Origin of the sequence: Streptomyces sp. NPDC093260 (assembly GCF_040683715.1) — a bacterium.
Taxonomy (GTDB): domain Bacteria; phylum Actinomycetota; class Actinomycetes; order Streptomycetales; family Streptomycetaceae; genus Streptomyces; species Streptomyces sennicomposti.
Window position 1 is genome coordinate 1 of the sequence record NZ_JBFBEK010000043.1, and the last position, 47784, is coordinate 47784.

The 47784-nt window shown below is 72.9% G+C and carries 34 protein-coding genes, 6 tRNA genes and 1 riboswitch; of the genes, 24 read left to right on the plus strand and 16 right to left on the minus strand.

Annotated elements, in window-relative coordinates:
* Window positions 1-111: 111 nt before the first annotated feature.
* Window positions 112-429, minus strand: coding sequence for an Lsr2 family protein (locus AB0N63_RS33810; protein WP_009189439.1), 318 nt, complete (start codon window positions 427-429; stop codon window positions 112-114).
* A gap of 367 nt (window positions 430-796) precedes the next feature.
* Between AB0N63_RS33810 and purS the strand changes: the two genes are divergently transcribed.
* The 6 genes from purS (at window position 797) to purM (ending at window position 7967) form a co-directional block, all read left to right on the plus strand.
* Window positions 797-1060, plus strand: coding sequence for a phosphoribosylformylglycinamidine synthase subunit PurS (gene purS / locus AB0N63_RS33815; protein WP_019982969.1), 264 nt, complete (start codon window positions 797-799; stop codon window positions 1058-1060).
* Window positions 1057-1737 (plus strand): phosphoribosylformylglycinamidine synthase subunit PurQ, encoded by a 681-nt coding sequence (gene purQ / locus AB0N63_RS33820; protein WP_365535358.1) that lies wholly within the window; start codon window positions 1057-1059, stop codon window positions 1735-1737. The genes purS and purQ overlap by 4 nt, the downstream gene beginning before the upstream one ends.
* Complete coding sequence (gene purL / locus AB0N63_RS33825) at window positions 1734-3992, plus strand: phosphoribosylformylglycinamidine synthase subunit PurL (protein WP_365535361.1); 2259 nt, start codon at window positions 1734-1736, stop codon at window positions 3990-3992. The genes purQ and purL overlap by 4 nt, the downstream gene beginning before the upstream one ends.
* Window positions 3993-4275: 283 nt before the next feature.
* Window positions 4276-5073 carry a sterol carrier family protein gene (locus tag AB0N63_RS33830; RefSeq protein WP_365535363.1) on the plus strand — a complete coding sequence of 266 codons (798 nt, stop codon included), beginning with the start codon at window positions 4276-4278 and terminating at the stop codon, window positions 5071-5073.
* A 231-nt stretch (window positions 5074-5304) separates the two neighbouring features.
* Complete coding sequence (gene purF, locus AB0N63_RS33835) at window positions 5305-6834, plus strand: amidophosphoribosyltransferase (RefSeq protein WP_365535366.1); 1530 nt, start codon at window positions 5305-5307, stop codon at window positions 6832-6834.
* Window positions 6835-6878: 44 nt separating this feature from the next.
* On the plus strand, window positions 6879-7967 hold the full coding sequence (purM, locus tag AB0N63_RS33840) for a phosphoribosylformylglycinamidine cyclo-ligase (protein ID WP_365535369.1): 1089 nt from the start codon (window positions 6879-6881) through the stop codon (window positions 7965-7967).
* Window positions 7968-8096: 129 nt separating this feature from the next.
* On the opposite strand, the gene AB0N63_RS33845 is transcribed toward purM, so the two are convergent.
* Window positions 8097-8351, minus strand: a complete 255-nt coding sequence (locus AB0N63_RS33845) for a DUF3073 domain-containing protein (protein WP_365535371.1) — start codon at window positions 8349-8351, stop codon at window positions 8097-8099.
* Window positions 8352-8681: 330 nt separating this feature from the next.
* Window positions 8682-9770 carry a Glu/Leu/Phe/Val dehydrogenase dimerization domain-containing protein gene (locus AB0N63_RS33850; protein WP_365535374.1) on the minus strand — a complete coding sequence of 363 codons (1089 nt, stop codon included), beginning with the start codon at window positions 9768-9770 and terminating at the stop codon, window positions 8682-8684.
* Between the two features lie 232 nt (window positions 9771-10002).
* Here AB0N63_RS33850 and AB0N63_RS33855 point away from each other — a divergent pair, with 232 nt between their 5' ends.
* Window positions 10003-10863 (plus strand): hypothetical protein, encoded by an 861-nt coding sequence (locus AB0N63_RS33855; protein WP_365535376.1) that lies wholly within the window; start codon window positions 10003-10005, stop codon window positions 10861-10863.
* A gap of 561 nt (window positions 10864-11424) precedes the next feature.
* Window positions 11425-11631 (plus strand): developmental transcriptional regulator BldC, encoded by a 207-nt coding sequence (bldC, locus tag AB0N63_RS33860; RefSeq protein WP_003949541.1) that lies wholly within the window; start codon window positions 11425-11427, stop codon window positions 11629-11631.
* A 531-nt stretch (window positions 11632-12162) separates the two neighbouring features.
* On the opposite strand, the gene AB0N63_RS33865 is transcribed toward bldC, so the two are convergent.
* From AB0N63_RS33865 to AB0N63_RS33895, 7 genes are all read right to left on the minus strand, one after another.
* Window positions 12163-12369 carry a DUF6274 family protein gene (locus AB0N63_RS33865; protein WP_365535378.1) on the minus strand — a complete coding sequence of 69 codons (207 nt, stop codon included), beginning with the start codon at window positions 12367-12369 and terminating at the stop codon, window positions 12163-12165.
* 410 nt (window positions 12370-12779) lie between these two features.
* Window positions 12780-12854: transfer RNA gene (locus AB0N63_RS33870), tRNA-Asp, on the minus strand.
* A gap of 93 nt (window positions 12855-12947) precedes the next feature.
* Entirely contained in the window at window positions 12948-16925 is a 3978-nt protein-coding gene (gene hrpA, locus AB0N63_RS33875; protein ID WP_365535382.1) for an ATP-dependent RNA helicase HrpA, read from the minus strand.
* 638 nt (window positions 16926-17563) lie between these two features.
* Window positions 17564-17637, minus strand: a tRNA-Phe gene (locus tag AB0N63_RS33880).
* 24 nt (window positions 17638-17661) lie between these two features.
* Window positions 17662-17736, minus strand: a tRNA-Asp gene (locus AB0N63_RS33885).
* Window positions 17737-17785: 49 nt separating this feature from the next.
* A tRNA-Glu gene (locus tag AB0N63_RS33890) sits at window positions 17786-17858 on the minus strand.
* Window positions 17859-17938: 80 nt separating this feature from the next.
* Complete coding sequence (locus AB0N63_RS33895; protein WP_365535384.1) at window positions 17939-19669, minus strand: metallophosphoesterase; 1731 nt, start codon at window positions 19667-19669, stop codon at window positions 17939-17941.
* Window positions 19670-19853: 184 nt separating this feature from the next.
* Between AB0N63_RS33895 and AB0N63_RS33900 the strand changes: the two genes are divergently transcribed.
* From AB0N63_RS33900 to AB0N63_RS33955, 12 genes are all read left to right on the plus strand, one after another.
* The gene (locus tag AB0N63_RS33900) at window positions 19854-20204 is read left to right on the plus strand and encodes a metallopeptidase family protein (protein ID WP_365535387.1); all 351 of its coding nucleotides are present in this window, start codon (window positions 19854-19856) and stop codon (window positions 20202-20204) included.
* 206 nt (window positions 20205-20410) lie between these two features.
* Window positions 20411-20971: a hypothetical protein gene (locus AB0N63_RS33905; protein ID WP_365535390.1), complete on the plus strand. Its 561-nt coding sequence runs from the start codon at window positions 20411-20413 to the stop codon at window positions 20969-20971.
* Window positions 20972-21190: 219 nt separating this feature from the next.
* Complete coding sequence (locus AB0N63_RS33910) at window positions 21191-23449, plus strand: DEAD/DEAH box helicase (RefSeq protein ID WP_365535392.1); 2259 nt, start codon at window positions 21191-21193, stop codon at window positions 23447-23449.
* Window positions 23450-23611: 162 nt separating this feature from the next.
* Window positions 23612-23684 (plus strand) — tRNA-Lys (locus AB0N63_RS33915).
* A 443-nt stretch (window positions 23685-24127) separates the two neighbouring features.
* Window positions 24128-24634 (plus strand): SigE family RNA polymerase sigma factor, encoded by a 507-nt coding sequence (locus tag AB0N63_RS33920; protein ID WP_365535395.1) that lies wholly within the window; start codon window positions 24128-24130, stop codon window positions 24632-24634.
* 11 nt (window positions 24635-24645) lie between these two features.
* Window positions 24646-25263, plus strand: a complete 618-nt coding sequence (locus AB0N63_RS33925; protein ID WP_365535397.1) for a hypothetical protein — start codon at window positions 24646-24648, stop codon at window positions 25261-25263.
* Window positions 25264-25406: 143 nt separating this feature from the next.
* The gene (locus AB0N63_RS33930; RefSeq protein WP_365535399.1) at window positions 25407-26582 is read left to right on the plus strand and encodes a dolichyl-phosphate beta-glucosyltransferase; all 1176 of its coding nucleotides are present in this window, start codon (window positions 25407-25409) and stop codon (window positions 26580-26582) included.
* Window positions 26579-27922, plus strand: coding sequence for a hypothetical protein (locus AB0N63_RS33935; RefSeq protein ID WP_365535401.1), 1344 nt, complete (start codon window positions 26579-26581; stop codon window positions 27920-27922). The genes AB0N63_RS33930 and AB0N63_RS33935 overlap by 4 nt, the downstream gene beginning before the upstream one ends.
* Before the next feature lie 165 nt (window positions 27923-28087).
* Window positions 28088-29341 (plus strand): dihydrofolate reductase family protein, encoded by a 1254-nt coding sequence (locus tag AB0N63_RS33940; protein WP_365535403.1) that lies wholly within the window; start codon window positions 28088-28090, stop codon window positions 29339-29341.
* Between the two features lie 47 nt (window positions 29342-29388).
* Window positions 29389-29462: transfer RNA gene (locus AB0N63_RS33945), tRNA-Met, on the plus strand.
* Between the two features lie 414 nt (window positions 29463-29876).
* A riboswitch (cyclic di-AMP (ydaO/yuaA leader) is annotated at window positions 29877-30034 on the plus strand.
* An 11-nt stretch (window positions 30035-30045) separates the two neighbouring features.
* Entirely contained in the window at window positions 30046-31113 is a 1068-nt protein-coding gene (locus AB0N63_RS33950; RefSeq protein ID WP_365535406.1) for a M23 family metallopeptidase, read from the plus strand.
* A gap of 106 nt (window positions 31114-31219) precedes the next feature.
* Window positions 31220-32164, plus strand: a complete 945-nt coding sequence (locus tag AB0N63_RS33955; protein WP_365535409.1) for an aldo/keto reductase — start codon at window positions 31220-31222, stop codon at window positions 32162-32164.
* Window positions 32165-32225: 61 nt separating this feature from the next.
* On the opposite strand, the gene AB0N63_RS33960 is transcribed toward AB0N63_RS33955, so the two are convergent.
* The 4 genes from AB0N63_RS33960 to AB0N63_RS33975 form a co-directional block, all read right to left on the minus strand.
* Window positions 32226-33728, minus strand: a complete 1503-nt coding sequence (locus tag AB0N63_RS33960) for a PrsW family intramembrane metalloprotease (protein ID WP_365535411.1) — start codon at window positions 33726-33728, stop codon at window positions 32226-32228.
* A gap of 149 nt (window positions 33729-33877) precedes the next feature.
* Entirely contained in the window at window positions 33878-34705 is an 828-nt protein-coding gene (gene trmB, locus AB0N63_RS33965; protein ID WP_365535414.1) for a tRNA (guanosine(46)-N7)-methyltransferase TrmB, read from the minus strand.
* Window positions 34706-34925: 220 nt separating this feature from the next.
* Window positions 34926-36137, minus strand: coding sequence for an L-2-hydroxyglutarate oxidase (gene lhgO, locus AB0N63_RS33970; RefSeq protein WP_365535416.1), 1212 nt, complete (start codon window positions 36135-36137; stop codon window positions 34926-34928).
* A gap of 160 nt (window positions 36138-36297) precedes the next feature.
* Window positions 36298-37722, minus strand: a complete 1425-nt coding sequence (locus AB0N63_RS33975; protein WP_009189412.1) for a hypothetical protein — start codon at window positions 37720-37722, stop codon at window positions 36298-36300.
* A 682-nt stretch (window positions 37723-38404) separates the two neighbouring features.
* Between AB0N63_RS33975 and AB0N63_RS33980 the strand changes: the two genes are divergently transcribed.
* A complete protein-coding gene (locus tag AB0N63_RS33980; RefSeq protein ID WP_365535418.1) occupies window positions 38405-40504 on the plus strand; it encodes an asparagine synthase-related protein in 2100 nt (699 codons plus the stop codon).
* 371 nt (window positions 40505-40875) lie between these two features.
* On the opposite strand, the gene AB0N63_RS33985 is transcribed toward AB0N63_RS33980, so the two are convergent.
* Window positions 40876-41667: a helix-turn-helix domain-containing protein gene (locus tag AB0N63_RS33985; RefSeq protein WP_365535421.1), complete on the minus strand. Its 792-nt coding sequence runs from the start codon at window positions 41665-41667 to the stop codon at window positions 40876-40878.
* Window positions 41668-42060: 393 nt separating this feature from the next.
* On the opposite strand from AB0N63_RS33985, the gene AB0N63_RS33990 reads away from it, so the two are divergent.
* Both AB0N63_RS33990 and AB0N63_RS33995 read left to right on the plus strand, forming a co-directional pair.
* Window positions 42061-43437 carry an NAD(P)/FAD-dependent oxidoreductase gene (locus tag AB0N63_RS33990; RefSeq protein ID WP_365535424.1) on the plus strand — a complete coding sequence of 459 codons (1377 nt, stop codon included), beginning with the start codon at window positions 42061-42063 and terminating at the stop codon, window positions 43435-43437.
* Window positions 43438-43689: 252 nt separating this feature from the next.
* Window positions 43690-45369 carry a SpoIIE family protein phosphatase gene (locus AB0N63_RS33995; RefSeq protein WP_365535427.1) on the plus strand — a complete coding sequence of 560 codons (1680 nt, stop codon included), beginning with the start codon at window positions 43690-43692 and terminating at the stop codon, window positions 45367-45369.
* Window positions 45370-45455: 86 nt separating this feature from the next.
* Here the strand turns inward: AB0N63_RS33995 and AB0N63_RS34000 are convergent, their stop codons facing one another.
* Window positions 45456-46721, minus strand: a complete 1266-nt coding sequence (locus AB0N63_RS34000; RefSeq protein WP_365535432.1) for an MFS transporter — start codon at window positions 46719-46721, stop codon at window positions 45456-45458.
* Window positions 46722-46888: 167 nt separating this feature from the next.
* Between AB0N63_RS34000 and AB0N63_RS34005 the strand changes: the two genes are divergently transcribed.
* On the plus strand, window positions 46889-47440 hold the full coding sequence (locus tag AB0N63_RS34005) for a MarR family transcriptional regulator (protein ID WP_365535429.1): 552 nt from the start codon (window positions 46889-46891) through the stop codon (window positions 47438-47440).
* Window positions 47441-47784: the final 344 nt, after the last annotated feature.

Here is a 47784-nt window from a genome sequence, read left to right on the forward strand (position 1 = left end):
GGGGGGCGCCGGGGGGGGGGGGGGGGGGGCGGGGGGGGGGGGGGGGGGGGGGGGGGGGGGGGGGGGGGGGGGGGGGGGGCCGTGGGCCCCCCCCCCCCCCCCCCCGCCGCCTCACTGCGCCGCGCTGAAGGCCTCGTACACCTTCTTCGGGATCCGGCCCCGCGCCGGCACGTCCATCTTGTTGGCCTGCGCCCAGGCGCGGACGGCCGCGGGGTCGGGGGCCACCTCCGTCTGCCGGTACGCCTTGCCGGAGCGCGACCGCTTGCGGCCCGCCTCCACATACGGAGCGAGCGCCTTGCGCAGCCGCTTCGCATTGGCCTGGTTCAGGTCGATCTCGTAGAACTTGCCGTCGAGTCCGAAGGCGATCGTTTCCGCCGCTTCCGAGCCGTCGATGTCGTCAAAGAGAGTGACCACGACACGCTGCGCCACGAATATCGGTCCCTTCGTGCGACACCTCTGCGTCCCGGCGGCTCTGTCCTGGCCGTCCGGACGTGCGGAGATGTTCGCCAGATAGTCGGCTGTCCGCCTGTTATCGGGAAAAGTATCGGCTGTTGCCAATTCATTTGTACAGTGCCGGGCATTGCCAAGTGAAGCCCCGACTAAATCTGTCCGCGTGTCCCGGGGCAATGGAGTATCCGGCACGCATCGCCGAACTTTCCCAGAACTTTTCCCGAAGGCCGCGCTCCGATACCGCACCGTGACCGTCGTCACGTAGTTTCCTACCAATCTACTCGCGTAGAAATTTTGTGCGGGTAGTCTGAAGGAACCTGCTCAGCACCACACACCGGGAGTGCCAGTGGCACGCGTCGTAGTCGACGTCATGCTCAAGCCGGAGATCCTCGACCCCCAGGGCCAGGCGGTGCAGCGCGCACTGCCGCGTCTGGGTTTCGAAGGCATCTCCGACGTACGTCAGGGAAAGCGATTCGAACTGGAAGTGGACGGGCCCGTCGACGACGCCGCGCTCGCCCGCATTCACGATCTTGCCGAATCCTTCCTCGCCAACACCGTGATCGAGGACTTCACCGTCAAGGTGGAGGAAGTCGCGGAGGCCGCGAAGTGACCGCTCGTATTGGCGTCGTCACTTTCCCGGGCAGCCTCGACGACCGTGACACCCAGCGCGCGATCCGTCTCGCGGGCGCCGAACCGGTCGCCCTGTGGCACAAGGACAAGGACCTCAAGCAGGTCGACGCGGTGGTCCTCTGCGGTGGTTTCTCCTACGGCGACTACCTGCGGGCCGGCGCCATCGCCCGGTTCTCGCCGGTGATGGACACCCTCGTCGACCAGGCCAAGGCCGGCCTCCCGGTGCTCGGCATCTGCAACGGCTTCCAGATCCTCACCGAGGCCCACCTCCTCCCGGGCGCGATGCTCGGCAACGACCACCTCCACTTCATCTGCCGCGACCAGAAGCTGCGGGTGGAGAACGCGGAGACCGCCTGGACCGGCGACTACACCGCCGGCCAGGAGATCCGCATCCCGCTGAAGAACATGGACGGCCGGTACGTCGCCGACGCGTACACGCTGGACAAGCTGGAGGCGGAGGGCCGCGTCGCCTTCCGCTATCTGGATGTCAACCCCAACGGCAGCCTGCGGGACATCGCCGGCATCACCAACGAGGCCGGGAACGTCGTCGGCCTCATGCCGCACCCCGAGCACGCCACCGAGCCGCTGATCGGCACCGGCCGCACCGACGGCCTGCCGTTCTTCACCTCGATCCTGAAGAAGCTGGTCACCGCATGAGCAGGACGCCTCTGGACACGGTCGAGCACGCGGCCGCGACCCCCGACGTCGAGCTGCCCTGGGCCGAACTCGGCCTGAAGAAGGACGAGTACGAGCGGGTGGTGGAGATCCTCGGCCGCCGCCCCACCGGCGCCGAGCTCGCCATGTACTCCGTGATGTGGTCCGAGCACTGCTCGTACAAGTCCTCCAAGGTCCACCTCCGCCAGTTCGGCGAGAAGGCCCCCGAGAGCGACGCGCTGCTCGTCGGCATCGGCGAGAACGCCGGCGTCGTGGACGTGGGCCAGGGCTACGCCGTCACCTTCAAGGTGGAGTCGCACAACCACCCCTCCTACGTCGAGCCCTACCAGGGCGCGGCCACCGGCGTCGGCGGCATCGTCCGCGACATCATCGCGATGGGCGCCCGCCCGGTCGCCGTCGTGGACCCGCTGCGCTTCGGCGCCGCCGACCACCCCGACACCAAGCGGGTGCTGCCCGGCGTGGTCGCGGGCATCGGTGGCTACGGCAACTGCCTGGGCCTGCCCAACATCGGTGGCGAGGTCGTCTTCGACGCCTGCTACCAGGGCAACCCGCTGGTCAACGCCGGCGCGATCGGCGTGATGCGGCACGAGGACATCCACCTCGCCAAGGCCTCCGGCGCCGGCAACAAGGTCATCCTGTACGGGGCCCGGACCGGCGGCGACGGCATTGGCGGCGCCTCCATCCTCGCCTCCGAGACCTTCGACGACGCCAAGCCCTCCAAGCGCCCCGCGGTCCAGGTCGGCGACCCGTTCCAGGAGAAGCTCCTCATCGAGTGCACCCTGGAGGCGTTCGCCGAGAAGCTGGTCGTCGGCATCCAGGACCTCGGCGCTGCCGGTCTGTCCTGCGCCACCAGCGAGCTGGCCTCCAACGGCTCCGGCGGCATGCGCGTCACCCTGGACGACGTCCCGCTGCGCGACTCCACTCTCTCGCCCGAGGAGATCCTCATGAGCGAGTCGCAGGAACGCATGTGCGCGGTGGTCGAGCCGGAGAAGGTCGACCGCTTCCTGGAGATCTGCGAGAAGTGGGACGTCATCGCCACTGTCATCGGCGAGGTGACCGACGGCGACCGCCTGGAGATCTACTGGCACGGCGGCAAGATCGTGGACGTCGACCCGCGCACGGTCGCGCACGAGGGCCCGGTCTACGAGCGCCCCTACGCCCGCCCCGCGTGGCAGGACGCCCTCCAGGCCGACGACGCGAACAAGCTGCCCCGGCCGCGGTCCGCCGAGGAGCTGAAGGCGCAGGTCCTGAAGCTGGTCGCCTCCCCGAACCAGGCGTCCAAGAAGTGGATCACCCAGCAGTACGACCACTTCGTGCAGGGCAACACCGTCCTCGCCCAGCCCGAGGACTCCGGCATGATCCGCATCGACGAGGAGACCGGCCTCGGCGTGGCGATCGCCACCGACGGCAACGGCCGCTACGCCAAGCTCGACCCGTACACGGGCGCGCAGCTGGCGCTGGCGGAGGCCTACCGCAACGTCGCCACCACCGGCGCGAAGCCGCTCGCCGTCTCCGACTGCCTGAACTTCGGCTCGCCCGAGGACCCGGCGGTCATGTGGCAGTTCGCGGAGGCCGTCCGCGGTCTGGCCGACGGCTGCCGGCAGCTCGGCACGCCGGTGACCGGCGGCAACGTCTCGCTCTACAACCAGACGGGCGAGGCCGCCATCCACCCGACGCCGGTCGTCGCCGTCCTCGGCGTGATCGACGACGTGACCCGGCGCACCCCGGTGGCCTTCCAGGAGGAGGGCCAGCTGCTGTACCTCCTCGGCGACACCCGCGAGGAGTTCGGCGGCTCGGCCTGGTCGCAGGTCGTCCACGACCACCTCGGCGGTCTGCCCCCGAAGGTGGACCTGGAGCGCGAGCGGCTGCTGGCCGAGATCCTGATCTCCGCCTCCCGTGACGGCATGATCGACTCCGCGCACGACCTGTCCGACGGCGGCCTGATCCAGGCGGTCGTCGAGTCCGCGCTGCTCGGCGGCAAGGGCGCCCGGCTGGTCGTGCCGGACGGTCTGGACGCGTTCACCTTCCTGCTGTCCGAGTCGGCCGGGCGCGCGATGGTCGCGGTGCCGCGCTCGGAGGAGGTCCGCTTCACCGACATGTGCGGCGCGCGCGGCCTGCCGGCCACCCGCATCGGCGTCGTGGACGGCGACACGGTCGAGATCCAGGGCGAGTTCGACCTGCCCCTCGCCGAACTCCGCGAGGCGCACGAGAACACGATCCCGGCCCTGCTGGCGTAGTCCGGCGGGTACGGGACGACGCAGGGGTCCGGCCGCCACGACGGCCGGACCCCTGCGCGGCATGCCCGGCCGCTCGCCGCGTATCGCCGATCCCACGGGTCACGTGCCGCCGGCTCCCGTGCGGCCGTCGTCTCCCGTACGACCGGTGGCTGCCGTCAGGCTTCCCGGCGTGCGGAACCCGGCGTGCGGCAGAGGGCGTAGCCCTCCGGCGCCCGAGCCGTCCGCACCCGCCCCGTCGAAAAGTTCCTGAGCCGACCCGTCTCCACGGCATAGGCTCCCTGCCATGCCCCCGGTGAAGAAGCGCGCCCGGTCCTACGATCCCGGCAAGATCCGCGTGGCGGTTCTCGCCCAGTTCGGTCATGTGCGGGAGGCCGTGCGCGGTCTCAGCGACGAGCAGCTCGCGCTGCCCACCCGGCTCGGCGACTGGACCGTGCGGGACCTCGTCGCCCACCTCACCATGGCCGTGGAGAGCGTCAGCCTGGCCGCCGAGCGCCCCGCGCCCGCCCGCGCCGAGACCGGGCCGCTCGACTACGCCGCGGCCACCGGACGGCACGCCGAGGCCATCGCCGACCGCAGCCACGCCATCGCCGAGGCCCACCCCGACCTGGACGCCCTGTACACGCGGGTGGGGGAGCGGTTCGCCGGCACGCTGGAGCGGGTTCCGCACGACCGGCTCATCGACACCCGGGCCGGCGCCATGACCCTCGCCGACTACCTGGTCACCCGCACCGTCGAACTCGTCGTCCACACCGACGACCTGAACGCCGCCGTGCCCGGTCTGGACGTCCCGCTGGAGCGCCAGGCCCTTGCCGCATGCACGCGGCTGCTGGCCGACACCCTCGCCGTCCGCGCGCCCGGCGGCTCCACGGAGGTGCGGGTGCCGCCGTACGCGGTCGTGCAGTGCGTGCAGGGGCCGCGGCACACCCGCGGCACCCCGCCCAACGTCGTCGAGACCGACCCGCTGACCTGGGTCCGGCTGGCCACCGGGCGGCTGGCCTGGACGGACGCCGTGGCGGACGCGCGGGTGAGCGCGAGCGGAGAGCGCGCCGACCTCTCCGGGCTGCTGCCGCTCATGTCCTGAGCCGAGCCCGCCCTACGCGCCGGACGATGTGCGGCACATCACTTGCGGCCACCGCGCGGCGGCCTGCGGCGCCCTTCCGGCGGCCGGGCGGGGCACTGCGGTGAATCCCCCGTCCCATCCGTTTGACCTGCGGAAACGCAGGAACCACCGCCGCCGCGTCCGGCGGAAGATCCAAAGCCGCCCCCCATCCCCAATTCGGACCAGTGGACGACCTCGCTTAGACTCGGAGGCGTGCCACGTGGTGACGGTCGACTCAATCACGATCTGCTCCCCGGCGAGAAAGGCCCCCAGGACGCATGCGGCGTCTTCGGTGTCTGGGCTCCGGGCGAAGAGGTCGCAAAGCTCACGTACTTCGGGCTCTACGCCCTCCAGCATCGGGGTCAGGAATCCGCGGGAATCGCGGTCAGCAACGGCTCCCAGATCCTCGTCTTCAAGGACATGGGCCTCGTCTCCCAGGTCTTCGACGAGACCTCGCTCGGTTCGCTCCAGGGTCACATCGCGGTCGGACACGCCCGCTACTCGACCACCGGCGCCTCCGTGTGGGAGAACGCCCAGCCGACGTTCCGGGCCACCGCGCACGGCTCCATCGCGCTCGGCCACAACGGCAACCTCGTCAACACCGCCCGGCTCGCCGAGATGGTGGCCGAGCTGCCCAAGGACACCAACGGCCGCTCCACCAGGGTCGCGGCCACCAACGACACCGACCTGCTGACGGCCCTGCTGGCCGCCCAGGTCGACGCCGACGGCAAGCCGCTGACCATCGAGGAGGCGGCCCACACCGTCCTGCCGCAGGTCAAGGGCGCCTTCAGCCTCGTCTTCATGGACGAGCACACCCTCTACGCGGCCCGTGACCCGCAGGGCATCCGCCCACTGGTCCTCGGCCGTCTGGAGCGCGGCTGGGTGGTCGCCTCCGAGTCCGCCGCCCTCGACATCTGCGGCGCCAGCTACGTCCGCGAGATCGAGCCGGGCGAGTTCGTCGCCATCGACGAGAACGGCCTGCGCACCTCTCGATTCGCGGAAGCGAAGCCCAAGGGCTGTGTCTTCGAGTACGTCTACCTGGCCCGCCCCGACACCGACATCGCCGGCCGGAACGTCTATCTCTCGCGTGTCGAGATGGGCCGTCGGCTCGCCGCGGAAGCGCCCGTCGAGGCCGACCTGGTGATAGCGACCCCGGAATCCGGCACCCCCGCCGCGATCGGGTACGCCGAGGCGTCCGGCATCCCCTTCGGTGCCGGCCTGGTGAAGAACGCCTATGTGGGCCGCACCTTCATCCAGCCCTCGCAGACCATCCGCCAGCTCGGCATCCGGCTCAAGCTGAACCCGCTGAAGGAAGTCATCAAGGGCAAGCGCCTGGTGGTCGTGGACGACTCGATCGTCCGCGGCAACACCCAGCGCGCCCTGGTCCGGATGCTCCGCGAGGCGGGCGCGGCCGAGGTCCACATCCGGATCTCCTCGCCGCCGGTGAAGTGGCCGTGCTTCTTCGGCATCGACTTCGCCACCCGCGCCGAGCTGATCGCCAACGGCATGAGCATCGACGAGATCGGCACCTCGCTGGGCGCCGACTCGCTGGCGTACATCTCCATCGACGGCATGATCGAGGCGACCACCATCGCCAAGCCGAACCTGTGCCGCGCCTGCTTCGACGGCGAGTACCCGATGGAGTTGCCCGACCCGGAGCTGCTCGGCAAGCAGCTGCTGGAGACCGAGCTGGCCGCCGGGCCCGCGGCCACGGCCGCCGCCGACGCGATCCGGCGCCCGTAAGCGCCCCGCCAGCCCCCTTTCACCAACCCGAAAGATCCCAGGCAATGTCTGAGACAACCACCGGCGCGTCCGGCACGTCCGGTGCTTCCTACGCGGCTGCCGGCGTCGACATCGAGGCGGGCGACCGCGCCGTCGAGCTGATGAAGGAATGGGTGAAGAAGACCCGGCGGCCCGAGGTGCTGGGCGGCCTCGGCGGCTTCGCCGGCCTCTTCGACGCCTCCGCGCTCAAGCGCTACGAGCGGCCGCTGCTCGCCTCCGCCACCGACGGCGTCGGCACCAAGGTCGACATCGCCCGGCAGCTGGGCGTGTACGACACGATCGGCCACGACCTGGTCGCCATGGTCATGGACGACATCGTCGTGTGCGGCGCCGAACCGCTGTTCATGACGGACTACATCTGCGTCGGCAAGGTGCACCCCGAGCGGGTCGCCGCCATCGTCAAGGGCATCGCCGAGGGCTGTGTGCTGGCGGGCTGCGCCCTGGTCGGCGGCGAGACGGCCGAACACCCCGGACTGCTGGGCGCGGACGACTTCGACGTCGCCGGCGCCGGTACGGGCGTCGTGGAGGCCGACCGGCTGCTCGGCCCCGACCGCATCCGCACGGGTGACGCGGTGATCGCCATGGCGTCCTCCGGCCTTCACTCCAACGGGTACTCGCTGGTCCGGCACGTACTGCTGAACCAGGCCGGTCTCGCCCTGGACACGCACGTCGAGGAGTTCGGCCGCACCCTCGGCGAGGAGCTGCTGGAGCCGACCAGGATCTACTCGCTGGACTGCCTGGCGCTGACCCGCACCACCGAGGTGCACGCCTTCAGCCACATCACCGGCGGCGGGCTCGCCGCCAACCTGGCCCGGGTGATCCCGGACGGGCTGCACGCCGTGGTCGACCGCTCCACGTGGACCCCGGCCCCCGTCTTCGACCTCGTCGGCCGGACCGGCGACGTCGAGCGGCTGGAGCTGGAGAAGACCCTCAACATGGGCGTGGGCATGATCGCCATCGTCCCCGAGGAGTCCACCGACGCGGCCCTGGCCACCCTGGCCGACCGCGGGGTCGACGCCTGGGTGGCCGGCGAGATCACCGACCGCGGCGAGCACCCCACGGGCGCGGCCCTGGTGGGGGACTACGCCGGCTGAGCGACGGCAGCGGCCGTCGGTGCCCCGGCGCCGACGGCCCGGACACGGCCATGTGCGAGGACACGGGCACGGACAGCACAGAACCCGGTCCGTGGGAAGCCCACGGACCGGGCTGTGGTCGATGCAAGGTCAAGCGCCGCGGCGACGCTGGTGGGAGGAGTTGTCGTCCTCTTCCTCGTCGTCGTCCTCGTAGAGGTCGGCGTACCGTGCGTACAGGTCGTCGTCTTGCTCATCTTCCTCGAAATGGCCGCCGTTGGTCGGCGGCGGATTCGACGTCGATGCGCCCAGCTCCTCGGCCAGGCGTGAGAGATCAGTCCCACCGCTGTTGTACTTCAGCTGGCGGGCGACCTTCGTCTGCTTGGCCTTGGCCCGGCCGCGCCCCATGGCTCGACCCCCTCAACGACGGGGCTCGACGGCCCCAGAGTCTTGACACGCGTTCATGATCCGGCACGGGCTCTCCGCGGAGAGACCGGTCCGTAGGGCTTCCACGGTACCTGAGCCCGCGCCCATACGGTACGTCGCCCGCAGGAAGCGCGTGTGCGCAGGACCTTCGAGGCGCCCCGTCCTCGCTGGTCAGTGGCGATTTTAACCACTTATCGGCGGGCGACCCGCCGGTCGACGTGAGAGTTGTCTCCAACCGCCCACCGGCAGGTACCGGTCAAACGCAGGATTGCGCCGTGCGCGCGGGCGCTCACCGCCCGCGCGCGCGAGGGGTCACTTCCGTGCGTCCGCCATCCGCTGCTCCGCGATCCGGTCGGCCGCCGCGGCCGGCGGAATCCCGTCTTCCTTCGCACGTGCGAAGATTGCGAGCGTGGTGTCGAAGATCTTCGCGGCCTTCGCCCTGCACCGTTCGAAGTCGAAGCCGTGCAGCTCGTCGGCGACCTGGATGACACCGCCGGCGTTCACCACGTAGTCCGGCGCGTAGAGGATGCCGCGGTCGGCGAGGTCCTTCTCGACGCCGGGGTGCGCGAGCTGGTTGTTGGCCGCGCCGCACACCACCTGCGCGGTCAGCGCCGCCACCGAGTCGTCGTCCAGAGCGCCGCCGAGGGCGCAGGGCGCGTAGATGTCGAGGCCCTCCACCCGGATGAGCGCCTCGGTGTCGGCCACCTGGCCGACGGAGGGGTGCGCCTCGACGACCCGGCGCACGGCCTCGGGCCGCACGTCCGTGATCACGACCTCGGCGCCCTCGTCCAGCAGGTGCCGCACCAGGTGGTGCCCGACCTTGCCCACGCCCGCGATGCCCACCTTGCGGCCGCGTAGCGTCGGGTCGCCCCACAGGTGCTGCGCCGAGGCCCGCATGCCCTGGTACACGCCGAAGGCGGTCAGCACCGAGGAGTCGCCCGCGCCGCCGTTCTCCGGGGAGCGGCCGGTGGTCCAGCGGCACTCGCGGGCCACGACGTCCATGTCGGCGACGTAGGTGCCGACGTCGCAGGCGGTGACGTAGCGCCCGCCGAGCGAGGCCACCATCCGCCCGTAGGCGAGCAGCAGCTCCTCGGTCTTGACCTGTTCCGGGTCGCCGATGATCACGGCCTTGCCGCCGCCGTGGTCGAGCCCGGCCATGGCGTTCTTGTACGACATGCCGCGGGCGAGGTTGAGCGCGTCGGCGACGGCCTCCGCCTCGTTCGCGTACGGGTAGAAGCGGGTGCCGCCGAGGGCCGGGCCGAGGGCGGTGGAGTGGATGGCGATGACGGCCTTGAGGCCGCTGGCGCGGTCCTGACAGAGCACGACCTGCTCGTGGCCGCCCTGCTCGGAGCGGAACAGGGTGTGCAGGACGTCAGCGGAGGCGCCGGTTACGTCGGTCACGGTGGTGACTCCTGGGTAAGTAGCGGCGAGACGGGACGGGCTTCCGTGAAGGTGGCGGAGGCCGTGCCAGGAGATTAGACCCTGACCTCCGCGGCCACGGGCGCAGTGGTCGGGATCACCCTCCCTAGGAGTACCTTCCCATCCGGACGTGCGACGATTTGCAGTGGTTTTCCGTCCGTCCGGGCGCGGTCCGGTCGGGTTTCGGCTCCGGACCGGTGGGGAGGGAGCAGGCGTGCCCAAGGTGTCCTCGGTGGTCGTCCCGTACGCGGCCTACTTGCGCGTCTACGAGCCGCTGGCGGCCTTCCCCGAGCAGGAACGGGGGCACTGGGAGCGCTACGTCCGCAGCCCCGACCGCCCTTCCTACCAGGACGAACTGCGCCGCTCGCTGGCCGATCTGCTGCCCACCCCGCCGGTGGCGGTGCCGGTGCACGAGAGCCGGGACGCCTTCGTCCTGGAGGTGGACGGGGTGGTCTGCGTCTGCCCCTGGCGCACCCGGCTGCGCGGCTGGCAGGCGCTCGGCGAGTTGTCCGGGGAACTGCCGTCGGTGGTCCTGGACGCGGTGCTGCCTCCGGTCGTGCGCCGCCAGGCCGCCCAGGACTACGAGCGCTGGCTCGCCCGCAACCCGGACGCCCGGCCGTGGATCCGCACGGCGACCTGGCAGGTGCCGCTCAACTGGTTCGTGCTGGTCGCCGACGAGGAGCGGGAGTACGTCAAGGGCACCGGGGCGCCGGCGGCCGGCGGGGACGGCGCCCCGGTGCTGCGCTACCGCACCCCGATGGTGCAGGCGCGGCGGCGGGTGGCGCGCGGGCTGCGGGCCCTGCGGGACGCCATCGACGAGGGGCCGCTGATCGACGGCCTGGTGGACGTCGGCCGTTGGCTGGAGGAGTTCCACCCGCGGTCCCTGGTCGAGCTGGACTACGGCGGGCTGGTGCACGCGCTGCCGGCCGGTGATCTGGAGGGCGACCACTCGGCGGCGGACGTGGCCGAGGGGATCGACGCGCTGCGCCGGGGCGACGCGGACACGGCCGGGGAGGCGTACGGACGGCTCGTGGAGCGTTGGCGTGCGGTGCGCGACCGGCGTTCGGCGAACTGACGCGAGCCGCGTCCGCACTCGTGACCCGGCATGTGACCTGGGTCACGGCTCGAACGTCGTCGAACGACGTACGGTCAGGAGCCTTCAGCGGAGCTGACGGGGCGTAGGCGGCGACGGTGACGATCCGGGCCTTTGTTCCAGGGGTGATCTACCGCACTTACGAGAACCTTGCCCCGCTTGCCCCTCCTCATGCCAAAATAGGACAAGGAGTCCGGGGAGGACTCCTTCCGCCCTGCTGTGCTCCTGTCTGGGTGGAATCTCAGCATTGCACGCTTTGGGGGGTCTGGTGACTTCCTGATCGCCACGTGACTGATCGTCACAGTGGTGTGACTGTCCGCTATGGCATGGTCCATCGGCTTCCGTCGCTGATGAACACCTGGGAGGGCAATTCCATCGGTTTGGCCGACGCGGCTGGACAGATGGTGTAGTTGTAGTGCCGAGGACAAGCCGTTCGTCCTATAACCGACTCGACTCGCGTCCGCCATTTCGGGCAACGCGGGTCAAGGTGCAGAATTTAGAGGAAAGAACCGAGAAGGTTCGGTTCTCCCGAGGAGGCCGCTCATGACCGCTCGCACCCCTGATGCCGAGCCGCTGCTGACCCCGGCTGAGGTCGCCACCATGTTCCGCGTCGACCCGAAGACGGTCACGCGCTGGGCGAAGGCCGGCAAGCTCACGTCGATCCGCACGCTCGGCGGGCACCGCCGCTACCGCGAGGCCGAGGTCCGCGCTCTGCTCGCGGGCATCCCGCAGCAGCGCAGCGAGGCCTGAACAACTCCATAACCGGGCAAACCGGCCGGTCCCCCAACTGGCTGTCATGTCCGGGCCCATAGCTCCAAGCGACGCGGGTCCTGCCCCAACAGGCCCCACGCCCAAGCCGTCAGAGCTCTTCAGGCATGTGAACAGGGTGCGTCGTCGGTCGCGCTGGACTCCGCCGGGTCCAGCGCGATCTTTTTTGTGCGTCCGGGGGGCGTGATGGGGCGGCTCTGTGAGCGGCCTTGTCGGAGCCTGGGGAGGGGTGTCGGATCCTCTGCGGAGACCCTCGGAGGTCAGTGCAATTGCACATATTAAATTGACCCCTTGTAGGAGGGGTGTAAATGCGGGCCTTCTGAAAACTCGTACGGTGACACCCGTCACATGACCGGGTGCTTGAAGCGCGGCGGCGCGGTGCGCTAGTGGAACTCTCGCTTCCACCGCCCTTTGGGCGCAGGGGAGTTCGGCTTCGCGCGCCCGGGGTGCGCCGGTCGGGGGTGGCCCGGCCCGTCTCACGCCGTGGTGGGGTGCTGCTCGCTCTCCAGCGGCTCAAGGGGCTCCAGCGCCGTGAGGTCCGCCGGCGGCTGTGGGGGCGGCCTCCTGGGAGCCGGTGGCTGTTCTGGGCGCGCTGTCGAGCGCGAGGCGCAGCAGGTGGTGGCAGACGGGGCAGCGGTAGGTGAAGTGGCGGTACGACGAGGCGGCCGCGAGGTGCGCGCGGAGCAGGGCCCGTGTCTCGTGCCTGGCCGATGCCGCCATACGCCACCTCCAGCGGGGGCCGTACCCGAACGGCGCCCTGCTTTCTGGGTACCGAGCGAATGTGACTCCGTCAAGGCGCGGGACGCGCCCTCCCGCGGCCGAGGCCGACCGGTGGGTGCGGGAGTGCCGTGGGCGGCAACGGGGGCGGTCTTGACGGAAGTTGCGGGGACGGTCCGCGGAGGGCGACGGCGGCAGGGCGACGCCATGAGGGGGCCGCCACGGCCCAGACCCGAGGCGGAGGCCGGAACGCCGAAGGTCCGCTGCCGTCCCGGGTGGCGAGTCCTCGCCGTCGCGTTCCTGACGGGATGTGCTGTGCCCGACCGCTGCTTCGCCGCGGGCGCGGCCTGCGGGGGCTGGGGACAGGAACGCCGAAGGCCCGCTGCCGTTTCCGGTAGCGGGCCTTCTTGCTGCGGTCCTGACGGGATTTGAACCCGCGGCCTCCACCTTGACAGGGTGGCGAGCACTCCAAACTGCTCCACAGGACCAGGTTTTGCGGCGCTTTTTCTACGTTGCGCTGCGAGAAGAGACTCTACAGGAGGCGAGCCGCCTGGTCGAACTCACTCACTGTGCCGGGTCCGTCACGGTGCCGCCGCGTCGATCGCCTTCACGATCCGCTTGTCGGAGACGGGGTACGCCGTACCCAGCGCATGGGCGAAGTAGCTGACCCGCAGCTCCTCGATCATCCAGCGGATGTCCCGCACCTGCTGGGGCACCGGGCGTCCCTGCGGCAGCTGCTCCAGCAGCCAGGCGTACTCGTCCCGCATCTCGTGGACCTTCTCCATGCGGGTGGTGTCGCGCTGGACGTTCGTCGGCATCTGCTGGAGCCGGCGGTCCGCCGCGACCAGATAGCGCATCAGGTCGGGCAGCCGGCGTATCCCCGCCTCGGTCACGAAGCCGGGCTTCACCAGGGCGTCCAACTGTGCCCGCACATCCGTGAGGTTCGGCAGCAGCGCGGGGCTGCGGACGGCCTTCAGCCGACGCTCGCAGGCCTGCCAGGCGGCCAGCACCTGCTGCACCTGGCCCACGGTCCGCACGGTCAGGTCCACGATCTCGGCGCGCACCTTGTCGTACAGCTTGCGGTACGACTCCTCGTCCCACGCCGGGCCGCCGAACTCCCCGATCAGCCGGTCCGCCGCCGCCATCGCGCAGTCGTCGAACAGTGCCTGGATGGAGCCGTGCGGATTCGCCGACAGCGCCAGCTTCTGCTGGTTCGTCAGCTTCTCGGAAGCGAACTTCGCGGGGTTGACCGGGATGTTGCGCAGGATCAGCCGGCGGGTGCCCTTCCACATCGCCTCGGCCTGCTCCGCCTCGGTGTCGAAGAGGCGGACGGAGACCGTGTCGCCGTCGTCCACCAGCGCCGGGTACGCCTTCACCGGCTGGCCGGCCCGGCGGGTCTCGAAGATCCGGGTGAGGGAGCCGATCGTCCAGTCGGTCAGCCCCGTGCGCTCCAGCGACTCGCCGCCGGTGCGCTCGGCGGTCGCCGCGGCGGCCTGCGACAGCGCCTTGCGCGCCTTCGGCCTGAGTCGCAGTTTGAGCGCTTCGAGGTCCTTGTCCTCGGCCAGCTTGCGGCGCCGCTCGTCGACGATCCGGAACGTGATCTTCAGATGGTCGGGGACCTTCGACCAGTCGAAGTCCTCGGCCTCGAACGGCACGCCGACCATCCGCTTCAGCTCGCGCGCCATCGTGAGGGTCAACGGCTCCTGGAGCGGGACGGCGGTGTCCAGGAAGCGCCGGGCGAAGTTCGGCGCGGGCACGTAGTTGCGGCGGATCGGCTTGGGCAGCGAGCGGATCAGCTCGGTGACGACCTCCTCGCGCAGGCCCGGGATCTGCCAGTCGAAGCCCTCGTCGGTGACCTGGTTGAGGACCTGGAGCGGGATGTGCACGGTCACGCCGTCCGCGTCCGCGCCCGGCTCGAACTGGTACGTCACCCGGAACTTCAGGTTCCCCTGCCGCCAGGAGTCGGGGTAGTCGGCCTTGGTGACCGCCTCCGCGGACTCCCGGATGAGCATCTCCCGCTCGAAGTCCAGGAAGTCGGGCTGCTCCTGACGCTTGCGCTTCCACCAGGAGTCGAAGTGCGCCCCGGAGACGACGTGCTCGGGTACCCGCTGGTCGTAGAAGTCGAACAGCGTCTCGTCGTCCACGACGATGTCCCGGCGGCGCGCCCGGTGCTCCAGCTCCTCGACCTCGCTGAGGAGCTTGCGGTTGTCGGCGAAGAACTTGTGGTGCGTGCGCCAGTCGCCTTCCACCAGGGCGTTGCGGATGAACAGCTCGCGGCTGACCTCGGGGTCGATCCGCCCGTAGTTCACCTTCCGCTGGGCGACGATCGGCACGCCGTACAGCGTCACCTTCTCGTACGCCATCACCGCGGCCTGGTCCTTCTCCCAGTGCGGTTCGCTGTACGTGCGCTTGAGCAGGTGCTCCGCGAGCGGTTCGACCCACTCGGGCTCGATCTTGGCGTTGACCCGCGCCCACAGCCGCGAGGTCTCCACCAGCTCCGCCGACATCACGAACCGCGGCGGCTTCTTGAACAGCGCCGAGCCCGGGAAGATCGCGAACTTGGCGTTGCGGGCGCCCAGGTATTCGTTGCGGCCGCCGTCCCTGCGGGCGCCGGGCGCGGAGTCCTTGGACTCCTTCACGTCCTTCATGCCGATGTGCGAGAGCAGACCGGCCAGCAGCGAGACATGGACGCGGTCGGCGGGGGCGTCGTCCTCGTTGAGGTGGATGCCCATCTGCTTGGCGACCGTGCGCAGCTGGGCGTAGATGTCCTGCCATTCGCGGATGCGCAGGAAGTTGAGGAACTCCTGCTTGCACATCCGCCGGAACGACGACGAGCCGCGCTCCTTCTGCTGCTCGCGGACGTAGCGCCACAGGTTGAGGAAGGCGAGGAAGTCGCTGGTCTCGTCGCGGAAGCGGGCGTGCTGCTGGTCGGCCTGGGTCTGCTTGTCGGAGGGCCGTTCGCGCGGGTCCTGGATGGACAGGGCCGCGGCGACGACCATGACCTCGCGGGCGCAGCCGTTGCGGTCGGCCTCCAGGACCATCCGGGCCAGCCGCGGGTCCACGGGCAGCTGGGCGAGCTTGCGGCCGGTCTGGGTGAGCCGCTTGCGCGGGTCCTTCTGCGCCGGGTCGAGTGCCCCCAGCTCCTGGAGCAGCTGCACGCCGTCGCGGATGTTGCGGTGGTCCGGCGGGTCGATGAAGGGGAACTTCTCGATGTCGCCGAGGCCGGCCGCCGTCATCTGGAGGATCACGGAGGCGAGGTTGGTGCGCAGGATCTCGGCGTCGGTGAACTCCGGCCGGGCGAGGAAGTCGTCCTCGGAGTACAGCCGGATGCAGATGCCGTCGGAGGTACGGCCGCAGCGGCCCTTGCGCTGGTTGGCGCTGGCCTGCGAGATCGGCTCGATGGGCAGCCGCTGCACCTTGGTGCGGTGGCTGTAGCGGGAGATCCGGGCGAAGCCGGGGTCGATGACGTACTTGATGCCGGGGACGGTCAGGGACGTCTCGGCGACGTTGGTGGCCAGCACGATCCTGCGGCCGGTGTGCTGCTGGAAGACGCGGTGCTGCTCGGCGTGCGAGAGACGCGCGTACAGCGGCAGCACTTCCGTGAACCGGTACTGCTTCTTGTTGAGCGCGTCCGCGGTGTCGCGGATCTCCCGCTCACCGGAGAGGAAGACGAGGATGTCCCCGGAGCCCTCCGCCATCAGCTCCTCGACGGCCTCGGTGATCGCGGTGATCTGGTCCCGGTCCGCGTCGTCGGAGTCCTCCTCCAGCAGCGGCCGGTAGCGCACCTCCACCGGATACGTCCGCCCGCTCACCTCGATGATCGGCGCGTCCCCGAAGTGCCGGGAGAACCGCTCGGGATCGATGGTGGCCGAGGTGATGACGACCTTGAGGTCCGGCCGCTTGGGCAGCAGCTGCGCCAGATAGCCGAGCAGGAAGTCGATGTTGAGGGACCGCTCGTGGGCCTCGTCGATGATGATCGTGTCGTAGGCGCGCAGCTCGCGGTCGGTCTGGATCTCGGCGAGCAGGATGCCGTCCGTCATCAGCTTGACGAAGGTGGCCTCCGGGTCGACCTGGTCGGTGAACCGCACCTTCCAGCCGACGGCCTCGCCGAGCGGGGTGTCCAGCTCTTCCGCGACGCGCTCGGCGACCGTGCGGGCCGCGATCCGGCGGGGCTGGGTGTGCCCGATCATGCCCCGCACGCCCCGGCCCAGCTCCATGCAGATCTTCGGGATCTGCGTGGTCTTGCCGGACCCGGTCTCACCGGCCACGATGACGACCTGGTGATCACGGATGGCCGCCGCGATCGCGTCCTTCTTCTGGCTGACCGGCAGCTGTTCGGGGTAGCTGACGGCGGGCACGCGGGAGCGCCGCGCGGCCATGCGTTCCTCGGCCTTGGCGACCTCGGCCTCGATCTCGGTGAGAACGGCGGCGCGGGCCTCCGGCTTGCGGATCTTGCGCGCGCCTTCGAGCCGGCGCCCGAGGCGGTGCGCGTCGCGCAGCGACAACTCGGTCAGACGGGAGGCGAGAGCGCCCAGGGCGGGGGCGGGATGCGTAGACATACGCGATCCAGGATCTCACCTCGGGGAAATTGCGCGCGAATGATTTGACGGCCCGGTCGCGGGGCCGGGCCGGTCGGCATGCGCCGATGTGAGGGGTGACAGCCAGGGTCGCGGGTCAGCAGGCGTGCCGGCCGGAACGGAAGCCGCTCTGATGACCGTCCTCGAAGCCGCGCTGGTAAGTCCCGGTCCGAGTCCTTCTGAGGGGTGCCTGCCTGCCGCCGTGGCCGTGGTGGTCACCGTGGTGATCGCATGTGTGACGACCGTCACGGAAACCGTTCTTGAAGCCGTCCTTGAAGCCGCGCTGATAGTCCCGGTCAGAGGTGGTGGGGGCCTTCGCAGTGGTGCTCACGTGGGTCTCGCTGGGCGCCACGACGGCCGGCTGCCGACCGGGCCGAGAACGACGGTCACGGCGACGAAGGCCGACCCCAGGACGACGGCCCCCTTTCCGGGACTTCTATGAGTGGTGGGCATGATCGCCCCTCTTTGTGCGGTTCTCGCCTGGTTCTCACGTTTCACGCTAGTCACTCGTTCGGACCCCGCAACCGCACGCGGACGCATCAGAAGCCCGCACGTAGGCACACGAAAAAGCCCCTCTCCGTCGATGCCGGAGAGGGGCCTCTGCCCGATGCGGGCTGTTGTGGCTGGGGCCGGGGTCGAACCGGCGACCTATCGCTTTTCAGGCGATCGCTCGTACCAACTGAGCTACCCAGCCACGAGGTTTCACGTGAAACCTCAGCGGTCCTGACGGGATTTGAACCCGCGGCCTCCACCTTGACAGGGTGGCGAGCACTCCAAACTGCTCCACAGGACCATCTGGTTGTGTGCGAACCAACGTGAGTAGTCTCGCACACCGTACTGCGTGCCCCCAACGGGATTCGAACCCGTGCTACCGCCTTGAAAGGGCGGCGTCCTAGGCCGCTAGACGATGAGGGCTATCGGCCCGCCTGGGCGCTTCTCAGCGCGTCGGGGACGTGAGAAGCATATGGGATGGCAGGGGGTATCGCCAAAACCGTTTACGGCCCGGCGGGGGAGGGCGCGGTCCGGGCCCCCGGAGCCGGCGCGGTGGACGCGGCCGGGGGCGTGGCGTCGGCCGGGGAGGCGGGCGCGGAGGAGGGCGGCGAGCCGGGGGCGGTGGCGGGTGCGGTCGCGCCGGGCAGGTTCTCTTTCGGGAGGTGGCGGCTGACCTCGGCCGTGGTGAGCCCCAGACCGCCGAGCCTGATCTCGTCCCAGGCCTGGAGGCGGCGGCTGTCCCGGTCGAAGTAGAGGAGCGAGGCCTCGATCGGCGCGGGGTGGTCGCCCTCCAGGGCGCGCAGACCGCCGCCGCCCGTGGAGCCCTCCATCCGCAGCCGGGTGCCGAACTTGAGGATCTCGGTGCCCTCGTGGTGCAGATGGCCGCACAGCACCAGCGGCACCGTGCCGTCCGTCTCCCGGGCCGCCATCGGCTCGTGGGCGATCGCCACGTCCACGGGCGTGCCCGCGGCCCGCTGGTCGCGCAGGGCCGAGGCCAGCCGGGCGCCGGCCAACTGCTCGGAGGCGTCGCCGCCCACCGGGGAGGAGCGGTCGGGGGTGAACTGGGGGTCGCCGATCCCCGCGAACCGCAGCCCGGCCACGGTCACCGCCCGGCCGTCGTCCAGGACGTGCACGTTCTTCATCCGCTCCAGATACCGCTGGGTGGCGGCCGAGTCGTGGTTGCCGCGCACCCAGACGTAGGGGGCGCCCAGGTCCGCGACCGGGTCCAGGAACGGGTTCTCGGCGGCCGTGCCGTGGTCCATCGTGTCGCCGGAGTCCACGATCACGTCCACCTTGTACTGCTGCACCAGCGAGGCGACGATCTTCCAGCTCGCCGGGTTGAGGTGGATGTCGGAGACGTGCAGCACCCGGACGGTCGTCGGGTCCGGCTGGTAGGCGGGGAGCGTGGACGTGACGTCGTAGAGCTTGGTCACGTTGGTGACCAGGCGCGCCAGTTCCTGCTGGTAGACGTCGAACTCGGTGACGATGCTGCGGGCGTTGCCGACCAGCGAGGGCGCCGAGGAGAGCAGCCCGGAGAACTTCGGCTCCAGCACGGACTCCGGGTTCCAGGTCGCGTACGCCGTCGCCCCGGACGCGGTGAGCAGGGTCAGGGCCAGGCCGCCGGCCGCCAGGGCGCGGCGCGGGCGGCGGTAGACGGCCAGACCGAGCGCGGTCGCGCCGAAGACGACGGCGGCGCAGGAGCGTACGGCCAGGTCGAGGGCGCCGTGCTCGACGTCGTGCACCACCTCGTCCTGGAGGCCGGAGATCCGCTCGGGGTGGTCGACCAGAGCCTGGGAGCGTTCCGGGTCGAGCCGGTCGACGTCCACGTCCAGGCTGACGGGGGCGGCGTGGCTGTGCAGTTCCAGGGAGCCGAGCGGCGAGACGTTGATCCGGGTGCCGCCGGTGAGGGAGGGGCGCAGGGCCATCGTCGTGTTCATGGGGCCGACCGGCACGCGGGTGGCCCCGGCGAACAGCAGGCCCAGCCAGGCCCCGGCGATCACGACGGCGACCAGCCCGAGGGCGCGCGGCCAGGGGCGCGGCTCGGGGGTGAGGGCGCAGAGGGTGATGGGGCGGTCGGGGCATGTGGAGCGCTTGAGGACGGTGGGGTCGGCGGGGGCGCGTACCGCCCTGCGCAGGGTGTCGGGGACGCGCACCGCCTTGCGTATGCGGTGGCGCGGCCCTCGTGCGGAGGAGCGGCGGCGGTTCAGGTCGGCGGCGGGGTCGCGGCGGGCCATTGGTCGCGTATGCCCAGGGCGGAGGCGGGATATTCCGGGCCGCGGGCCCGGGACGCGGCGGGCGGCCGGTGGGCCGGTGGGCCGGGGTACGGCCGGCGGTCGGTGGACCGGAGGGGGTGCGGCAGGCGGCCGGAGGACCGGATGTCCGTGGTGCGGGCGGGGGTCGTACCGGACAATGGCCCTTGTGCTGGAGATGACGCGCGAGCAGTTCGAGGAACTGGTGGCCGAGGCCCTGGACCGGATCCCGCCGGAGCTGACCCGGCTGATGGACAACGTCGCGGTGTTCGTCGAGGACGAGCCGCCCGCGGACGACCCGGAGCTGCTCGGGCTGTACGAGGGCACCCCGCTGACCGAGCGCGGCGAGTGGTACGCGGGCGTGCTGCCCGACCGGATCACGATCTACCGCGGGCCGACGCTGCGGATGTGCGAGACGCGCGAGGACGTGGTCGCGGAGACCGAGGTGACCGTGGTGCACGAGATCGCCCACCACTTCGGGATCGGCGACGCGCGCCTGCACGCGCTGGGGTACGGCTGAGGGAGCGGCTCGACGCGCTGGGGTGCGACGACGCGTGGACCCGGCTGCTCGCGCTCGGGGGGTGACGCGGGAACCCCCGGCTGCTCGTCGCGGGGTGCGGCTCCGGCGACCCGGCTGCCCGTGCGGGGGCGTCGCTGAGGGACCGTTTCCTTTTGCGGGCGTGGGGAGTTGGGCACGAAGACGTCTTCCTCCCGGAGGTGGCTTCCGTGCGCCCCTTGTCTGTACCCGTCCGGCTCGCCGCCGTGGCCGCCGTCCTCACCGCCGCCACCGGCTGCGTGAACGTGGCGGACCACGACAGCCGGGGCGCCCGGCCGTCGCACTCCGCGGGGCGCGGCGGCGACGCGGCCCGCGAGGACGCGGCGGGATCCGGGGGCGGGGCGGGGCGGGCCGGCGGCCCGGGCGACGGCGAGCACGGGCACGGCGGGAAGGCGGCCGGGAAGGACGGGGCGTCGCCCTCCGGGCCGGCGGCCTCGCCGTCGGCGGCGGGCAGCGCGTCGGCGTCCGCGCCCGGCAGGCCCGGCAAGCCCGGCAAGCCGCCGAAGGCGGGCGATCCCACGCCGACGGACGCGGCGCCGCCCCCGCAGCAGACATCGGCCGCGCCGGAGCCGCCCCCGGCCTCCACCCCGCCCCCGCCGCCCGCGACGGAGCCGCCGCCGGCCGAGCCCTCTTCCTCGGCGCACGAGGGCCCCGCACCGCAGCTGGAGCGGCGCGAACCGGTGCCGTACCCGGGTCGGCCGGGACCCAGGCCCGGGGCGACGACCGTCTGACCTGCCCCGATGGCGCTGCTCACCGACGGGTTTGCCTTTGGGGGTGGGGAGTGCGTATGGTGGTAGATCGTTTGATCCCATTTGCCCGGCGCCCACGCAGAGCGCGCCGTGTGGCGCGTACTCTCCTTTGCCGTGGCTGACCGCATCGAGGCGGTCGTGGTGCGAAACACGGAGTTGACGGGCGCGTGCCGACGAGACTCCGGAAGGTTTCGCATTCGCATGTCCATTGCCAGTACTGATCACGTCGTCGTGCCCGAGAGCACCGAGGACGCCCTGGAGACCCAGGACACCTTCGAGGCGCCCGAGCGCGTCGAGGACCAGGCCCCCGAGACCTCCGAGGACCAGGCCCCCGAGCTGACGTTCGCGGACCTCGGCCTGCCCGAGGGCGTCGTCCGCAAGCTCGCGCAGAACGGCGTGACCTCCCCCTTCCCGATCCAGGCCGCGACCATCCCGGACGCCCTGGCCGGCAAGGACATCCTCGGCCGCGGCCGCACCGGCTCCGGCAAGACCCTCTCCTTCGGTCTGCCGACGCTGGCCACGCTGGCCGGCGGCCGCACCCAGAAGCACCGGCCGCGCGCCGTCATCCTCACGCCGACCCGCGAGCTGGCCATGCAGGTGGCCGACGCGCTCCAGCCCTACGGGGACGTCCTCGGCCTGAAGATGAAGGTCGTCTGCGGCGGCACCTCCATGGGCAACCAGATCTACGCCCTGGAGAAGGGCGTCGACATCCTCGTCGCCACCCCGGGCCGGCTGCGCGACATCATCAACCGCGGCGCCTGCTCGCTGGAGGACGTGAAGATCGCCGTCCTCGACGAGGCCGACCAGATGTCCGACCTGGGCTTCCTGCCCGAGGTCACCGAGCTGCTCGACCAGGTCCCGGCCGGCGGCCAGCGGATGCTGTTCTCCGCCACCATGGAGAACGAGATCAAGACCCTCGTCGACCGCTACCTCACCGACCCGGTGAGCCACGAGGTGGACGCGGCGCAGGGCGCGGTGACGACCATGTCGCACCACATCCTGATCGTGAAGCCCAAGGACAAGGCGCCGGTCACCTCGGCCATCGCCTCCCGCAAGGGCCGCACCATCATCTTCGTCCGCACCCAGCTCGGCGCCGACCGCGTCGCCGAGCAGCTGCGCGACGCCGGTGTGAAGGCCGACGCGCTGCACGGCGGCATGACCCAGGGCGCCCGCACCCGCACCCTGGCCGACTTCAAGGACGGTTACGTCAACGTCCTGGTCGCCACCGACGTCGCCGCGCGCGGCATCCACGTCGACGGCATCGACCTCGTGCTGAACGTCGACCCGGCCGGCGACCACAAGGACTACCTGCACCGGGCCGGCCGCACGGCCCGCGCCGGCCGCACCGGCACGGTCGTCTCGCTGTCCCTGCCGCACCAGCGCCGCCAGATCTTCCGCCTGATGGAGGACGCGGGCGTCGACGCCTCGCGCCACATCATCCAGGGCGGCGCGGCCTTCGACCCGGAGGTCGCCGAGATCACCGGTGCCCGGTCGATGACCGAGGTCCAGGCCGAGTCCGCGGGCAACGCCGCGCAGCAGGCCGAGCGCGAGGTGGCCCACCTCGCCAAGCAGCTGGAGCGGGCGCAGCGCCGCGCGACCGAGCTGCGCGAGGAGGCCGACCGCCTGGTCGCCCGGGTCGCCCGCGAGCGCGGCGAGGACCCGGAGGCCGCGGTGGCCGAGGCGCAGGCCGCGGCCGAGCGGACCGCCGAGGTGACGGTGCCGGAGCAGCCGGCGGCGCAGGACGTCGACCGCGCCGAGCGGGCCGAGCGCGAGGAGCGTACGACGGCTCCGTCGTCGTACGAGCGTCGTGAGCGCCGGGACGACCGGGGCGGTTTCAACCGGGACCGCAACGACCGCGGTGACCGTGGCTTCGACCGCGACCGCGCGCCGCGTTCCTACGACCGCCGGGACGACCGGGGCGGTTTCAACCGGGACCGCAACGACCGCGGTGACCGTGGCTTCGACCGCGACCGCGCGCCGCGTTCCTTCGAGCGCCGGGACGACCGGGGCGGTTTCAACCGGGACCGCAACGACCGTGGTGACCGTGGCTTCGACCGCGGTGGCGACCGTGGCGGCTTCCGCCGCGACGACCGTGGTGACCGCAACGACCGTGGCGGCCGCTCCTTCGAGCGCCGGGACGACCGGGGCGGTTTCAACCGGGACCGCAACGACCGTGGTGACCGTGGCTTCGACCGCGACCGCGCGCCGCGTTCCTTCGAGCGCCGGGACGACCGCCGGGACGACCGTGGCGGCTTCCGCCGCGACGACCGTCCGGCGCGGCGCGACGAGCGCGGCGGCCACCGCGGCAGCGACCGCCCGTTCAACCGCGACCGCCAGGGCGACCGCCCGGGCTTCCGCTCCGCCGGCCACGACCGCCCCTACGGCCGTCGTGACGACCACCGCGGCGGCGGCTCGTTCGGCCGCCGCGAGGACAAGCCCCGCTGGAAGCGCAACGGCTGACACCTGCTGAGGTGACACCGGAAGGGCCCGTACGACACCACTCGTACGGGCCCTTCCGCGTCCCGGCGAGCACCACCCGTGTGCCACACTTCCGCCCGGCTCCCCGATACCCGATCGGCGACGCGGCCTCCTACGGCTATGCTCGGGGAGGCAACACCGCCTGGGCCCTTAGCTCAATTGGCAGAGCAGTGGACTTTTAATCCATTGGTTGTGGGTTCGAGTCCCACAGGGCCTACCGGACCCCTCGGGGTCGGAACCCCTGTCGGCCTGGGCCGGCGGGGGTTCCGTCGTCTCCAGGGACGGCCTCTGCCCGGATCGGGCCGTGGCTGTGGACGCCGCTTCGGGCGGCGATCGCCTGCCTGGCCTTCCCCGCCGCGCATCCCGGCCTTCCCGCCCAGGAGTGACGGTGCCGCCTCACCGGTCGCCGCACGGCGAGGCCGTGCCGGAAGCCAGTGCCCGGGCGGGCCGTTCGGGTCCGTATCGAGCAGGACCGGCGGGACCTTCCCCGGGCGCGGGGAGAGGGCGGGCGGGGCCGCTGCCCGGGTCGGCGGCGCACGGGGCCGGATCCCTCACCGGACAGCGGAAGGTGAGGGGGGTCACACCCCCTGAGCGCATAGAACCGCGCGCCCCACCGCCTTCCCCTGAGTGCAGGCGATCGGAGAGAGCGGGGGCGGCGGGATGCAGCAGGGTGGGGCGGGTGAGTTCGACGCGTTCGTGGCGGCCCGCTGGTCGGCGTTGCTCCATCTCGCCCGGCTGCTCACCGGCGGCGACCGGCACCGGGCGGAGGACCTCGTGCAGGAGTCCCTGGTCAAGCTGTGGTTCAAGTGGCCGAGGATCGCCCACGAGGCCCCGGAGGCGTATGTGCGCCGGGTGATGGCACGGGCCGCCGCGCGTTCGGCCCTGCGCCGCTGGTGGGGTGAGCGTCCCGTCGAGCAGCTGCCCGAGACTCCGGCGGTGGGCGATGTGTCCGTGACCGTCGCCGAACGCTCGCGCATCGAGGCCGCGCTGGCCCAACTCCCCGCACGTCAGCGTGCGGTGGTGGTGCTGCGCTACTACCAGGACCTCTCCGAGCGGCAGGTCGCGGAGGCGCTGGGCTGCCCGGTGGGCACGGCCCGGTCGCACGCCGCGCGCGGAGTGGCCCGCCTGCGGCAGCTCCTGACCGACGTCAACGAGCCGGTGGGGTGAGGAAGACGCCCATGGACGACGACATGGACGGCCGCATGGACGGCCGCACGGATCACCTAGGCCGCTTCGAGCACGCCGCGCAGCGGGAGCAGTTCGAGCAGCGGCTCGTCGTGCTGATGCGCGACAGCGAGCAGCACGCCCCCTTCGAGCCGCGGCATCGGGACCGCCTCCGGGCCGGTGTCCGGGCCCGCCACAGGGCGCGGGCGGCGCGCCGGGTCGTCGGCTCCGCCCTGGCGGTCGCCGGACTCGGCCTCGGTGTGGCGCTGTTCCTGCCCGGCCGGCCCGTCCACGAAGAACCCGGCGCGCCCGCCGTCCCCCGGCCCGCGTCGGTGCCCTCGGCCCCGGTGCCGCCCTCCACCTCGCCGTCGTACCCGCCCACCACGGCGCCCGCGCCGCCGGACACGGCCGCCGCACCGGACACGTCCGCGAGCGGACGGCCCACTTCGGAACCCCTGACCGCGCCGCCGCCGTCGACCTCGCTCCCCGCCACCGGCCCGGTGACCCAGAGCCCGCCGGACCCGGGGGCGACCCGGACCGAGCCGCCGCCGTCCTCCGTCGGGACCTTCCGCACAGGGACGTCCCCCACTGAGACCTCCCTCGCCGGGCCGTCCGGCCGATCCGCCCGCTGAACAGAAGAGGACCCACCGTGACAGAGACCGGCCTCGACGCCGCGCCGGGCACCGGCCGTCCGCCCCGTCCTCCCGTACCGGCTGCGCCCTGCCCCGCACCGACACCGCCGCACCGCCCCGGGTGCCTACCGGACGCCGGGCCCGTGTCCGACGCCGGGGACGTGTCCGGCGCCCCGCCCCTACTCGACGTCGTCGTACCGGTGTTCAACGAGGAGACCGATCTGGAGCCCGGCGTGCGGCGGCTCCACACACACCTGCGGGAGACCTTCCCCTACGCGTTCCGCATCACCGTCGCGGACAACGCCAGCACCGACGCCACGCCCCGCATCGCCGCCCGGCTGGCCGGCGAACTCCCCGAGGTACGGTGGCTGCGGCTGGCCGAGAAGGGGCGCGGCCGGGCGTTGCGCGCCGCCTGGTCGCGGTCGGAGGCTCCCGTGCTGGCCTATCTGGACGTGGACCTGTCCACCGAGTTGACGGCACTGCTGCCGCTGGTCGCCCCGCTCGTCGCCGGTCACTCCGACCTCGCGATCGGCACCCGGCTCGCTCCCGGCGCACGGGTGGTCCGCGGGGCCAAACGGGAGGTCATCTCCCGCTGCTACAACGCCGTTCTGCGCCTCACCCTCGGCGTGGGCTTCTCCGACGCCCAGTGCGGGTTCAAGGCGGTGCGCCGCGAGGTCGCCGGGCGACTGCTGCCGCTGGTGCGGGACACGGAGTGGTTCTTCGACACCGAACTGCTGGTGCTCGCCGAGCGGTCCGGGCTGCGCATCCACGAGGTGCCGGTGGACTGGGTGGACGACCCCGACAGCCGGGTGGACCTCCTGCCCACCGCGCTCGCCGACCTCCGCGGCATCGCCCGGATCGCCCGCCGCCCGGCCCGCACGGCGCTCGCCGCGGCCGCCGACCCTCTTCCGACGGCCGGTCCGCCTCCGGACGGCGGCGAGCCCTGGCCGGCACCGGTCGCCGCCCGCGCCCGGCGCTACGCCGGCGTCGCGGCCCTGGCCGTCCTCGCGCACCTCCTCCTGTACGCGGCGCTGCGCCCGGCCGCCGGTGCGCAGAGCGCCAACGCGCTGGCCGTCCTCGTCTGCGCCCTCGCCGGACCGGCCGCGCACCGGCGGGTCACGCTGCCGGCCGCGCTCCTGCTCACCGGCGGCACCCTCACGGCCCTGCACCACACCGCGCCGTCCGCCGCCCACCGCACCGAACTCGCCGCCCTGCTCGCCGCCGACCTGGTCGTGGCGCTGCTGCGTTCCCCGTTCCGGCGCGCCCGTGCGGCGCGCGCCGGAACCCCCCGTCGCCACACGGGAGCCGCGGCCTCATGAACCGGGAGCACATCGAGAACGCCGGGCACATCGCGAGCGCCGGGCACGTCCGGCAGAGCACCGGCGGCCACCCACGCCCGTACGTCACCCCGGGCGCGTCCACGGCCGCCGGCGCGCCCGGGCACACCCCTGCCCCGCCCCCGGGCGCGCCCCTGCGCGCGTCCCTGCTCCACGCCGCCCGCCGCCACGGCCCCGTCCTGGCCGTCTACGGCACCCTGAAGCTGGCCGGGTTCCTGGTCTTCCTCCACCTGCTCGACTCCGCCGGCGACTACCGCGCCAAGCCCGTCCGCTTCGGCGGCGGCGCCCACCCCTGGGACGTCCTGGCCACCTGGGACGGCTGGTGGTACCAGCAGATCGCCGCGCACGGCTACCACCCCGTGCTGGAGGCGATCCCCGGCGCGACCGGCCTGATCACCGTCCGGGAGAACTCGGCGGCGTTCTTCCCGCTCTACCCGGCCCTGATACGGCTGGTCTGCGAGGTCACCGGCCTGGGCACGTACGGCGCCGGGATGCTGGTCTCGATCGTCGCGTCGTTCGCCGCAGCCCTGGGGATCCACACGCTCACCGAGCGGTTCGGCGGCCGGCGGGCCGGGCTCGCCGCGGCCGGGCTGTGGGCCGTGTGGCCCGGCTCCGGCGCGGAGTGGGCGGTCTACTCCGACTCGCTCTACGTCGCCCTCGCCGTCTGGGCCTGCCACGCCGTCCTCACCCGCCGCTGGCTCACCGCCGGCGTCCTGACCCTCCTCGCCGGACTCAACCGTCCCACCGCCGCCGCGCTGATCGCCGCTCTCGCCGTGGCCGCCCTGCTCGCGCTGTACCGGCGCGAGGACGGTGGGCGCCCGCTGGCCGCGCTGCTCGTCGCCCCGCTCGGCCTGGCCGGCTACCTCGCCTGGGTGGGCCACCGCATGGGCGACTACGGCGGCTACTTCAAGCTCCAGAGCGGGGCATGGGCCCACTCCTTCGACTACGGCAAGCACACGCTGCACGTGCTCACCTCGTTGCCGGTGGGCCACTACGACTACGTCTTCGCGTACCCGTTCGAGGACCTGATCGGCGTCGCGGTGGTGCTGCTGGCGGTCGCCCTGCTCGTGCTGCTGATCCGGCTGCGGCCACCGGCCGCCCTGGTCGTCTACACGGTCCTGACCATGGCGCTGGTCCTGGGCAGCCAGCAGATCTTCGGCAACGTCTCGCGCTATCTGCTCCCCGCCTTCCCGCTGTTCCTCCCGCTCGCCCTCGCCCTGCGCCGGCTCCGACCTGCCGTCCTGTACACGCTGCTCGGCATCGCGGCGCTGGCCTCCGGCTCGTATGCGGGGTACGCCCTCTTCGAACTCGGCATTCCGTAGATCCGTAGCTCTGTGGGCAGGGCCGGCGCGCACGGGTGCGGGTGGCCGCGTGCGGCGGACGGCTCCGCCAGACTGGGACCACGCGCCCCGTCCGCCCGCCCGGCCGTCCGGCCCGGTCCCCCTCACCTCGCCCGCCCCCCGTCCCGGCTCCTGGAGAATGCGTCGATGCCCCTCCCGTACGTCCTGCTGTCCGCCGCCGTCTCCCTCGACGGCTACCTGGACGACACCGGCCCCGACCGCCTCCTGCTGTCCGGCCCCGCCGACTTCGACCGGGTGGACGAGGTACGGGCGTCCGTGGACGCGATCCTCGTCGGCGCCGGCACCCTGCGCGCCGACAACCCGCGGCTGCTGGTCAACTCGCCCGAGCGGCGCGGCGCCCGGGTCGCCGCCGGGCAGCCCGAGTACCCGCTGAAGGTCACGGTCAGCGCCTCCGGCGAGCTGGACCCCCGGGCGCGCTTCTGGCACACGGGCGGCGCCAAGGCCGTCTACACGACCGACGCGGGCGCCGAACGCCTGCGCCGCACGGGCCTCGCCCCGGCCACCGCGCCCGCCGACCGGCCGTCCTCCCCGCCTGCTGACCAGCCGTCCCCCATGCCCGCCGTCGCCCCGCCGCCCCCCGCACAGCCCGGTGCCGCGGAGACCGGCCCCGTCCACATCGTTCCGCTCGGTCCCGAGCTGGACTGGCGCCGCCTGCTGGAGCACCTGCACGACGTGTTCGGCGTGCGCCGGCTCATGGTCGAGGGCGGTGGCACGATCCACACGCAACTGCTTCAGCGGCAGCTCGCCGACGAGGTGCAGCTCGTGCTGGCCCCGCTGTTCGTGGGTGACCCCGCCGCGCCCCGGCTGTTCGGGCCGGGGGCGTACCAGCGCGGGCGCCTGCGGCTGGTGGAGACCCGGGCCGTCGAGGACGTGGTGCTCATGCGGTACGAGCCCACGGCGCCCGGCCCGGGCGGCCGGACCGTGCCCGCGGACCGGCACTGGCTGCGGATCGCCTGCGAGCTGGCGCTGCTGTGCCCGCCCTCGGCGACGGCGTTCAGCGTGGGTGCGGTGGTCGTCGCCGCCGACGGCACCGAGCTGGCGCGGGGCCACTCGCGGGAGGCCGGCGATCCCGTCGTGCACGCGGAGGAGGCGGCGCTGGCCAAGATCGATCCGGCGGACCCCCGGCTCCCGGGGGCCACGGTGTACAGCAGCCTGGAACCGTGCGCCCGACGCGCCTCCCGGCCGCGCCCGTGCGCCCGGCTGATTCTGGACGCCGACGTGCGGCGCGTGGTCACGGCCTGGCGGGAGCCGGACACGTTCGTCGAGGCGGCCGACGGGGCCGGCATCCTGGCGGCGGCCGGGGTGGAGGTCGTCGTCCTGCCGGAGTTCGAGGCGGCGGCCCGGGAGCCGAACCGGCACCTGGAGACGGGGCGCCGGTGAACGTGTGTGCAACCAGTCCCGAACATGGGATACACTGGTTTCACCGACGCGGGGTGGAGCAGCTCGGTAGCTCGCTGGGCTCATAACCCAGAGGTCGCAGGTTCAAATCCTGTCCCCGCTACTGAAGACTCAGGGCCGGAATCCGATCACAGGATTCCGGCCCTGAGTGTTTTCCGCGCCTGCCCGGGTCGTGCGCGTCTCGCGCGCCACACCTCATGCCGCACGCGCGTCCCGGCACCACACCACACGGCACCTCACCTCCCCCTCGGTGCTGTCACCGCACGTGAGCGGATGGTCCCCCTCCGCATAACAACTGACACACCATCACATCGCGCCGAGCGCCGACAGTGGTGAGCGGGGCTACGTGCATGGCCTGATCCTTGATCAACTCGCCCGACTTGCGACCCCCGTGGGTGTTATGTCTTGGCCAAAAAGGTTTAACGATCAAGACGGGCGGCTTGGAATCAAACCCCCGCGTCTATTAACGTTCGATAACGCAGCGCGGTCGTCCCAGCCGTCACAAGAGGCGGCTCCGTGCGCGCACGCGCCGAATCCCGCGAGGGAACCGGGGAACCACCACCTTGGGGTGAATCGCACGTCGTCCGCCGTGCCGTCATGGCCGGTCGACGCGCGTAGGAGACCTTCCCGCTCCGAACCCGTCAGCTAACCCGGTAGGCGACGCGGAAGGAAAGGAGCACGCCCGCGTGGCGTCCAACCGGCCAGCCTCCGAAGCCCCGTTCATGCCGAGCCAGCGCACCGAGTCCTTCGGTTACGGCGAGCGGCGTCCCGACGAGGGCCCCTGGGAGGAGTGGAACCCCACCGAGGAATCCCTCCGTCCCGTACGCGGCCGGCATCGCGTCGCCAAGCAGCGCGGCGGCGGGCTCGCGCGCAGCTCCACCGTCCTCGGCGTCGGTGTGATCGCCGCCGTCGGCGCGGGCGGCATGGCCAGCGCCAACACCGGCAAGCCGCCGGTCTCCATCTCCCTGCCCGACCTGCCCGCCGTGGACCACCTGCCCTCGGTCGGCTCGCTCTTCGACGACTCCGGCGAGGTCACCGCGGCCCCCGAGGGCTCGGCGACGGCGCTCAGCGACGTGGCCGAGGCCGCCTCCGTGCGGACCCAGGCCGGGCGGAGCACCACCGACGCGGGCGAGGCGCTGCGCAACCGGATCATGGCGCAGGCCGAGCAGCAGCAGGCGCAGGTCGAGGCGAAGGCCCGGGAGGCCACCGAGGCCGCCGCCGTGAAGAAGGCGCAGGCCGAAGCCGCCAAGGCCAAGGAGGAGGCTGAGGCCAAGGCCGCCGCCGAGAAGAAGAAGGCGGAGGAGGAGGCCGAGCGCAAGGCCGAGGAGGCGCGGCTGGCCGAGCTGGCCAAGCAGTACACGCTGCCGACCTCGTCCTACACGATCACCTCCACCTTCGGCCAGGCCGGTTCCATGTGGTCCTCCGGCCACCACACCGGCCTCGACTTCGCCGCGCCCACCGGCACCCTGATCAAGGCCGTCCACAGCGGCACCATCACCGAGGCCGGCTGGGCCGGCGCCTACGGCTACCGCACGATCCTCACCCTCGACGACGGCACCGAGCTGTGGTTCTGCCACCAGTCCTCGATCAGCGTCTCGGCCGGCCAGAAGGTGAGCACTGGCGAGGTCATCGGCCGGGTCGGCGCCACCGGCAACGTCACTGGCCCGCATCTGCACCTGGAGGTCCACCCGGGCGGGCAGGCCACCGGCATCGACCCGATGGCCTGGTTGAACGGCAAGGGCCTCAACCCCTGAGCCGACCTCGGACGGCGGTGGTGCCGGGCTCTGTTCGCGCGATCTTTGCGTCCCGGCCCGGCGAGGCACGGAACGGGCCGTTCCGCCGTGGCCGTTGATGTCGTACATGACTTCTCTCCGCAAGCTCGGCCAGTCCGGCCTCGAGGTCTTCCCGCTCGCCCTCGGCGGCAACGTCTTCGGCTGGACGGCCGACCAGACCCAGTCCTTCGCCGTGCTCGACGCCTACACGGCGGCCGGCGGCAACTTCGTCGACACCGCCGACTCCTACTCCGCGTGGATCGAGGGCAACCACGGCGGCGAGTCCGAGACGATCATCGGCAAGTGGATCAAGGAACGCGGCAACCGCTCCGACATCGTCGTCGCCACCAAGGTCAGCCAGCACCCCGACTTCAAGGGCCTGTCCGCCGCCAACATCAGGGCCGCGGCCGACGCCTCCCTCAAGCGCCTCGGCACCGACTACATCGACCTGTACTACACCCACTTCGACCAGCCCGAAGTGCCCGTCGAGGAGATCATCGGCGCCCTGGACGAGCTGGTGAAGGCGGGCAAGGTGCGGCAGATCGGCGCCTCCAACATCTCCGCCGAGCGCCTGAAGGCGTCCCTGGAGTTCTCCGAGCGCGAGGGCCTGGCCCGCTACGTCGCGCTCCAGCCGCACTACAACCTCGTCTCCCGCGACACCTACGAGGGCGAACTGCAGGACCTCGCCGAGCGGGCCGGCCTGGCCGCGGTGCCGTACTACGCGCTGGCCTCCGGCTTCCTGACCGGCAAGTACCGGCCGGGCGCGACGGTGGACAGCGCGCGGGCCCAGGGCGCCGCCAAGCACCTGGCCACCGAGCGCGGCCAGAAGGTCCTCGCCGCCCTGGACGAGGTCGCCCGCGCCCATGACGCCGAGGTCGCCACGGTGGCCCTGGCCTGGCTCGCGGCGCAGCCCACGGTGGTCGCCCCGATCGCCTCGGCGCGGACCGTGGAACAGCTGCCGCCCCTGCTCGCCGTCGCCGGGCTGCGGCTCACGGACGACGAGATCGGCAGGCTGACCGAGGCCTCCGCCTGAGCCGCCCGGCCGCCCGGCGCCGCTCCTCGTAGCGGCGGGGCGCCAGGACCGCGCGAGGGCTCTAGGGCTGCGTCCGGTACGGGTTGTACGCGGGGTACGGCGTCGTCGGCGCGCCGGGGGAACCGTACGACCCGTGCGGCCCGGTCCCCTGCGCTCCGGGATGCGCCCGCCCGGGCGCTCCGGGGCCGCCCGGGGGATACCCGTGACCGAACGATCCGGGGCCGGCGGTCTGAGGGCGCGGGCCGAAGCCGGGGCCCTGGGGGTGCGGCGCGCCGTAGCGCTGGGACTGGCCGTACACGCCGTACACCGGCCACGGCGGGGCGACGACCCGGACCGGCGGCGCGGTCATCCGGGCCGCGTGGTCGAGCGCGGGCTGCGCCACCTCGCGCCCGCGCCACATCTCGTGCAGCAGCTGCTGCTCGCGGGCGACGAAGTCAGGGCCGACCCGGCCGAGGCGGCCCCGGCGGCGCAGGAACGCCAGCGAGGTCGCGCACGCCTCGTACCGGGCGACGGTGCGGGCCGCGGGCTTGCCGAGGTGCCGGGCGGCGTACTCCCGGGCCACCCGGCGGGCCCGCATGGACCCGAGGGCGAAGGGTTCCGCCGGGGTCAGCCACCCGGCGGCCGCGTAGGCCGGCAGCTCCTCGCGGACGGTGCGCAGCTCGCGCTGGCGGGTCCAGACGACCAGCCAGGTGAGCAGTCCGAGGGCGGGCAGCATGAAGGCGCCGTACACCGCGAAGAAGCCGTACTCGCCGAAGGTCGAGGAGCTGTTCCAGAAGGCGTGCATGCCCATCGCCAGCAGCAGTCCGGCCGGCGGCAGCAGGAGGCGGCGCATCCGGTGGCGTTCGGCGGACAGGGACGCGGCGATGCCGAAGCCGATGCCGGTGAAGACGGTGAACAACGGGTGCGCGAAGGGCGACATCACCACGCGCACGAAGAAGGTGGCGGCGGTGACGGAGGCGATGCCCCGGCCACCGGTCATCTGGTCGGCGCCGAAGGCGGTGCCGAGGTAGAGGATGTTCTCGGTGAACGCGAAGCCGGTCGCGGTCACCCCGGCTATCACCACCCCGTCGACGATGCCGGTGAAGTCGCGTCTGCGGAAGAGGAAGACCAGCAGCACGGCGGCGGCCTTCGCGGACTCCTCCACGATCGGGGCTATCACGGTGGCGCCGAGGGTGTCGGCCCCGGCCGGATCGGCGGTCGCCGTGGCGATCCACTTGGTGGCGAAGCTGTTGGCGACGATGGCGATGAGCGCCGCCGCGCAGGCGCCCCAGGCGAACGCGAACACCATGTTGCGCCAGGGCCCCGGATCGACCCGGTCCAGCCAGCGGAAGGCGGCTGTCAGCAGCGGCACCGGCAGTACGGCCAGAGCGAGCCCGACGAGGAAGCCCTCGGTGCCGGTCTGCCGCCGCACGAGGGCGAGGATGACGAGCCCGGACAGCGCCAGCAGGGCGGCCAGAGCGCCGTACCGCACCCACCGTTTCTGCCACCAGTGGGAGTGTCGCGGCGGGCCGCCCAGGGGGGCGGGGCCGCTGGGATGCGTCGGGTACGGGGGACAGGTGGCCACGTGATTGACCCTAACGAGGGAGGGGACCGCCCGCGACGGTGTATCGCGGTTCCGGCACGGGCGGTACGGAGACCTGTGCGGTCCCGGGACCTGTGCGGTCGTGGGACCTGTGAAGTCGTGCGACCTGTGTGGTCCTGAGCGTCCCGCGGCTAGCCGCGCCGGCCGTCGTGGGGTACGCGGCGGAAGAGCAGGTCGTTCACCACGTGCCCCTTCTCCAGGCCCTGGCTCTCGAAGCGCGTCAGGGGGCGGAAGTCGGGGCGGGGCGCGAAGCCGCCGTCGCCGCGGGTGTTCTCGAAGCCGGGGTGCGCGGTCAGCACGTCGAGCATCTGTTCGGCATACGGCTCCCAGTCGGTCGCGCAGTGGACGACCGCCCCTGGGCGCAGCCGGGCGGCGGCCAGCGTCAGGAACTCGGGCTGGATCAGCCGCCGCTTGTGGTGCCGCTTCTTGGGCCAGGGGTCAGGGAAGTAGACCCGCAGGCCGTCGAGGGAGTCGGGGGTGAGCATCTCGCGCAGCAGGATGATCGCGTCCCCGTTGGCGACCCGGACGTTCGTCAGCCCGTGCCGCTCGGCGAGGGCGAGCAGATTGCCCTGGCCGGGGGTGTGGACGTCCACGGCGAGCACGTTGGTGCCGGGATCGGCGGCCGCCATCCGCGCGGTGGCCTCGCCCATCCCGAACCCGATCTCCAGCACGACGGGACGGTCGTCGCCGAACAGCTCGGCGAGGTCGAGGATCCGCTGCCCGTCGATGTCGAGCCCCCACTGGGGCCACAGCCGCTGGAGCGCCTCCGCCTGTCCGGCGGTGACCCGGCTGCGCCGGGGCTGGAAACTCCGGATCCGCCGCTCGAAGTGCGACCCGGCCGGATCGGCCTTGGGCCCGTCGGGAAACCGGGGCTCCCCCTTGGCCCGACCGTGCCGAACGACTCCGTCGCCCTCGGGCACGGACGGATGAGCGGGGGAGAGATTCAAGGACTCAGACACAGTGCCCCAATTTTACGGCCAGCCGCACCCTTACCAGAGCGGTCCGCGGCCACCAGCCCGTCCGGCGCTCGAGGACGAGGCGGGCCGGGCCGATGCTGGGGTCTGGGGGCGTAGCCACCGGGGACGGCACGGGTAAGGGCGGCTGACCCCGGAAGCCGCACACCCCGCAACCATCCCGCACCTCCCCGCAAGCCCCACGAGCCCCCCGCATCCGCGGACCTCACGCCTCCCCCAACGCCCCCAGCGCCCTCCGGGCGACCTCCCGCCCGATCGGCAGCGAAGCGGTCGCCGCGGGCGACGGAGCGTTCAGCACATGCACCGCCCGCTCCCCCTCCCGGATCAGGAAGTCGTCCACCAGCGTCCCGTCCCGCAACACGGCCTGCGCCCGCACCCCCGCGGGCGCCGCCACCAGATCGCCTTCCTCCACCGCCGGCAGCAACCTCCGCACCGCCTGTGTGAACGCCCCCTTGGACACCGACCGCCGCAGCTCCCCCGCCCCGTACCGCCAGTGCCGCCGGGCGATCCGCCACGACCCCGGCCAGCCGAGCGTCCCGGCCAGCTCCCGCGGCCGGACGACCCCCCAGCCGTACCCCTCGCGCGCCAGCGCCGGCACCGCGTTGGGCCCGATGTGCACGCCGCCGTCGATCCCGCGCGTGAGGTGCACGCCGAGGAACGGGAACGCCGGGTCCGGCACCGGATACACCAGCCCCCGCACCAGCTCCGGCCGCGCCAGCTCGTAGTACTCCCCGCGGAACGGCACGATCCGCATCCCCGGGTCGTCCCCGGTCAGCCGTGCCACCTCGTCGCACCGGAGCCCCGCGCAGTTCACCAGCACCCGCCCGCGCACGACGTCGCCGCGCGCCGTGCGGACGGCCACGCCCAGCCCGGGGCGGCGGTCCACCTGGACGACCCGCGCCCCGTAGCGGATCTCCGCGCCGGAGGCGGCGGCCAGCTGCCGGGCCACGCCGGTGTAGTCGCAGATCCCGGTGGTGCCCACCTGGATCGCGGCCAGTCCGCGCACCTCCGGCTCGTACTCCGCGATCTGCGCGGCGCCCAGCTCGCGCACCGGGATCCCGTTCTCCCGGCCGCGCTGCACCAGGGCGTGCAGCCGGGGCAGCTCCTCGCGCGAGGTCGCGACGATCAGCTTGCCGGTGACGGCGTGCGCGACGCCGTACTCGGCGCAGAACTTGACCATCTCGGCCGCGCCCCGCACCGCGTACCGCGCCTTCAGGGAGCCGGGCCGGTAGTAGATGCCGCTGTGGATCACGCCGCTGTTGCGGCCCGTCTGGTGCCGGGCCGGGCCCGGCTCCTTCTCCAGCACGGTCACCCGCGTGCCGGGCGCGGCCCGCGTGATCGCGTACGCCGTCGACAGCCCGACGATCCCGCCGCCGACCACCAGCACGTCGCAGTCGTGAGCGATCCTCGGCCGCATCCGCTCCACCTCCCGCTTCGATAGTGCACCGTGCCACTGACAATGCTCCCGGAGCGGGTGGCGGACGCGCACCGGAGTGCCCGTCCGGGGCCCGTCTCGGGCGGGCACTCCGGTACGCGGGCGGACGACCTGGCGGGAGCCGGCCCGACGGCGGACGGCCCTAGGCGGGGGTCACCAGCAGCGGCCGGGCGCGCTCGCGCAGCTCTGCCACGCGGGGCTCGTCGCCGTAGGGCTCCAGCCGGTGCAGGAGGTCCTTGACGTACTCCGTGGTGCGCGCCGAGGAGATCCGCCCGGCGACCTCCACCGCCCGCACACCCTGCTCGCAGGCCGCGTCCAGGTTGCCCGACTCCAGCTCGGCGACCGCGGAGACGACGAGCCTGAGGCCGTGCGAGCGCACGAACTCCTCCGTCGGCTTCGACAGCGCCTGCTCGGTGAAGCGGCGGACCTGGCGGGGGGCCTTCAGGTCGCGGTAGCACTCGGCGGCGTCGGCGGCGAACCGGTCGTAGCCGTAGAAGCCGAGCCAGCTCGGGTCGTTGTCGCCCTCGCGGGAGCGCTCCAGCCAGCCCTCGGCCGCCTTCAGGGCCGCGCCGGCCGCCTGGGCGTCCCCCGCGCGCGCGTGGGCGCGTGCCTCCACAAGGCGGAAGAAGCTCATGGTGCGGGCCGTGGCCAGGCCCCGGTTGCGCTCCAGGGCTGCCTGCGCGAGGTCGACGCCCTCGTCGCCGAAGCCGCGGTAGGTGGCCTGGAGGGACATCGACGCCAGGACGTAGCCCCCGAGGGGCACGTCGGCGGCCGCGCGGGCCAGGCGCAGCGCCTGGATGTAGTAGCGCTGCGCGGCCTCCTGCTGGCCGGTGTCGAAGGCCATCCAGCCGGCCAGCCGGGTCAGTTCGGCGGACGCGCCGAACAGGGCCCTGCCGACCTCGTCGGAGTACGAGCCGAGCAGCAGCGGGGCCGCCTCGACCCGCAGGCACTCGGGAACCATCGAGGAACGCCAGTCGCCGCCTCCGTACTTGGAGTCCCAACGCCGTGCGTCCTCGGCGGCCTCGCGCAGCTTCCGCACATCGCTGTGGCCGACTTTGATCGGCGCGCCCGAGCCCTCCGCCGTGTTCGCCTCGCGCGCCACCGAGCTGTCGGCCGGGGTTATCAGCCACCGGGAGGCGGGAGTGGCGTACGCGGTCACGGCGAACGAGCCGGCCAGCGACTGCCAGATGCCGCCGGTGCCGGCCCGGCGGCCGGCCAGGTCGAGGCGGTACAGCTCGGTCGCCGACTTCACCGCCTGGCCGACGTCCCGGGGGAAGGCGAGGCCGACCTCGGGTGCGGGGTCCGCGTCGGCCAGGCCGATCTCGTGCAGCGGGACCGGACGGCCGAGCTTCTGGCCGATGGCGGCGGCGATGAGGTGCGGGGCCGCGCCCTGGGGCACCATCCCCTTCGACACCCAGCGCGCCACGGACGTCTTGTCGTAGCGAAGAGTCAACCCGCGCTGTGCGCCCAGGTCGTTGACGCGCCGTGCCAGCCCTGCGTTGCTGATTCCCGCGAGGGCGAGAACGGCGCCGAGTTTCTCGTTCGGCCCGCGTTGCTCCCTGGACATGCGCCACCCCTCGACACAGACGGCTGCCGCGCTGGCATAACCACGCGGCATTCGTAAACCCAGCGTAGTTCGCCGCATCCCAAGCGTTAAGGGGCATTCTTCCGGATGGCGGGATTGTGGTCCGCACGGGAGTACGGGGTCTGCACGCAGGGTGGCGGCGTGCTCCCGATGTGTGGCCGTGCGCCCGTGCGTGCGCTCTACTCCGGCCACCGGGGGAGCGATTCCATGGTTTGGCGTGGGTCGGCCCGCTGTACTGGATCCAGTGGGCTGGGGGACACCGCCGCCTACATCCCCGCGGGCGGCGGACCGGTCCGGGAGGCGAACTCCGCCTCCCGGACCGTGCGTTGCCGCCGGGCCGCGCCGGCCGTGTACGGAGCGTGCGCACCCCTGTTCGCCGAACTCCGATTTGGCTGAAAATAGCCCCATCGTCCTGCAGTCGATTTCCGTCCCCACCACGGCACTTGACGGCGCGCGGGGTGTTGTGGGGAGCGCATCAGGGGGCGCATTCAGGTCGCGACGACCTTGCGCCGTAGGGCCGTTCGCCATCGGCGCGGCCGGCGCGCCAGGGCGCGCACCGTGTGCCCGAGGCGGCTCCGCCTCCCCTCCGGCACGCCTCCTTCGTGGCAGCATGGTGACCGGTTCGTACGGTGCACCTGGTTGTCCGCGGTCCGTGGAGGCGTCGATGCGGTGGTTGGTGGGGTGGAGCAGCGCCGCCGCGGGGGCCGACCGGATCGGTTCCGCCGGCGCCACCGGATACGACGGCGAGACCGTGCAGCCGGTGGGCTCCCAGCTCCTGTGGGGCGATCCCGACCCGCTGTGGGCGGTCGGCGACTGGCGGCCCGACGAGGTCCGCGTGGTGCAGGCCGACGCGCAGACCAGGATCGCGGTGCTCGGCACCTGCGGCGCCTCCGACGAACAGCTGCGGGTGGGCCTGTTCGCGGCGCGCGGGGGCGCACTGCGGCATCTGACCGCCTGGCCCGGCAGCTACACGGCGGTCGTCCAGGTGGGCCGCCGCATCACCGTCTGCGGCGATCTCGCGGGCGCGCGCCCGGTCTTCCACACGCCGTGGGCCGGCGGCACGGCCTACGCGACGGCCGCGCTGCCGCTGGCCGACCTGGTCGAGGCCAACCTCGACTTCGCGCACCTGGCCGCCCTGCTCGCCGCCCCCGACGTCCCGGCCGCGCTGCACGACTCCACGCCCTACGAGGGCGTACGGCGCATCCCGCCCGGCCACGCGCTGATCCTGCGCGCCGGAGCGCGCGAGGTCGCCGGGTACGAGCCGGTCGCCTCCCTCGCCGTCGCGGCGCCCCCGGCCGACCCCGACAGCGCCGTCGACGCGGTGCGCGACGCCCTGGTCGAGGCCGTCCGGGCCCGGCTCTCCGCGCCCCGGCACGTGCCCGACATCGACCCCGGCCCGGTGCCCGGCATGGGCCCGGCCGAACGGCGCGCGGCCCGCGGGATGCCGGTGCCCGGCATCGGCGCGGACCTGTCCGGCGGCCCCGCCTCGGGCACGCTCGCGCTGCTGGCGGCCGGCCTGCCGGGCAACCCCGGCACGCTCCTCGGCCACGGCACGGGCGCCGGCGAGCGCCTGCTGGCCGTCACCTTCAACGACCTCGCCGTCGGCGGCCGCGAGGCCGAGCTGGAGCGCGCCGGCGCCCTCGCCGCCAACCCGCGCCTGCACCACGTGGTCGTCACCGGCGGCGAGGACGTCCTGCCCTACGCCGACCTGGACGGCCCGCTCACCGACGAGCCCGGACCGTCCCTGGTCCTGGCGGCCCGGCACCGCGCCCGGCTGGCCTCGGGCAGCGCCGACCACTTCACCGGCTACGGCGCCCGCCAGGTGCTCGACGCGCATCCCGCGCGCCTCGCCGACCTCCTGATGGACCGCAAGCGGCGCCACCTCGTGCGGCCCGTCGCCGCGCTCACCAGAGCCGACGGCTCCGTGCTGGTGCCCGCGCGGGTGTACGGCGCGGCCCGCCGACTGGCCCGCATGCCGTACCGCGCCGGCCTGGAGAGCCTGGCCGAACGGCTGCTGCACCGCCGTTTCGACGAACCCTCGGGCGCGGTCGGGGCGTCGCTGGCCGCGCTCACCTGGGGCGGGCCCGGTCCCGCCGCGCGCTGGCTGACCGGCGAGGCGCTGGCTGAAGTATCGGTTCGCCTCCAGGGGGCGACGTCCCGCTCCGGCGCCGGTCCGGGCCAGCGGCCGGGCGACCACCGCGCCCGGGCCGCCCTGGCGCGGCACGCCGCGGACGTACGCGTCCTCGAGCAGGCTGCGGAGATCCGCTCCCAGCGGCTGCACACGCCCTTCCTCGACAACCAGGTCGTCCGCGCCTGCCGCGCCCTCCCGGAGGCCCTGCGCGTCCAGCCGGGCGCCCGCGCGGCCATCCTGCGGACCGTCCTGGAGGGTGCCGGGGTCGGCGAACTGCCGCCCGGCTGGGGCGCGCCCTCGCACGCCCCAGCCGCCGTCGCCGCCCGCGCGGGGCTGCGGGTGGCCGTGGACGGGCTGATGGACCTGTTCGCCACCCCGCTGCTCGCCGAGGCGGGCCTCGTGGAGGCACGGGTGGTCCGCAAGGCCCTGCGCGCGGCGGCCCAGGGCGAGCCGCTGCCCCTGGACGGCCTGGCGGACCTGGTCTCCCTGGAGATGTGGCTGCGCCGCCTGCTCGCCCGCAGGGGCACGTGCTGGACCGGCACCCCGGCCCGGGCCCGAGCGGTCCCGTCGGGCATCGTCCCCCAACGCGGCGCCCTGGCCTCGGGCGGCGGTGCGTTGACCTCCGGCGGGTGAGGGGGATGTGCTCGCGCGGGGGTGCGGCGGCCTCCCGCGGGTGAGTACGGGCTGCTGGGGTGGGGCGCGCCGCCTCCCGCGGGGTGAGCGGGGGTGCGTGGGCTCCGGCCGGATGAACGGGACGCGCTTGCGCGGGGTGCGTCCGCGGAAGCGCGTCACCCGTCGAGCAGTGCAGTCACCCGCCGTGGACGTGCGTCAACCATCGAGCAGCGCAGTCACCCGTCCGGGGACGGCACCGCCCGTTCGGCGACGTCCCCTGCGGGCAGGCCGGCTCTCCGTACGGCGCTGACGGAGCGGCAGGCGACGGCCGTCGTCGCCCCGCGCGCACCCGGCCCCCGCACCGCAGCCCGCCGGCCGTGACGCCCCGCCGCTCACGCCGGCCGGGAGCGCAGCCCCTCCAGCAGGATGTCCAGCAGGCGGGCCGAGGCGGCCGCCTGCTGGGCCGCGTCGGGGAGCGAGGGCGCCGCCGTCGCGATGACCAGCAGGACGTCCGACACCGAGACGCCCGCCCGCAGTTCACCCGCCGAGCGGGCCCGCTCGACCAGCCGCCCGACGACCTCCAGCAGCGCCGCCACTCCCGCGTCCTCGACCGCGGGGTCGGCGGCGAGCGCCGCCCCGGTCTCGTCGGCCACGAGCCGCAGCTCTCCCGCGCCCGGCTGGGTCCGCTGCTGCGGCAACCGGGCGCCGTCCGGCCCGGCCGCGCCGTCGGCGTGCTCCTCGCCGACCCCGACCCGCAGCACCTGCGGCGGCAGCAGCCGCCCCGCGCCGGAGGCGACCGAGGTGCGCAGGAAGCGCGAGAGCGCCGCCCACGCGTCGTCCTCCTGGCCGAGCGCGGCCCGCGCCTGGTCGGTGAGCCGGGAGGTCTCCTCCTCGGCTATCCGCCGCACCAGCACGTCCTTGCTCGGGAACCGCCGGTACACCGTGCCGACGCCGACCCGCGCGCGCCGCGCCACGTCCTCCATCGGCGCGCCGTAACCGAGTTCGCCGAAGACCTCGCGCGCCGCCCTGAGCACATGCTCGAGGTTGCGCTGCGCGTCCACCCTGAGCGGCGTGGTCCGCGCCGCCCGGGACTCGTCCCCGCGGCTGCCCGTGGCCGTGCCCATCGCGCCGCCGCCGGTCGTGAGGGCGGACGCGGTCGACCAATGCGTGTCCTGAATGTGCATGAATGTTCCCCCGGTGATGATGTCTCCCCCCGGAGACTCCCCGCCACTGAACGCGAGGTGCGCTGAAGCGGGAATCGCACACGATCGAGTCCGTCCCCGAGATCCGGTGAGATCCCGCGGACTCGTCCGCCCCCGTCCCCTGCACCCCGTCGACACGAACATAGTTGAGTGGGGGTCAATTCAGAAGAGGCAGGTTCCGCCCGGAGCGCCCCCCGATCGGACTACGGGTCGCAAACGCCCGGATTGCATCCCTCCGCGCCCCCCCTCCCACCCTCGCTGACCTGCGCTCCTCCCCTACACGGCGCTGATTCGGCCAACCCCGGCGCGCACCGGCCCGCCGTCGTGCGAATCGCCGGGCCTGTGGACAAACGACCGTCACGGGTGCGTCATGGGATGGTGAAGGAACGTGCGCGCATTCTCGTTGTCGGCGGCGGCTACGTCGGGATGTACACGGCCCTGCGCCTCCAGCAGCGGCTGAGACGGGAGCTGAGGCGGGGCACGGCCGAGATCACGGTCGTCACCCCCGACCCCTATATGACGTACCAGCCGTTCCTGCCCGAGGCGGCCGCCGGCGCCATCTCCCCCCGGCACGTCGTCGTGCCGCTGCGCCGCGTCCTCGACCAGTGCCGCGTCGTCGTCGGCGAGGCGACGGCCGTCGACCACGCGCGCCGCACCGCCACCGTCACCACCCTCGCCACCGAGGAGAGCGGCGGCAGCGAGGAACTGACGTACGACGAACTCGTGCTCGCCCCGGGCTCCGTCTCGCGCACCCTGCCCATCCCCGGCCTGATCGACTACGGCATCGGGTTCAAGACGGTCGAGGAGGCCATCGGCCTGCGCAACCACGTCATCGAACAGATGGACATCGCCTCCTCCACCCGCGACCCCGAGATCCGCGACGCCGCCCTCACCTTCGTCTTCGTCGGCGGCGGCTACGCGGGCGTGGAAGCGCTCGGCGAGCTGGAGGACATGGCCCGCTACGCCACGCGGTACTACCACAACATCAAGCCCGCCGACATGAAGTGGATCCTGGTCGAGGCCTCGGACCGCATCCTGCCCGAGGTCGGCGAGGAGATGGGCCGCTACACCGTCACCGAACTGCGCCGCCGCAACATCCAGGTCCTCCTGCACACGCGTCTGGAGTCCTGCGCCGACCGCGTCGCCGTCCTCAGCGACGGCCAGCGCTTCCCGACCCGGACGCTGGTGTGGACCGCCGGCGTCAAACCGCACCCCCTGCTCGCCGCCACCGACCTGCCCCGCGACGAGCGCGGCCGGCTCCGCTGCACCGCCGAGCTGACCGTGGACGGCGTCGAGCACGCGTGGGCCGCGGGCGACGCCGCCGCCGTCCCCGACGTCACCGCCGCCGAACCGGGCCGCGCCACCGCGCCCAACGCCCAGCACGCGGTCCGCCAGGCCCGGGTCCTCGCCGACAACATCGCCCACTCCCTGCGCGGCGAACCGCTGGAGACGTACGCGCACAAGTACGCCGGCTCGGTCGCCTCCCTGGGACTGCACAAGGGCGTCGCACAGGTGTACGGGCGCAAGGTGAAGGGCTACCCGGCCTGGTTCATGCACCGCGCCTACCACCTCAGCCGCGTCCCCACCGTCAACCGCAAGGCCCGGGTGCTGGCGGAATGGACACTGGCGGGACTCTTCAAACGGGAGATCGTCTCCCTCGGCTCCCTGGAACACCCCCGGGCCGAATTCGAACTCGCGGCCGGTGGAAAACACCCCCTGGACCCGAACATCAACCCGAAAGGGTCGTCCTGACCGAACCCAGGAACTCCGTGGCACGCCCCGGCGTCCAACGGATGTCGGCGCGCGGCGGCCGCACTGCCACACTGTCCCCGACCGAGGAGCGGCAGCCGCCGGAAGCGACCGCCGCCCCTCCGGCACCGCCCCCGCACGACCGCCCCGCCGCCCCGACCGGAGCGGCACGACCACGCGCTTCCGCCGCGCGGCCCCCACCCCACGGCCGGGCCCGGAGCCGGCCCGAGACGACCAGACACGAGGCAAGGATCCGTGAACTTCACGCGCTGGAGCGCCCGGCTCCCCGGCATCACCGGAACGCAGCGCCGCGCCGCAGCGCGGACCGACCTCGCCACCCCCCCGGAGCGGCGCGCCGACGGCTCCGTCCCCGCGGCCCGCGCCGGCCAGCCGGCCGACCCGGCGAACCCCGCGCCCGCCGTCGACGCCCTCCCCGCCCGCGAGGTGCTCGACCGCGTCCCGGCCCTCGTCGCCCTCGTGCACGGCCCCGACCACCGCCTCGCCTACGTCAACGGCGCCTACACGACGGCCTTCGGCGCCCGCCCCCTCGGCGAACCGGCCCGCGACGCCCTGCCCGAACTGCGCGCACTCGGCCTGCTCCCACTCCTCGACCAGGTCCTGCGCAGCGGCAGACCCCGCACCCTGAAGTCCCGCAAGGCCACCGACGGCCGCTCCTACACCTTCACCTGCACCCCGGCCGGCGAAGCCGCCGCCGACGACCGCACCGGCGGCCCCGGAGTGCTGGTCTTCGCCACCGACGTCACCGACCACGCCGAGGCCGCCGAACGCCTGCGGGCCAGCGAGCGACGCCAGCGCGAGACCGCGGTCACCCTCCAGCGCTCCCTGCTGCCCCAGGTCCTCGAACAGCCCGACGACCTGCGCATCGCCGCCACCTACCAGCCGGGCGGCACGGAGGCCGCCGTCGGCGGCGACTGGTACGACGTCATCACCCTCGGCGGCGGCCGTACCGCCCTGGTCATCGGCGACGTGATGGGCCGGGGCGTGCGCGCCGCCGCCGTCATGGGCCAGCTGCGCACCGCCGTCCGCGCCTACGCCCGCATGGACCTGCCGCCGCACGAGATCCTCCAGCTCCTGGACGGTCTCGCCGCCGAGATCGACGCCAACCAGATCGCCACCTGCGTCTACGCCGTCCACGATCCCAACGAGGGCCGGCTCGTGTACTCCTCCGCCGGCCATCTGCCGATCCTCGTCCGCGACGAGAACGGCACCGTCGTCCGCGCCGACGAACCCACCGGCCCGCCGCTCGGCACCGGCGGCTGGGTGCACTCCTCCGGCTCGGTCCCGCTCGGCCCCGGCTCCACCGCCGTCCTCTACACCGACGGCCTGGTCGAACGCCGGGACGAAGACCTCGACGAGGGCATCACCGCCCTGGAACGCGCCCTGGCCGGCGCCACCGGCACCCCCCAGGTCGTCTGCGACCGCCTCGTCCGCTCGGCCGGCGTCCAGGCCGACCACGACGACGACGTCGCCGTCCTCGTCCTCCAGCACCCCGCCCGCACCGGCCACGACGGCGAGCTCTTCCGCAACGCCGCCCTCGAACTGCTCGGCGGCGTCGAGGCAGCCCCCCGCGCGCGTGCCTTCGCCTCCGGCGTCCTCACCAGCTGGCGCTTCCCGGCCGAACTGCACGACCTCGGCGTCCTCGCGGCCAGCGAACTCGTCGCCAACTCCCTCCAGCACGGCACGCCCCCGATGCGGCTGCGGCTGCGCCGCACCGACCGCCGCCTCATCATCGAGGTCACCGACGGCGACGACCACCTCCCCAGGCGCCGCCGCGCCGAACCGGTGGACGAGTCCGGCCGCGGCATCGCCATCGTCGCCACCATCGCCTCCGGCTGGGGCGCCCGCCGCACCCCGGGCGGCGGAAAGGCGGTCTGGTGCGAGTTCCTCCTGCCGGCGAAACAGGAGTCGGCGTAGGAACGCGGAAGGCGGCCGCCACCCACAGGTGACGGCCGCCGTGCGCGTACGCGCGGGCCGGGAGGCCGTGCAGCCCCCGGAAGGGATCACGCCTCCGCGGCCACCGGCTCCGCGGCCGCCCCACCGCGCGCCACCACCCGGCTGCGCGCGGCCCACGGATGGTCCTGCGCCCTGGTGAGCGCCCGCCCCAGCCGCAGCGCCAGCACACTGACCCCCAGCGCGAACAGCAGGAACGTCACCACATACGGCCCCGGCAGCGCCGCCGCCAGCGGACCGCCCACCGCCGGACCGACCGCCAGCGCCAGCTGCTTCACCAGGGCGAACGCGGAGTTGTACTGCCCCGCGAGGCCGGCCGGCGCCAGATCGGCCACCAGCGGGGCCAGCGTCGGCGACAGCATCGCCTCGCCCAGCCCGAACAGCGCGTACGTCGACACGAAGGCAGCCGTCGCCATCGCCTGGCTGCCGTGCCCCAGCCCCGCGTACGCCGCCGCGGCCCAGGCGACCGCCCAGATGACGCCCACCGCGGCGATGACGCGGGACCGCCGCCGGCGCTCGACGAACTTCAGCACCGCGAACTGCGCCACCACGATCACCAGCGTGTTCGCCGCCAGCGCCGTCCCCAGCGTCGACGTCGATATCCCGGCGGCCTCCACGCCGTACGCGCTCAGCCCCGACTCGAACTGGCCGTAGCACGCGAAGAAGAGCACGAAGCCCAGCACGCACAGCTGCACCATGGCCCGGTTCCCCAGCAGCTGCCGCCACGCGCCCCGGCCCGCCGAACCGGCCGGAGCCTCCTCGACGCGCGGCGCGTGCGGCATCCGCACCGTCGCCATCAGCACGGCCAGCAGCAGGAACACCGTCGCCTCGATCGCGAACAGCAGGGTGAAGGACGACACCCGGGAAGTGTCGACCAGATGGCCGCCTATGAGACCGCCGACGCCCAGGCCCAGGTTCTGCAGGAAGAACTGCATCGCGAACGCCCTCGACCGCGTCTCCGCCGACGAGCAGTCCACGATCATCGTGGCCAGCGCCGGCTGCATCACGGCCTGCCCGGCGCCCAGCGCCGCCGCCGACACCAGCACGGTCGCGGCATCACCCGCCAGCCCCAGGCTCAGCGCGCCCAACGCGGCCAGGACCAGGGCGGCGAGCAGGACCGGCAGCGGGCCGCGCCGCACGATCGCCCGGCCGGCGAACGGCAGCACGATCAGCGCGGCCACGGCGAAGACGGCGAGCACCGAGCCCGCCGTCATGGCTCCAAGACCCCGCACCTGCGCCACATAGACGTACAGGTAGGGGACGGTGAAGCCGAGCCCGAACGCGCTGAGTGCGTTGCCCACGTGGATCCGGCGCATCGCTGCGCCCATCGCCCTGGTCACGTTCACCTCTCTCATCTCTCACGAACGTAGGTACTTGGGGTGCTCCAGTAGTTAGTACTGAAGACTTCGAAGCTAAACTTCGAAGCTAAACTGTACACCTGGAAGGACTTCGACGCCAAGCGGCCCCGTGCCATACTGCGGACATGGGCGACACCCCCGGCATCGGCAGCGAGCCGACCCTCGAAGAGCAGATCGCCGCCTACCAGCGCGAGTTCCAGGACCTCGACCCCCAGGTCGAGAAGATCGTCTCGGCGCTGTCCCGTCTGAACCGCCGGATGAACGTCGCCTACGGACGCCAGACCGCCGCCCTCGGCATCAGCAACGCCGAGTGGGAGGTCCTCAAGGCCCTCGTCCTCTCCGGCGCCCCGTACCGCATGGGCCCGAGCGAACTGGCCAAGCGGCTCGGCCTCACCCCGGCCGCCATGACCCACCGCATCGACCGCATGGTCGGCGAGGGCCTGGTCACCCGGGAGCGGGACGAGAACAACCGGGTCCGCGTCATCGTGGAGCTGACCCCCGAGGGCCGGGAGAAGTGGCTGGAGGCCATGCGCCTGGCGACGGTCTTCGAGGGCGATCTGCTCCAGGACCTCTCGCCCGCGGAGCGCACGGTGCTCGGCGAGGTCCTGACCAGGCTGCTGCGCCGGGTGGAGGACGCCCAGCCGGACGCCGGCGGCCGGCTCAGCGACCTCGACTGAAAAGATCTTGACAGGGGGTGCTTGACACGCCTCTACCCGATCCGTAAGGTTCTTCGGGTTGCCAGCGAGCCGTAACGGTTCTCCGGCGGCACCTCCCGCCGCACTGCGGCAAACAAACCACCAGCACGATCTCCCAGCCGGGTTGTATTTCGGTGTGCCCGAATTCAATTCGAATGGAGTTCGTCGATCCCGAACGGATCCGCGAGGAGCCGATTAGGAATCGCCGAGAAGATCCGCTAAGGTTTGAGACGTCGGAACGGCCCAACGGGCCGGGAAGACGGCCCCGCTGACCGGGGATCAGGTCGAGAAAAGATCTGATAGAGTCGGAACCGCCGGAAAGGGAA

Excerpts from the sequence above, each read along its gene's own strand:
- AB0N63_RS33910 (WP_365535392.1), top strand. The coding sequence starts at position 21,191 with ATGTCCATTGCCAGTACTGATCACGTCGTCGTGCCCGAGAGCACCGAG.
- AB0N63_RS33990 (WP_365535424.1), top strand. The coding sequence starts at position 42,061 with ATGGTGAAGGAACGTGCGCGCATTCTCGTTGTCGGCGGCGGCTACGTC.
- AB0N63_RS34005 (WP_365535429.1), top strand. The coding sequence starts at position 46,889 with ATGGGCGACACCCCCGGCATCGGCAGCGAGCCGACCCTCGAAGAGCAG.
- bldC (WP_003949541.1), top strand. The coding sequence starts at position 11,425 with ATGACCGCTCGCACCCCTGATGCCGAGCCGCTGCTGACCCCGGCTGAG.
- AB0N63_RS33830 (WP_365535363.1), top strand. The coding sequence starts at position 4,276 with ATGCCCCCGGTGAAGAAGCGCGCCCGGTCCTACGATCCCGGCAAGATC.
- AB0N63_RS33865 (WP_365535378.1), bottom strand. The coding sequence starts at position 12,369 with ATGGCGGCATCGGCCAGGCACGAGACACGGGCCCTGCTCCGCGCGCAC.
- hrpA (WP_365535382.1), bottom strand. The coding sequence starts at position 16,925 with ATGTCTACGCATCCCGCCCCCGCCCTGGGCGCTCTCGCCTCCCGTCTG.
- AB0N63_RS34000 (WP_365535432.1), bottom strand. The coding sequence starts at position 46,721 with ATGCGCCGGATCCACGTGGGCAACGCACTCAGCGCGTTCGGGCTCGGC.
- lhgO (WP_365535416.1), bottom strand. The coding sequence starts at position 36,137 with ATGCGGCCGAGGATCGCTCACGACTGCGACGTGCTGGTGGTCGGCGGC.
- AB0N63_RS33895 (WP_365535384.1), bottom strand. The coding sequence starts at position 19,669 with ATGGCCCGCCGCGACCCCGCCGCCGACCTGAACCGCCGCCGCTCCTCC.
- AB0N63_RS33975 (WP_009189412.1), bottom strand. The coding sequence starts at position 37,722 with ATGTCCAGGGAGCAACGCGGGCCGAACGAGAAACTCGGCGCCGTTCTC.
- AB0N63_RS33955 (WP_365535409.1), top strand. The coding sequence starts at position 31,220 with ATGACTTCTCTCCGCAAGCTCGGCCAGTCCGGCCTCGAGGTCTTCCCG.
- AB0N63_RS33940 (WP_365535403.1), top strand. The coding sequence starts at position 28,088 with ATGCCCCTCCCGTACGTCCTGCTGTCCGCCGCCGTCTCCCTCGACGGC.
- AB0N63_RS33845 (WP_365535371.1), bottom strand. The coding sequence starts at position 8,351 with ATGGGGCGCGGCCGGGCCAAGGCCAAGCAGACGAAGGTCGCCCGCCAG.
- AB0N63_RS33920 (WP_365535395.1), top strand. The coding sequence starts at position 24,128 with ATGCAGCAGGGTGGGGCGGGTGAGTTCGACGCGTTCGTGGCGGCCCGC.
- AB0N63_RS33985 (WP_365535421.1), bottom strand. The coding sequence starts at position 41,667 with ATGCACATTCAGGACACGCATTGGTCGACCGCGTCCGCCCTCACGACC.
- AB0N63_RS33935 (WP_365535401.1), top strand. The coding sequence starts at position 26,579 with ATGAACCGGGAGCACATCGAGAACGCCGGGCACATCGCGAGCGCCGGG.
- AB0N63_RS33925 (WP_365535397.1), top strand. The coding sequence starts at position 24,646 with ATGGACGACGACATGGACGGCCGCATGGACGGCCGCACGGATCACCTA.
- purM (WP_365535369.1), top strand. The coding sequence starts at position 6,879 with ATGTCTGAGACAACCACCGGCGCGTCCGGCACGTCCGGTGCTTCCTAC.
- purL (WP_365535361.1), top strand. The coding sequence starts at position 1,734 with ATGAGCAGGACGCCTCTGGACACGGTCGAGCACGCGGCCGCGACCCCC.
- AB0N63_RS33980 (WP_365535418.1), top strand. The coding sequence starts at position 38,405 with ATGCGGTGGTTGGTGGGGTGGAGCAGCGCCGCCGCGGGGGCCGACCGG.